General features: G+C 57.9%; 54 protein-coding genes and 1 tRNA gene (1 of these 55 running past the window's edge). 29 read left to right on the top strand and 26 right to left on the bottom strand.

What is annotated here, in order from left to right; genetic code table 11:
- On the bottom strand, positions 1-221 hold the 5' portion of the coding sequence (radC, locus tag ABLV54_RS02275; RefSeq protein ID WP_017900054.1) for a DNA repair protein RadC. 445 nt of this gene lie to the left of the window's left edge; the window shows 221 of its 666 coding nt (coding positions 1-221); its start codon is at positions 219-221; its stop codon lies off the left edge, out of view.
- 172 nt (positions 222-393) lie between these two features.
- On the opposite strand from radC, the gene coaBC reads away from it, so the two are divergent.
- From coaBC to slmA, 3 genes are all read left to right on the top strand, one after another.
- On the top strand, positions 394-1608 hold the full coding sequence (gene coaBC / locus ABLV54_RS02270) for a bifunctional phosphopantothenoylcysteine decarboxylase/phosphopantothenate--cysteine ligase CoaBC (protein ID WP_050533623.1): 1215 nt from the start codon (positions 394-396) through the stop codon (positions 1606-1608).
- Positions 1586-2044, top strand: coding sequence for a dUTP diphosphatase (gene dut, locus ABLV54_RS02265; protein WP_004145270.1), 459 nt, complete (start codon positions 1586-1588; stop codon positions 2042-2044). The genes coaBC and dut overlap by 23 nt, the downstream gene beginning before the upstream one ends.
- 124 nt (positions 2045-2168) lie before the next feature.
- Positions 2169-2765, top strand: coding sequence for a nucleoid occlusion factor SlmA (gene slmA, locus ABLV54_RS02260; RefSeq protein ID WP_050533485.1), 597 nt, complete (start codon positions 2169-2171; stop codon positions 2763-2765).
- A gap of 45 nt (positions 2766-2810) precedes the next feature.
- On the opposite strand, the gene pyrE is transcribed toward slmA, so the two are convergent.
- The 6 genes from pyrE to ABLV54_RS02230 all read right to left on the bottom strand — a co-directional run bounded on the left by pyrE (position 2811) and on the right by ABLV54_RS02230 (position 9122).
- Positions 2811-3452, bottom strand: coding sequence for an orotate phosphoribosyltransferase (gene pyrE, locus ABLV54_RS02255; protein ID WP_004205073.1), 642 nt, complete (start codon positions 3450-3452; stop codon positions 2811-2813).
- A 65-nt stretch (positions 3453-3517) separates the two neighbouring features.
- On the bottom strand, positions 3518-4234 hold the full coding sequence (gene rph, locus ABLV54_RS02250) for a ribonuclease PH (protein WP_023319338.1): 717 nt from the start codon (positions 4232-4234) through the stop codon (positions 3518-3520).
- Positions 4235-4330: 96 nt separating this feature from the next.
- Entirely contained in the window at positions 4331-5470 is a 1140-nt protein-coding gene (locus ABLV54_RS02245; RefSeq protein WP_023291369.1) for an ABC transporter permease, read from the bottom strand.
- On the bottom strand, positions 5457-6374 hold the full coding sequence (locus ABLV54_RS02240) for an ABC transporter ATP-binding protein (protein WP_023291370.1): 918 nt from the start codon (positions 6372-6374) through the stop codon (positions 5457-5459). The genes ABLV54_RS02245 and ABLV54_RS02240 overlap by 14 nt, the downstream gene beginning before the upstream one ends.
- Positions 6367-7332: an HlyD family efflux transporter periplasmic adaptor subunit gene (locus ABLV54_RS02235; protein WP_050533486.1), complete on the bottom strand. Its 966-nt coding sequence runs from the start codon at positions 7330-7332 to the stop codon at positions 6367-6369. The genes ABLV54_RS02240 and ABLV54_RS02235 overlap by 8 nt, the downstream gene beginning before the upstream one ends.
- Before the next feature lie 89 nt (positions 7333-7421).
- On the bottom strand, positions 7422-9122 hold the full coding sequence (locus ABLV54_RS02230) for a lysophospholipid acyltransferase family protein (protein ID WP_044525052.1): 1701 nt from the start codon (positions 9120-9122) through the stop codon (positions 7422-7424).
- Between the two features lie 623 nt (positions 9123-9745).
- Here ABLV54_RS02230 and ABLV54_RS02225 point away from each other — a divergent pair.
- Complete coding sequence (locus ABLV54_RS02225; protein WP_002922636.1) at positions 9746-10609, top strand: YicC/YloC family endoribonuclease; 864 nt, start codon at positions 9746-9748, stop codon at positions 10607-10609.
- A gap of 44 nt (positions 10610-10653) precedes the next feature.
- Here the strand turns inward: ABLV54_RS02225 and ABLV54_RS02220 are convergent, their stop codons facing one another.
- Positions 10654-11919 (bottom strand): chloride channel protein, encoded by a 1266-nt coding sequence (locus tag ABLV54_RS02220; RefSeq protein WP_050533487.1) that lies wholly within the window; start codon positions 11917-11919, stop codon positions 10654-10656.
- Between the two features lie 275 nt (positions 11920-12194).
- Here ABLV54_RS02220 and ABLV54_RS02215 point away from each other — a divergent pair, with 275 nt between their 5' ends.
- On the top strand, positions 12195-12812 hold the full coding sequence (locus ABLV54_RS02215) for a trimeric intracellular cation channel family protein (RefSeq protein ID WP_002922654.1): 618 nt from the start codon (positions 12195-12197) through the stop codon (positions 12810-12812).
- A 5-nt stretch (positions 12813-12817) separates the two neighbouring features.
- Here the strand turns inward: ABLV54_RS02215 and ligB are convergent, their stop codons facing one another.
- Entirely contained in the window at positions 12818-14497 is a 1680-nt protein-coding gene (gene ligB / locus ABLV54_RS02210) for an NAD-dependent DNA ligase LigB (protein ID WP_348813567.1), read from the bottom strand.
- A 258-nt stretch (positions 14498-14755) separates the two neighbouring features.
- Between ligB and gmk the strand changes: the two genes are divergently transcribed.
- The 7 genes from gmk (at position 14756) to fpr (ending at position 22744) form a co-directional block, all read left to right on the top strand.
- On the top strand, positions 14756-15379 hold the full coding sequence (gene gmk / locus ABLV54_RS02205) for a guanylate kinase (RefSeq protein ID WP_050533489.1): 624 nt from the start codon (positions 14756-14758) through the stop codon (positions 15377-15379).
- Positions 15380-15433: 54 nt separating this feature from the next.
- The gene (gene rpoZ, locus ABLV54_RS02200; RefSeq protein WP_000135058.1) at positions 15434-15709 is read left to right on the top strand and encodes a DNA-directed RNA polymerase subunit omega; all 276 of its coding nucleotides are present in this window, start codon (positions 15434-15436) and stop codon (positions 15707-15709) included.
- Between the two features lie 18 nt (positions 15710-15727).
- Entirely contained in the window at positions 15728-17848 is a 2121-nt protein-coding gene (gene spoT / locus ABLV54_RS02195) for a bifunctional GTP diphosphokinase/guanosine-3',5'-bis pyrophosphate 3'-pyrophosphohydrolase (protein ID WP_004205080.1), read from the top strand.
- Positions 17849-18011: 163 nt separating this feature from the next.
- The gene (gene trmH / locus ABLV54_RS02190) at positions 18012-18701 is read left to right on the top strand and encodes a tRNA (guanosine(18)-2'-O)-methyltransferase TrmH (protein ID WP_017900060.1); all 690 of its coding nucleotides are present in this window, start codon (positions 18012-18014) and stop codon (positions 18699-18701) included.
- Positions 18702-18706: 5 nt separating this feature from the next.
- Entirely contained in the window at positions 18707-20788 is a 2082-nt protein-coding gene (gene recG / locus ABLV54_RS02185; RefSeq protein ID WP_023291375.1) for an ATP-dependent DNA helicase RecG, read from the top strand.
- 48 nt (positions 20789-20836) lie between these two features.
- Positions 20837-21847 carry a class II fructose-bisphosphatase gene (gene glpX, locus ABLV54_RS02180; RefSeq protein WP_023291376.1) on the top strand — a complete coding sequence of 337 codons (1011 nt, stop codon included), beginning with the start codon at positions 20837-20839 and terminating at the stop codon, positions 21845-21847.
- A 150-nt stretch (positions 21848-21997) separates the two neighbouring features.
- Positions 21998-22744, top strand: coding sequence for a ferredoxin--NADP(+) reductase (fpr, locus tag ABLV54_RS02175; RefSeq protein ID WP_048298571.1), 747 nt, complete (start codon positions 21998-22000; stop codon positions 22742-22744).
- Here fpr and ABLV54_RS02170 read toward each other — a convergent pair whose 3' ends face one another.
- On the bottom strand, positions 22745-23173 hold the full coding sequence (locus ABLV54_RS02170; RefSeq protein WP_004173894.1) for a DUF805 domain-containing protein: 429 nt from the start codon (positions 23171-23173) through the stop codon (positions 22745-22747). It abuts the gene before it with no gap.
- Between the two features lie 112 nt (positions 23174-23285).
- Between ABLV54_RS02170 and ABLV54_RS02165 the strand changes: the two genes are divergently transcribed.
- Together ABLV54_RS02165 and tpiA are read left to right on the top strand one after the other, a co-directional pair.
- Complete coding sequence (locus ABLV54_RS02165) at positions 23286-23885, top strand: YiiQ family protein (protein WP_023291378.1); 600 nt, start codon at positions 23286-23288, stop codon at positions 23883-23885.
- 109 nt (positions 23886-23994) lie between these two features.
- Positions 23995-24762 (top strand): triose-phosphate isomerase, encoded by a 768-nt coding sequence (gene tpiA / locus ABLV54_RS02160; protein ID WP_002922909.1) that lies wholly within the window; start codon positions 23995-23997, stop codon positions 24760-24762.
- Between the two features lie 91 nt (positions 24763-24853).
- On the opposite strand, the gene ABLV54_RS02155 is transcribed toward tpiA, so the two are convergent.
- From ABLV54_RS02155 to zapB, 4 genes are all read right to left on the bottom strand, one after another.
- Entirely contained in the window at positions 24854-26158 is a 1305-nt protein-coding gene (locus tag ABLV54_RS02155) for an SLC13 family permease (protein ID WP_050533490.1), read from the bottom strand.
- A gap of 64 nt (positions 26159-26222) precedes the next feature.
- Positions 26223-26993: a CDP-diacylglycerol diphosphatase gene (locus tag ABLV54_RS02150; RefSeq protein WP_072096576.1), complete on the bottom strand. Its 771-nt coding sequence runs from the start codon at positions 26991-26993 to the stop codon at positions 26223-26225.
- Between the two features lie 189 nt (positions 26994-27182).
- Positions 27183-28172: a sulfate ABC transporter substrate-binding protein gene (locus tag ABLV54_RS02145; protein ID WP_023291381.1), complete on the bottom strand. Its 990-nt coding sequence runs from the start codon at positions 28170-28172 to the stop codon at positions 27183-27185.
- A gap of 152 nt (positions 28173-28324) precedes the next feature.
- Complete coding sequence (gene zapB, locus ABLV54_RS02140; protein WP_086075620.1) at positions 28325-28570, bottom strand: septal ring assembly protein ZapB; 246 nt, start codon at positions 28568-28570, stop codon at positions 28325-28327.
- Between the two features lie 442 nt (positions 28571-29012).
- On the opposite strand from zapB, the gene ABLV54_RS02135 reads away from it, so the two are divergent.
- Both ABLV54_RS02135 and glpK read left to right on the top strand, forming a co-directional pair.
- Positions 29013-29864 (top strand): MIP/aquaporin family protein, encoded by an 852-nt coding sequence (locus tag ABLV54_RS02135; protein ID WP_012967047.1) that lies wholly within the window; start codon positions 29013-29015, stop codon positions 29862-29864.
- A gap of 21 nt (positions 29865-29885) precedes the next feature.
- Positions 29886-31397 (top strand): glycerol kinase GlpK, encoded by a 1512-nt coding sequence (gene glpK / locus ABLV54_RS02130; protein ID WP_004873089.1) that lies wholly within the window; start codon positions 29886-29888, stop codon positions 31395-31397.
- A gap of 220 nt (positions 31398-31617) precedes the next feature.
- Here the strand turns inward: glpK and gltS are convergent, their stop codons facing one another.
- Positions 31618-32820 carry a sodium/glutamate symporter gene (gltS, locus tag ABLV54_RS02125; protein WP_032454381.1) on the bottom strand — a complete coding sequence of 401 codons (1203 nt, stop codon included), beginning with the start codon at positions 32818-32820 and terminating at the stop codon, positions 31618-31620.
- A gap of 283 nt (positions 32821-33103) precedes the next feature.
- On the opposite strand from gltS, the gene ABLV54_RS02120 reads away from it, so the two are divergent.
- From ABLV54_RS02120 to ABLV54_RS02105, 4 genes are all read left to right on the top strand, one after another.
- Entirely contained in the window at positions 33104-34495 is a 1392-nt protein-coding gene (locus tag ABLV54_RS02120) for a uracil-xanthine permease family protein (protein ID WP_004150226.1), read from the top strand.
- A gap of 151 nt (positions 34496-34646) precedes the next feature.
- Positions 34647-36362, top strand: a complete 1716-nt coding sequence (locus ABLV54_RS02115) for an AsmA family protein (protein ID WP_044525058.1) — start codon at positions 34647-34649, stop codon at positions 36360-36362.
- Positions 36363-36609: 247 nt separating this feature from the next.
- Positions 36610-38169 carry a PTS transporter subunit EIIC gene (locus ABLV54_RS02110; RefSeq protein ID WP_050533491.1) on the top strand — a complete coding sequence of 520 codons (1560 nt, stop codon included), beginning with the start codon at positions 36610-36612 and terminating at the stop codon, positions 38167-38169.
- Between the two features lie 12 nt (positions 38170-38181).
- Positions 38182-39561 (top strand): glycoside hydrolase, encoded by a 1380-nt coding sequence (locus ABLV54_RS02105; protein WP_348813563.1) that lies wholly within the window; start codon positions 38182-38184, stop codon positions 39559-39561.
- Positions 39562-39669: 108 nt separating this feature from the next.
- Here the strand turns inward: ABLV54_RS02105 and ABLV54_RS02100 are convergent, their stop codons facing one another.
- Both ABLV54_RS02100 and ABLV54_RS02095 read right to left on the bottom strand, forming a co-directional pair.
- Entirely contained in the window at positions 39670-40392 is a 723-nt protein-coding gene (locus tag ABLV54_RS02100) for an SIS domain-containing protein (RefSeq protein WP_050533492.1), read from the bottom strand.
- A 31-nt stretch (positions 40393-40423) separates the two neighbouring features.
- Positions 40424-40618, bottom strand: a complete 195-nt coding sequence (locus tag ABLV54_RS02095) for a hypothetical protein (RefSeq protein ID WP_044525061.1) — start codon at positions 40616-40618, stop codon at positions 40424-40426.
- 288 nt (positions 40619-40906) lie between these two features.
- Here ABLV54_RS02095 and ABLV54_RS02090 point away from each other — a divergent pair.
- From ABLV54_RS02090 to ABLV54_RS02075, 4 genes are all read left to right on the top strand, one after another.
- A tRNA-Sec gene (locus tag ABLV54_RS02090) sits at positions 40907-41001 on the top strand.
- 165 nt (positions 41002-41166) lie between these two features.
- On the top strand, positions 41167-41634 hold the full coding sequence (locus ABLV54_RS02085) for a DUF3237 domain-containing protein (RefSeq protein ID WP_050533625.1): 468 nt from the start codon (positions 41167-41169) through the stop codon (positions 41632-41634).
- A 112-nt stretch (positions 41635-41746) separates the two neighbouring features.
- On the top strand, positions 41747-42754 hold the full coding sequence (locus tag ABLV54_RS02080) for a zinc-binding alcohol dehydrogenase family protein (protein WP_050533493.1): 1008 nt from the start codon (positions 41747-41749) through the stop codon (positions 42752-42754).
- 1 nt (position 42755) lies between these two features.
- Complete coding sequence (locus ABLV54_RS02075) at positions 42756-43046, top strand: putative quinol monooxygenase (protein ID WP_032454386.1); 291 nt, start codon at positions 42756-42758, stop codon at positions 43044-43046.
- A 49-nt stretch (positions 43047-43095) separates the two neighbouring features.
- On the opposite strand, the gene ABLV54_RS02070 is transcribed toward ABLV54_RS02075, so the two are convergent.
- A complete protein-coding gene (locus tag ABLV54_RS02070) occupies positions 43096-43794 on the bottom strand; it encodes a winged helix-turn-helix transcriptional regulator (protein WP_044525063.1) in 699 nt (232 codons plus the stop codon).
- 362 nt (positions 43795-44156) lie between these two features.
- Here ABLV54_RS02070 and ABLV54_RS02065 point away from each other — a divergent pair, with 362 nt between their 5' ends.
- On the top strand, positions 44157-45206 hold the full coding sequence (locus ABLV54_RS02065; RefSeq protein WP_044525064.1) for an NAD(P)-dependent alcohol dehydrogenase: 1050 nt from the start codon (positions 44157-44159) through the stop codon (positions 45204-45206).
- Here ABLV54_RS02065 and ABLV54_RS02060 read toward each other — a convergent pair.
- Complete coding sequence (locus tag ABLV54_RS02060) at positions 45203-46156, bottom strand: helix-turn-helix domain-containing protein (protein ID WP_023291396.1); 954 nt, start codon at positions 46154-46156, stop codon at positions 45203-45205. The two genes, ABLV54_RS02065 and ABLV54_RS02060, sit on opposite strands and share 4 nt — an antisense overlap.
- A 21-nt stretch (positions 46157-46177) precedes the next feature.
- Entirely contained in the window at positions 46178-46957 is a 780-nt protein-coding gene (locus tag ABLV54_RS02055; RefSeq protein WP_050533494.1) for an MBL fold metallo-hydrolase, read from the bottom strand.
- Positions 46958-47124: 167 nt separating this feature from the next.
- Between ABLV54_RS02055 and ABLV54_RS02050 the strand changes: the two genes are divergently transcribed.
- On the top strand, positions 47125-47685 hold the full coding sequence (locus ABLV54_RS02050) for an NUDIX hydrolase (protein WP_050533495.1): 561 nt from the start codon (positions 47125-47127) through the stop codon (positions 47683-47685).
- Here the strand turns inward: ABLV54_RS02050 and ABLV54_RS02045 are convergent.
- The 3 genes from ABLV54_RS02045 to ABLV54_RS02035 form a co-directional block, all read right to left on the bottom strand.
- A complete protein-coding gene (locus ABLV54_RS02045; protein ID WP_023291399.1) occupies positions 47675-48529 on the bottom strand; it encodes a DMT family transporter in 855 nt (284 codons plus the stop codon). The two genes, ABLV54_RS02050 and ABLV54_RS02045, sit on opposite strands and share 11 nt — an antisense overlap.
- A gap of 24 nt (positions 48530-48553) precedes the next feature.
- Positions 48554-49363, bottom strand: coding sequence for a lipoprotein NlpA (nlpA, locus tag ABLV54_RS02040; RefSeq protein WP_023291400.1), 810 nt, complete (start codon positions 49361-49363; stop codon positions 48554-48556).
- Between the two features lie 127 nt (positions 49364-49490).
- The gene (locus ABLV54_RS02035) at positions 49491-50396 is read right to left on the bottom strand and encodes an AraC family transcriptional regulator (protein WP_023291401.1); all 906 of its coding nucleotides are present in this window, start codon (positions 50394-50396) and stop codon (positions 49491-49493) included.
- Positions 50397-50514: 118 nt separating this feature from the next.
- On the opposite strand from ABLV54_RS02035, the gene ABLV54_RS02030 reads away from it, so the two are divergent.
- Positions 50515-51051: a peroxidase-related enzyme gene (locus tag ABLV54_RS02030; protein WP_032433699.1), complete on the top strand. Its 537-nt coding sequence runs from the start codon at positions 50515-50517 to the stop codon at positions 51049-51051.
- A gap of 20 nt (positions 51052-51071) precedes the next feature.
- On the opposite strand, the gene ABLV54_RS02025 is transcribed toward ABLV54_RS02030, so the two are convergent.
- Together ABLV54_RS02025 and ABLV54_RS02020 are read right to left on the bottom strand one after the other, a co-directional pair.
- Positions 51072-51542 (bottom strand): nuclear transport factor 2 family protein, encoded by a 471-nt coding sequence (locus tag ABLV54_RS02025; RefSeq protein WP_023291403.1) that lies wholly within the window; start codon positions 51540-51542, stop codon positions 51072-51074.
- A complete protein-coding gene (locus tag ABLV54_RS02020) occupies positions 51539-52171 on the bottom strand; it encodes a pyridoxamine 5'-phosphate oxidase family protein (protein ID WP_048298581.1) in 633 nt (210 codons plus the stop codon). Before ABLV54_RS02020 ends, ABLV54_RS02025 begins: the two co-directional genes overlap by 4 nt.
- A gap of 95 nt (positions 52172-52266) precedes the next feature.
- Between ABLV54_RS02020 and ABLV54_RS02015 the strand changes: the two genes are divergently transcribed.
- Positions 52267-53181, top strand: a complete 915-nt coding sequence (locus tag ABLV54_RS02015) for a LysR substrate-binding domain-containing protein (RefSeq protein ID WP_050533497.1) — start codon at positions 52267-52269, stop codon at positions 53179-53181.
- Here the strand turns inward: ABLV54_RS02015 and ABLV54_RS02010 are convergent.
- Positions 53178-54671: an MDR family MFS transporter gene (locus ABLV54_RS02010; protein ID WP_032454395.1), complete on the bottom strand. Its 1494-nt coding sequence runs from the start codon at positions 54669-54671 to the stop codon at positions 53178-53180. The two genes, ABLV54_RS02015 and ABLV54_RS02010, sit on opposite strands and share 4 nt — an antisense overlap.
- An 80-nt stretch (positions 54672-54751) precedes the next feature.
- Between ABLV54_RS02010 and ABLV54_RS02005 the strand changes: the two genes are divergently transcribed.
- Positions 54752-55399: a TetR/AcrR family transcriptional regulator gene (locus ABLV54_RS02005; RefSeq protein WP_050533498.1), complete on the top strand. Its 648-nt coding sequence runs from the start codon at positions 54752-54754 to the stop codon at positions 55397-55399.
- The last annotated feature ends 130 nt before the right edge of the window (positions 55400-55529 follow it).

The following is a 55529-nucleotide window of genomic DNA, read 5'->3' as shown; positions in this document are numbered from 1 at the left end:
GCCAGCCCCAGCCCGTCAACGGCAACCAGTTGCGCTTTATCAGCGGAAAGCAGAGCGTAGAGCGAACCAAAACGCTGCAATAACGCCTGGGCGTAGCTCAGCACATCCTGACGCCGTGTGCCAATGCGCAGAAACAGCGCCAGTAGCTCAACGTCCGTCAGCGCCTCGATGCCGAATTGCAGCATCTTCTCCCGTGGCATCAGATTTTCCGTTCCGTCCATGCGCCCTCCTGCGTGAATCAGCCTATCCTGGCACAACCTGACGACGCTGCCGACCCGCCGCTTTTCACCCTGCGTAGCCGCTCGCAAAGTGAATGCCCGTCAGAGGCACGACGGCGGCAGGATTGTGATAAGATGCGCGGATTCTGGTCTACGGCAACAGGAATACATCATGATGACTCTGGCGGGTAAAAAAATCGTCCTGGGCGTCAGCGGCGGTATCGCGGCGTATAAAACCCCGGAACTGGTACGGCGACTACGTGAACGCGGCGCGGAAGTGCGTGTCGCAATGACGGAGGCGGCAAAAGCGTTCATCACCCCACTCAGCCTGCAGGCGGTATCCGGCTATCCGGTTTCCGACAGCCTGCTCGATCCGGCGGCGGAAGCGGCCATGGGCCATATTGAGCTCGGAAAATGGGCCGACCTGGTGATCCTCGCCCCGGCGACCGCCGATTTGATCGCCCGCGTGGCGGCAGGCATGGCCAATGATTTGGTGTCGACGATCTGTCTCGCCACCCCTTCCCCGGTTGCCCTCTTGCCCGCCATGAACCAGCAGATGTATCGCGCGCAGGCCACCCAGCATAATCTGCAGACGCTCGCATCCCGCGGCCTGCTGCTGTGGGGACCGGACAGCGGTAGCCAGGCCTGCGGCGACGTCGGCCCGGGGCGAATGCTCGATCCGTTAACCATCGTGGAGATGGTCGCACAGCATTTCGCCTCCCCTGTCAAAGATTTGCAACATCTCAACCTCATGATTACCGCGGGCCCGACCCGTGAGCCGTTGGATCCGGTACGTTACATCTCAAACCACAGCTCCGGTAAGATGGGCTTCGCGATTGCCGCCGCCGCCGCACAGCGCGGCGCGAACGTGACCCTGGTCAGCGGACCGGTATCGCTACCGACACCGCCCTTTGTGCAGCGCATTGATGTCACTACCGCGCTGGAAATGGAAGCGGCCGTCCAGGCCAGCGCTCAGCAGCAGCACATTTTTATTGGCTGCGCCGCGGTGGCGGATTACCGCGCCGCCGCCATCGCCGAAGATAAAATAAAAAAACAAGGTGATGAATTAACAATAAAAATGGTTAAAAACCCGGATATCGTCGCCGGGGTTGCAGCGCTAAAATCGCATCGCCCCTACGTCGTTGGGTTTGCCGCCGAAACGAATAATGTGGAAGAATATGCGCGGCAAAAACGTGCCCGCAAAAACCTCGACCTGATTTGCGCCAACGATGTTTCCCAGCCTAATCAGGGATTTAACAGCGATAGCAACGCATTACACCTTTTCTGGCAGGATGGGGAAAAGCGCTTACCACTTGAGCGCAAGGAACTCCTGGGCCAATTATTACTCGACGAGATCGTGACCCGTTATGATGAAAAAAATCGACGTTAAGATTCTGGACCCGCGTGTCGGCCAGCAATTTCCGCTGCCGACCTATGCCACCTCCGGCTCCGCCGGACTTGACCTGCGAGCCTGTCTCGACGACGCCGTAGAGCTGGCACCGGGCGCAACCACGCTGTTGCCGACCGGCCTTGCGATTCATATCGCCGATCCCTCTCTGGCGGCGGTGATCCTGCCGCGCTCGGGCCTGGGTCATAAGCACGGCGTGGTGCTGGGCAACCTGGTGGGCCTTATCGACTCCGATTACCAGGGGCAACTGATGGTGTCCGTCTGGAACCGCGGTCAGCAGAGCTTTATTATCGAGCCGGGCGAACGTATCGCGCAGATGGTCTTTGTGCCGGTCGTGCAGGCGGAATTTAACCTGGTGGAATCTTTCGATGCCACCGACCGCGGCGAAGGCGGCTTCGGTCACTCAGGGCGTAAATAAGCCCAGCAACACGGAATCTGCATCCCAACGCGCATAATGCAATAACATCACCGCAAACTCTGGTTTGCGGTCGCGTTGTGGATGTCTGCCTGACAAGTGCTTATTTTCAGGGGTATTTTAAAACATGGCAGAAAAGCAAACTGCGAAACGGAATCGTCGCGAAGAAATACTTCAATCTCTGGCGCTAATGCTGGAATCCAGCGATGGTAGCCAACGTATTACCACCGCGAAACTGGCGGCTTCCGTCGGCGTTTCTGAAGCCGCGCTGTATCGCCATTTTCCCAGCAAAACCCGCATGTTTGACAGCCTGATCGAGTTCATTGAAGACAGTCTGATTACGCGCATCAATTTGATTCTGAAAGATGAGAAGGACACATCCGCGCGCCTGCGCCTGATTGTTCTGTTGATTCTTGGGTTTGGCGAGCGTAATCCTGGGCTGACGCGCATCCTCACCGGACACGCGCTGATGTTCGAACAGGATCGGCTGCAGGGCCGTATCAACCAGCTTTTTGAACGCATCGAAGTGCAGCTGCGTCAGGTGATGCGCGAGAAAAAAATGCGCGAAGGCGAAGGCTATAGTCTCGACGAAACGCTGCTGGCCAGCCAGCTGCTGGCCTTCTGCGAGGGCATGCTGTCGCGCTTTGTGCGCAGCGAGTTCAAATACCGTCCGACGGATGATTTCGACGCCCGCTGGCCGCTGGTCGCCGCACAGCTGCAGTAGTTTTTTTGCATTGCCCGGTAGCGCTCTGCTTACCGGGCTTTTTCGTTACACGCCGTAGGCTTCGCGATAAGCGCGAACTGCCGCCAGGTGTTCCGCCATCTCCGGTTTCTCTTCCAGGTAAGCGATCAGCTCTTTCAGGGTGACGATCGAGATAACCTGGCAGCCGTAATCCCGCTCCACTTCCTGAATGGCGGAGATTTCGCCGCGGCCGCGCTCCTGACGATCCAGGGAGATCAGCACACCCGCCAGCTGCGCGCCGTTGGCCTGGATGATCTCCATGGATTCGCGAATCGCCGTACCGGCGGTGATCACATCATCCACCAGCATGACCCGGCCCTGCAGTGGACTACCGACCAGATTGCCGCCTTCGCCGTGAGTCTTTGCCTCTTTACGGTTAAAGCAGTAAGGCAGGTCGCGGTCATGGTGTTCGGCTAACGCCACCGCGGTGGTGGTGGCAATCGGGATCCCTTTGTAGGCCGGGCCAAACAGCAGGTCGAACTCAATCCCGGAATCCACCAGCGCCTCGGCATAAAAACGGCCCAGCAGAGCCAGATCGCGCCCGGTGTTAAACAGGCCGGCGTTAAAGAAATAGGGGCTCTTACGCCCGGATTTCAGCGTGAACTCGCCAAACTTAAGAACCTGCTTGCTAAGCGCAAACTCAATAAACTGGCGCTGATACGGCTTCATGGATTCGCTCCTCATCTTACTTTTTTACGGTCAAAAAAAAGGCGACTTCTCAGTCGCCTTAAAAACTAATCTGCTAACGCCGCCTTCTGCGTCGTAATAATGGATTCGATCCCCCCTCGGGCTAACGCCAGGAGAGTGAGGAGCTCTTCATGGGTGAACGGCTCGCCTTCTGCCGTACCCTGCACCTCGATGATGCGACCATCTTCGGTCATCACCACGTTCATATCGGTTTCCGCGGCAGAGTCTTCGATGTACTCCAGATCGCAGATGGCTTCGCCATTAACGATCCCAACAGAGACCGCCGCCACCATCCCTTTCATCGGGTTAGTTTTCAGCTTGCCGGCCGCCACCAGCTTATTCAGCGCGTCGGCCAGCGCCACGCAGGCACCGGTAATAGACGCGGTGCGGGTGCCGCCGTCGGCCTGCAGCACATCGCAGTCGAGGGTGATGGTAAACTCGCCCAGCGCTTTCAGATCAACCGCCGCGCGCAGCGCACGGGCGATCAGGCGCTGAATTTCCATCGTCCGGCCGCCCTGTTTGCCTTTTGCCGCTTCACGCGCGTTACGCGTGTGCGTTGAACGCGGCAGCATGCCATATTCAGCGGTGATCCACCCCTGTCCCTGTCCTTTCAGGAAACGCGGTACGCCTTCGTCAATGGAGGCGGTGCACAGCACTTTGGTATCACCGAATTCAACCAGCACAGAGCCTTCAGCGTGTTTTGTGTAATTACGGGTCAGGGTAACGGGGCGCACCTGGTTGGCGCTACGACCTGCTGGACGCATGATAGAAATCTCCGGCTTGAAACGAATGTAAGGCCGCATTATACGAATTTCATGGCGAAAAGCCTATGCCAACACCTGCCGGGCGCGCACATAATGTCAGTCCAGCGTTTTCCGATAAGATTTCAACCCTACGCCGATCACTATCACCGCCAGGCCAATCAGCGGCAACAGATCGGGTAATAATGCCGTCGCAGAATACCCTTTCAGCATAATGCCCTTTACCAACCGGATGAAGTAGGTCAGCGGCAAACAGGAGCCAATGGCTTTCGCCCAGTCGGGCATACTAATAAAAGGACTGATAAAGCCAGACAGCATAATGGAAGGGATAAAATAAAATGACGACATTTGCAGCGCCTGCAGTTGGTTTTGCGCTATGCCAGAAATACCAATGCCGATTGACAGGCAGAGGAAGACATAAATTAACAACACCAAAAAAAGCAGGAAAACGCTGCCATGAAGAGGAATATCAAATAACAGAACGGCGGCAATCAGAATTAACGTCGCCTGAAACAGGCCAATGATAACAAAAGGTGTTATCTTACCAACAATGACCTCAAGCCCCGTCAAAGGAGAAACCAGTAAATTTTCTAACGCACCGTTTTCTCTCTCACGAGTAATCGACAGAGCGGTCATCAGGATCAAGGTTGTACTGAGTATCGACCCCATAATACCGGGAATCGTATTAAACTGGGTGATCCCCTCCGGGTTAAACATGCGATGGATAATAAGCTCAAAATCATCCTCTTTTTGCTCTACACGCATTTCACCCGGCAAGTCTTGCTGAAACATCGATTTCGCAACCTGCACCAGAGCACTTAACGCATTTCCCGTGGTCATCGGATCGATAGCATCCCCCTGAATGAGCAGCTGAGGTTTTTCTCCACGCAGCATCTTGCGCGTAAACCCCTCGGGGATCGTTACGATAAAAGTGACATCACCTCGAACAAATGCTTTCTGAGCTGCCTCTTCAGAATCGACTGGTATCATCGAAAAATATCCGGTATTTTGCGCTCCTGTCACAAAAACCTGACTCATGCGTTCGCTATCGTAATTCAGTAATGCGGTAGGAAGATGATGCGGGTCCATATTTATCGCATAGCCAAGAATGATCAGCTGAAAAATAGGGGTAAGGAGTACCATGCTGATACTGACTTTATCACGACGTAATTCGTGGATCTCCTTAATAACCACACCGAACCAGCGGATTAGAGAGAAGTTTAAATTAATTTTTTTCACAATTGTTTTTCATCAGATAGGTAAATGCGTCTTCCAGATTGGTATCGACCTGGCAGAACTCATAACCCTGTTGTTTAAAAGCAAATAGCGCGGATGCTAACTTCGCTTCATCTCTGGAAGTAACGTAAAGCTGATTGCCAAAAATGACCGTTTGTTCAATATCCGGCAAGCGCTGGAGCTGGCTTTCAAGCACCGTCAGCCCAGCGCCGCTGGTTCTCACGGTAATAAGATTCTGCGAAGCGATAATCGATGCAATAGTGCCATTCGCCAGTAGCCGACCATAAGAGAGGTAAGCAACTTTATGGCAGCGCTCTGCCTCGTCCATATAATGCGTACTCACCAGTATTGAGATCCCTTTGTCAGAGAGCTGATGCAGCATTTGCCAGAACTCCCGTCGCGCTTTTGGATCCACGCCAGCGGTCGGTTCATCCAGAAACAGCAAAACAGGTTCATGCAACATGCAGGCGGCGAGGGCCATTCTTTGCTTCCAGCCGCCAGAAAGTTCCTTAGCCAGCTGGTGCTGCCGGGAAGTAAGACCTAATTCTGTAAGCGCATCCTCTACCCGGGCCTTACGCTGGTCAAGGCCATATAATCGTGCAATAAAATATAAGTTTTCCCGAATAGTTAAATTTCCCCACATCGAGAAATACTGAGTCATGTAGCCTATCTTTTGTTTTATTTTTTCCCGCTGAGTGAAGATGTCCATACCCAGACAAAAACCTTCACCTGAATCGGGCGTAATCAAACCGCACATCATCCGTATCGATGTCGTTTTTCCGCTACCGTTCGGACCAAGAAAACCATAAATCTCGCCTTTTGCCACCTGTAATGAGAAATCCTTTACGACATGATGTTCGCCAAAATGTTTATTGAGATTTTTCACATCAATACAAAGATTATTCATTGCCAATAATCTCCACATCAAACGGCTGACCGATTTTCATCCGTTCAGCCTGCTCCAGGACAGGGATCGCCTCGGCCATAAAAATAAGTTTTTCACGGCGTTTCGTACTGTAAATAACCGGGGGCGTAAACTCTGCTTCAGGACTGATATAATTAATAACGCCAGGAATAGGTTCTGCACAACCGTCGCATAAAAGTCTTACCTTCGTCCCGATATTAAATTTACCGAGCATCGCCTCGGGTATAAAGAAGCGTACTTTTATATTCTCAGGTGGTAACAGACTGATTATTGGTCTGCCGGCTGAAGGACGCTCCCCAACACGATATATAATATCAAAAACTTTGGCATTTATTGGAGATACAATCGTCGTTTGCTGAACATCCCGAAGCGCTTTATCACGTTCGAGTTTTGCCGCGGCCACCATCGAGAGCTGTTGGCTAATCTCATCCTGACGGGCCGGTAGTTGCCGTGCCTTGAGTTGATTAATTAACTCTTCAACCTGTGCGCCTTTTTGCGTTAACTCATCCCTGATATCCTCCCATTCCGCCCGCGATATGGCATGGTTGGCATAAAGATGACGATATCGCCCAAGCTGCCGCTTTACCTGTGATTCTGCCGATTGGGCTTTTTTTAGCTGTGACCGTATAATATCCAGCTCTTCTGGCCGCTCTCCCGATTTCAGATTTCGTAACATTGCGCTCTCAGCTGAAAGTTTTTCTTCAGCACGCAGGAAAATATTTTGTGCATCGAAGGAGTCAATCTTCACTAACTCCTGTCCTGGAATGACATTATCGCCCTTATTAATGAAGATTCGTTCTATCTTTTCATTACCAGAATAAGAAAGGTATACAAATTCACCATGTGAATAACCGGATAGCATGTTATCCGGTTTGTTATCACATCCCGAGAGTACTAGCATCGAAATCATGACAAAGCATTTAGTTACTGACTTTTGCATTAAAACGTATCCATACGCATATCATTTCCCTTATTACTGACGGCTGGATTAAAGCATTATTACTCCAGTACCCGTTAGTCATCGTCAACTCAGTCTTTTAAATAATGTTTAACGTATACTTCATTCAATTTATCAATAGCGCTCAGATTTAACCCAGCTATCGAGTTAAAAGCCTCATCTTTAGTAAATGAAATAATCGACGATCCACCTGGTGAGAACCATTTAGCAGTCTGTTTAAAAGGCCAGGGCAGCTTATAACCTTTTTCTCTCAGAAGATGATTTAACATACTCCAGTCTTCGCTAAAATCGTTTCCGCTAAAAGGACTATCGCTTTGTGTAGTTTCTACCGTGAACAGGGCTATTGGTGTACAAAAATCAGTCGTGGTGGGAAAGTACATATTATAAAAACTCACAATCAGTTTCTGTACCTCTTCAGGAAAAGATCCTGGGATAGTCAACACACCTAATAAATATTTATAGTTGGGGTATCTTTTTATAAAATCGAATATACCTTGCCATAAATAATCAAGAACATTACCTTTTTGATAAGGTTTCTGGATAAAGCCACGACCTATTTCTACACACTGCTCTAAGCACAAATAGGCGCTATCATGATATTTAAATAAGCTATTACTATAGAGGCCAGCTATTCCATGGCGGGCGAGTTGCTCGCCAACAGGAACGAGACGGTACGCCCCCAGAATTTCTGTTTCAGCAGGATCCCACAATAAAATGTGATAATAACTTTCATCAAAAATATCATTATCTCTATCTTTACCGGACCCTGAACCAATATCGCGATAACAGCGTTCGCGTAAGCGTCCTAACTCATCAATAATTGGTGAGAAACGGCCAGTATTGCAGCGATAAATCAATAATTTTCTTCCATCATCAAACTGTCTTAATATTTCGCACTCATCTATCGCACTTATTAAATCCTCTCTATCTTCTTTTAGTCCTTGTGGCGAAATCGTATCGACAAGAGCTGCTCCATTCTTCCCTATGCTCTGGAGGTGCATCAAACATACATTAGCTGCTGCAGAAAGATCTTCATTGTATTTTTGCAATGAAGATAAGGTTATTTGCTGTCCGATATTGATTCCCATGGTCTTTCCACGATGGCGGAGAGCTTCACGAATAACCATTATATTTGACAGTTGCCGCCAGATCGTTGCAGTAAGATAATAAACGTTACTGTTTTTACCCGTAATATGAATAGGCACCAGCGCCGCATTATTTCTCATCGCCAGCTGTAAAAAACCGGGGTTCCACTTATGCTCCTGTAAACCTGAAAGAGACCAGTTAGCCAGTTTACCCGCTGGACATATAATTAATACGCCTCCCTCTCGCAGATGATTGTTCATCTCTCTAAATTTTTTATGGCTCATCTTACCGGCCATATTTTCAATACCAATGGTCAGTTCTGCCACCTGTGGAAATATAATTGGCAAAATGTGGTTGGCAATTATTTTTATATCTTTCCTCACCCGGGAGACCGTATGTATTAAAGCAAGACCATCGATGACTGTTGGATGATTTGAAATAACAACCGCTGCCCCATTTTCGGGTATGTTATTAAATTGATGCTGTTCGGTTGCACATTGCAATTCAAGGAGATCGACGACCGAATTAACCCATTCGACTCCACTTTGATTAACTAACCGATCGTTATATATTATGCGAGTAAATTTCTTATTGCCGAAAGCGGACCTGAAAAGCCATTTTTTCCAAAAGGGTATATTTGTATTTGGGAAAAATTCTCTAATGACTTTATCAAAGATAGTGTCCATATTAAAATCCTTTTTATAGAACTCATCTAAAATGACTATACTCGCGATCTTGCAGCCGGACAATACTGCATAAAGTTAAATCATTGCCATTACAAAACAAATAAATATAATTAAAGTGATTATATTCATGAAGAGAATGCACCCAACAGAGATATTAATACTTTTGTCATATTGAATTCAGAAAAAGCATATATAATAGTTAAAGGTAATACCCCATAACATTTTTGGCGGTTATACTTTGTAAAAAATACCACGATATAGCTTTAAGACGATACAAAAAAATGTGGATAATCATACTCACATTCAATAATAAAAATAGGCCTACGGTTTTTCACTCTTTTTTATTCTGCCTGAAAGCAGGGAGAGATAGCTTTACTGCGAATAGACAGAATTCAGTTGATAAAAATTAACAGCATAATGATTCTTAAGCCGCGAAAGAATCAAAGCTTATTTCCTATCCGCTATAAAAGGATACATTTCACTAAGCAAAGTAATCGCATTAAATACAGCGAAGCTATGTCCCTTAAAAAATCAGTCTTGAAGTATTTCATCACTATTCCTGTTAAGTCACCGCCGGCATAGCTATAATCCTTGCATTCATTATTACGAAAACAGGAACGTCTATGATCCGCAGTATGACCGCCTATGCCCGCCGTGAAATCAAGGGTGACTGGGGTAGCGCCGCATGGGAGCTGCGCTCGGTAAACCAGCGCTATCTGGAAACGTACTTCCGCCTGCCGGAGCAGTTCCGTAGCCTGGAGCCCGTGGTACGCGAGCGCATTCGCGCCCGCCTGACTCGCGGTAAAGTCGAATGCACCCTGCGTTTTGAACAAGACCCCAGCGCTCAGGGCGAACTGATTCTCAACGAAAAGCTGGCTAAACAGCTGGTTAACGCCGCCAACTGGGTAAAAATGCAGAGTGATGAAGGGGAAATCAATCCGGTTGATATCCTGCGCTGGCCGGGCGTGATGGCCGCCAAAGAACAGGATCTTGACGCCATCGCCGCCGATATTCTGGCAGCCCTTGACGGCGCGCTGGATGACTTCATCGTCGCTCGCGAAACGGAAGGCCAGGCGCTGAAAGCGCTTATCGAGCAGCGTCTTGAAGGCGTGAGCGGCGAAGTGGCGAAAGTTCGCGCCCATATGCCGGAAATTCTCCAGTGGCAGCGCGAGCGTCTGGTCGCCAAGCTGGAAGATGCTGAAGTGCAGCTGGAGAATAACCGTCTCGAGCAAGAGCTGGTGCTGATGGCGCAGCGTATCGACGTTGCCGAAGAGCTGGACCGCCTCGAAGCCCACGTAAAAGAGACCTACAACATTCTGAAAAAGAAAGAGGCTGTGGGTCGCCGTCTCGACTTTATGATGCAGGAGTTCAACCGTGAGTCGAACACCCTGGCGTCAAAATCGATCAATGCCGAGGTCACCAATTCTGCGATTGAGCTGAAAGTGCTGATCGAGCAAATGCGCGAGCAGATCCAGAATATCGAGTAATCTCAGATACCTTTCTGAAGGCCGGTTTACCGGCCTTTTTTCATTCATTTCAAAAGCACTATCTTTTTATCCAGTACCCGGCAGGTCAAAAACGCCCCTGCCGCGCACAGCAGCGTCGGGGCCAGATAGCTGTGATCCATGTGGGTGAACTCCATCACCAGCACCACCGCCGTCAGCGGCATCTGCATGGAGGCGGCGAGAAAAGCGGCTGCCCCCACCAGGGCGAAACTGCTTTCATCTCCGCCAGGGAACCCTGATTGCCAGAGCGCGCAGAGCAGCAGGCTGGCCAGCCCGCCCACCGCCAGCCCCGGGGTTAACAACCCGCCTTCCGCGCCGCCGCGCAACACCGCCAGGATCACCACCAGCTTCAGCCCTAACAGGATCGCGACCATGGAGTGAGGCAGCCCGTCGCTGAGCGCCAGCTGCATCGGCCCCTTGCCATTGCCCGGTAGCGCAGGGAACCAGAGGCTAAGGACGGCCAGAAGCGAAAACGCCAGCAGACAGAACACCGGCATCTGCCAGTTACTTCGCACGCGTGAACGCGCTGCGCTGGTCGCTTTGCGAAAGAGCCAGGCGCCGGCGCCAAGAATCGGGCCCGCCAGAATCGCCCACCAGAGAAAGGTGTGCGGAAGCGCGCTGGAAACAAAATGGTATTGCGATTCATCCCCTAACCCGAGGGTGGCCGTCCAGGCGGCAATCGCCGAGGTCATTATCGCCGCCAGCGTTTTTTCCCAGCTAAACGACAGCAGCATGACCTCGAGGGTGAACAACGCCCCTGCCAGCGGGACGTTATACACCGCCGCCAGGCCCGCGCCCGCCCCACAGGCAATCAGCGTACGGGTTTCATCCTCCAGCAGGCGCAGCTTACGCGCCACCATCCCCGCTCCTAGCGCGCCCATTTCCCGAGGAGCCACTTCGCGGCCAAGCGGGGACCCCAGCGCTACGGTGACGATCTGCAGCAGAGCGTGGATCGTCGTGGTGCCCGCGGGCATGGGGACGGAAGGGTTAGCCACCGCCGCGGCAATGGAAACCCGCTTCTGCCCATAGCGACCAAGCAGCCACCAGCCAAATCCGGCGACGATGCCGCCGGCCACGATTGCCGCGATGCGACGTGGCCAGGGCGACGCCGTGACGCCCTGTAAAAATGACACCGAACCAACGATATGCGCTGGACTGTAGCCAAAAGCCAGGTGCTGAATGGCATGTAAAATCAGCGCCAGCGCCATACCGGACAGACCGGCCAGAATCCCGGTTAATACCACAGCCATCAGGCGAGTCAGATAATGTTTGTTCCCGGCGGCGACACGCATTTTCTCATCTCCTCGAGAAAGAAAATAAAAGGATAAAGGTCGGGACTTAAACATTAGGTATTCATAGCGTTTTCAATATAGATAACCGATCGGGAATAAGACATTACTTTTTCTAATCTGTAAAAATTCAAAAAATAATACTTAACCACCAAATAAAGCCAATTTAAGCCATGTTGTCATTACTTTTTCCTGGCCTAACGACTTCACTTTAGAAAATATCAATCGTGATCCTGCGCACAAATCGTTAACCTGCCGGCCACTGTCTGGGGGGATCTATGCTGCTTCATGTTCTGTATTTAATCGGTATCACCGCGGAAGCCATGACCGGAGCGCTGGCTGCCGGTCGTCGGCGGATGGATACGTTTGGCGTCATTATTATCGCCACCGCGACCGCGCTGGGCGGGGGTTCTGTTCGCGATATCCTGCTGGGACACTATCCTCTCGGCTGGGTGAAACATCCGGAATACGTCATTATTGTCGCCGTCGCCGCCGTCCTTACCACAATTGCCGCCCCGGTAATGCCGCACCTTCGCCGGCTTTTCCTGGTGCTGGATGCGCTGGGGCTGATCGTGTTTTCCATCATCGGCGCGCAGATCGCCCTGGATATGGGCGAAGGCCCGGTTATCGCCTCTATTGCTGCGGTCATCACCGGCGTTTTCGGCGGCGTACTGCGCGATATGTTCTGCAAGCGCATTCCGCTGGTCTTCCAGAAAGAGCTGTATGCTGGGATCTCGTTTGCCGCAGCGGTACTCTATATAGCGCTGCAACACTACGTCAGCAGCCACGATGTGGTGGTCCTGGCCACGCTGCTGTTCGGCTTTACCGCCCGCATGCTGGCGCTGCGCTGGAAGCTCGGGCTACCGGTCTTCCACTACACCCACGACGCCCACTAACCGCCTCAAAACCCGGGGATGCGCTGCCTGCTAAGCCATTGCGCCAGCGCCGCCACGTCAGGGTCATGCAGGAAAGCCACTAACTGTCGGGCTCTGATCGCCCCCACGCCCGGCAGCGTGCGCCATTGCGCTTCACTCTTTGCCGTGAGGAGGCGCCAGTTTTCACTGCCAGGCTGCGCCAGCGCCCCCTGGGGCACCGGGATCCCCATCGCCAGCACCCAGCGTATAAAAGGCCGTTTACGAATAAGATCAAACTGATGCCAGAGGTGCTGCCCGCGGGCAGCCGAGATCCCCGGCATCGCCTGCAGCTGCTCCGGCGTGAGCGCCAGCCAGGAAAAAAGATGCTCCATCGGGTGCTGCTGCTGAATAACGCGCCATACGCTTTCCCCTACGCCATCGATATCCAGCGCCGACTTTGATGACAACCAGACCAGCCGGGAAAGAAACTGTTCGCTGCACTCGGGGGTGGCGAAATAGCAGGTTAGCGCATTGAATTTCGCCGCCGGCGGCGTCGGTTTATGGCGCTCGACCGTCCGCCAGACAACAGCGTCGATCCGTGGAATACCCTGGCCTGCCAGACTGATCTGCAGTTGATCGCCAACCCCAATATCCAGCGCCTGCCAGCGGCTCACAGAGCCAACGTTAACCCGCTGCACGCGTTTGTCATCCAGCCGCTGGGGCTCAAGCTCAGCCACTACGTTGAGTCTGCCGCTGCGGCCAGTACTGAAATGGATCGCCCGTACCTCCATCACCCGCGATGCCGGAGGATATTTCCAGGCTGCCAGCCACTCGCCCCTTCCCGGTGACCAGACGCGCCCCGACGGTTCTCGTCCTTCACGCACAATCACGCCATCGCTGACGAAGGGGAGCGGCGAGCGATACCAGCGCTGGCGCCACTCCGCCACCTGCTCAACGCGCGTTATCGAATGGGTGTATTGTCCGCTGTAGCCGAACCCCGCCTGCGCCAGCAGCTGCTGTCGACGGCGCATATCCGAGGGACCGTCTGGCCAGGCCCAGATAAAAACGTCCAGCTGGCTCAGCGGCGCCGCCGCCGCGTCAGCCCGCATCATCAACCCGGCGACTTTCGCCCGCGCGTTCATTCCGCCAGCCTGCTCCTGAATATGCCCCTCCCGACGCAGAAATAGCTCCCCCTGCAGCACGCTGTTGGCCAGTTCGCCGGTCGTCAGCTTCGCCAGCGCCGGGATCTGCCGCGCTCGGGCGGTCCACAACTCACCGCGCAGGCCATCCCCGCGGCTAATAGCCTGAACCAGATGCCCCTGGCGATAGACCAGGGTGACCGCCACGCCGTCCACTTTAGGCTGTACCCACAGGTCGGCTTTATTTTTCATCCAGCGGGCCACGCTGGGCCCATCCGCCAGCTTGCGCACGCCAGTATGGGCGACTGGATGACGCGTATCGCCAGTCGGCGGAGGCAGATCGTCATCCTCCGGCGTCGCGCCCGGAAAGCATTGCCGCCACTGCGCCAGGCGCAAGGCGAGCTGGTCGTAAACGTCATCGCTCACCTCGCTGGCGCCCTGTCGCCAGTAAGCCTCGTTCCAGGCGTCAATCTGCTGATGTAGACGTGCGATCTCCTGTCTGCCTTTGGCCGGCGGCCAGTCCGGACACGTCGCCAGCGCGCTGGCGGAGAACATCCCTATCGCCAGCCACCCTCCTCCTTTACGCATTGCTGTCCCCTCCTTCATCACCTGGCGGAGAGTCTGCGGCAGAATGCCGGAAACCGCGACGGGCGCTTTTTCACCCTGCGAAGCGCCTTCCAGGATTTACACCTCGTTGCAGCAACGGCTGGCGAATTCAGGAAAACGGCAGGCAAAATGAAAGAAACAGCGGCAAAAAGTGTGACAAGGACTGCGTCACGCCGCGGCGACGTGTATAATAGGCTCGTATGTAGGACCTCTTTCGATAACCACATACAAAAGACACTCATGGCTCAAGGCACGCTTTATATTGTTTCCGCCCCTAGCGGCGCGGGTAAATCCAGCCTGATTCAGGCTTTATTAAAAACCCAACCGTTGTATGACACCCAGGTATCGGTTTCCCATACCACGCGGGCGCCGCGTCCGGGTGAAGTGCACGGCGAACATTATTTCTTCGTGAATCACGACGAATTCCGCTCGATGATTGGCGAAAACGCGTTTCTGGAACATGCAGAGGTCTTTGGCAACTATTACGGCACGTCGCGTAAAGCGATCGAGCAGGTGCTGACGACCGGCGTTGATGTCTTCCTCGATATCGACTGGCAGGGCGCGCAGCAGATCCGTAAAAGCATGCCTGGCGCACGCAGCATTTTTATTCTGCCGCCGTCAAAAGATGAACTGGACCGTCGCCTGCGCGGCCGCGGCCAGGACAGCGAAGAGGTGATCGCGAAACGAATGGCCCAGGCCGTTGCGGAAATGAGCCATTACGCCGAATATGATTACCTGATTGTGAACGATGATTTTGACACCGCCCTGAGCGACCTGAAAAATATCATCCGCGCTGAACGTCTGCGCATGAGCCGCCAAAAGCAGCGACATGGCGCTTTAATCACCAAACTATTGGCAGACTGAACCCACATTCAGTATCATGCCCAGTCATTTCTTCACCTGTGGAGCATTTTAAGTATGGCACGCGTAACTGTTCAGGACGCTGTAGAGAAAATTGGTAACCGTTTTGACCTGGTACTGGTCGCCGCGCGTCGCGCTCGTCAGATGCAGGTAGGCGGAAAGGATCCGCTGGTACCGGAAGAAAACGATAAAACCACCGTAATCGCACTGCGCGAAATCGAAGAAGGTCTGATCAACAACCAGATCCTCGACGTACGTGAGCGCCAGGAACAGCAAGAGCAGGAAGCCGCTGAATTACAAGCCGTTACCGCGATTGCTGAAGGTCGTCGTTAATCACACAGCGGGTCGCCCTTGTATCTGTTTGAAAGCCTGAATCAGCTGATTCAAAACTACCTGCCGGAAGACCAGATCAAACGTCTGCGGCAGGCGTATCTCGTTGCACGTGACGCTCACGAGGGTCAGACACGTTCAAGCGGTGAACCTTATATCACGCACCCGGTCGCGGTAGCCTGTATTCTGGCCGAGATGAAGCTCGACTACGAAACGCTGATGGCCGCGCTGCTGCATGATGTGATTGAAGATACTCCCGCCACCTACCAGGACATGGAACAGCTTTTTGGTAAAAGCGTCGCCGAACTGGTAGAGGGGGTATCGAAACTTGATAAGCTCAAGTTCCGCGATAAGAAAGAGGCACAGGCCGAAAACTTTCGCAAAATGATCATGGCGATGGTGCAGGACATCCGCGTCATCCTCATCAAGCTTGCCGACCGCACCCACAACATGCGTACCCTGGGCTCGCTACGCCCGGATAAACGCCGCCGCATCGCCCGCGAAACGCTGGAAATCTACAGCCCGCTGGCGCACCGTTTAGGTATCCATCACATCAAAACCGAGCTCGAAGAGCTGGGCTTTGAGGCGCTGTACCCGAACCGCTACCGCGTCATTAAAGAGGTGGTCAAAGCGGCGCGCGGCAACCGTAAAGAGATGATCCAAAAGATTCTCTCGGAAATCGAAGGGCGTTTGCAGGAAGCGGGGATCCCCTGCCGCGTTAGCGGTCGCGAAAAGCATCTGTACTCGATCTACTGCAAAATGGTGCTTAAAGAGCAGCGTTTTCACTCGATCATGGATATCTACGCCTTCCGCGTTATCGTCCATGATGCCGATGTCTGCTACCGCGTGCTTGGCCAGATGCACAGCCTCTATAAACCGCGTCCAGGTCGTTTCAAAGATTACATCGCTATTCCGAAAGCGAACGGCTATCAGTCTTTGCACACCTCGATGATCGGCCCCCACGGCGTCCCGGTCGAGGTACAAATTCGTACCGAAGACATGGACCAGATGGCGGAGATGGGGGTCGCGGCGCACTGGGCTTATAAAGAGCACGGCGGCGAAAGCAGCACCACCGCGCAAATCCGCGCCCAGCGCTGGATGCAAAGCCTGCTGGAGCTGCAGCAGAGCGCCGGCAGCTCGTTTGAATTTATCGAGAGCGTTAAATCCGATCTGTTCCCCGATGAGATTTACGTTTTCACCCCGGAAGGGCGCATTGTCGAACTGCCCGCTGGCGCCACGCCGGTGGACTTCGCCTATGCGGTGCATACCGATATCGGCCATGCCTGCGTCGGCGCGCGCGTCGACCGCCAGCCCTATCCGCTGTCGCAGCCGCTCTCCAGCGGTCAGACTGTCGAAATTATTACCGCGCCGGGCGCACGTCCGAATGCCGCCTGGCTGAACTTTGTCGTCAGCTCGAAGGCGCGCGCCAAGATCCGTCAGCTGCTGAAAAACCTCAAGCGCGATGACTCGGTCAGCCTTGGCCGTCGTCTGCTCAACCACGCGCTGGGCGGTAGCCGCAAACTCGCCGAGATCCCGCCGGAGAATATCCAGCGCGAGCTCGACCGGATGAAGCTGGCCTCGCTTGACGACCTGCTGGCGGAGATCGGTCTGGGCAACGCCATGAGCGTGGTGGTGGCGAAAAACCTGCAGCAGGGCGAAGCCGCTGCGGCGCCGGTGCCGGCCAATGCCTCAAACCACGGCCATCTGCCGATCAAAGGCGCCGATGGCGTGCTGATCACTTTCGCCAAGTGCTGTCGCCCGATCCCCGGTGACCCGATTATCGCCCACGTCAGTCCTGGCAAAGGGCTGGTTATCCATCATGAATCCTGTCGTAACATCCGCGGCTACCAGAAAGAGCCGGAGAAATTTATGGCGGTTGAGTGGGATAAAGAGACCGCTCAGGAGTTCATTACGGAGATCAAGGTGGATATGTTTAACCACCAGGGCGCACTGGCTAACCTGACGGCGGCGATCAACACCGCCTCTTCCAATATCCAGAGCCTGAATACGGAAGAGAAAGATGGCCGCGTATACAGCGCCTTTATCCGCCTGACCGCCCGCGACCGCGTGCATCTGGCGAATATCATGCGCAAAATACGCGTCATGCCGGACGTGATTAAAGTCACCCGTAACCGAAATTAGCTTTTAGACAAAACATTCGAATTGCATCAAGGCGGCAAGCGAATGACAAATCTGCCGGGAGCAGATTTGAACGCTGCCTGCAGCGCCCCCGTCAGGGGCGAGGCCCAGGGATGGGCCGCGTGATCCGCAGCGGCTAAAGAGGTAATTCGAAGGATTAAGAGTAATGAATTCACAGCGTTATGCGCGTATCTGCGAGATGCTCGCCAGGCGTCAGCCTGACCTGACGGTCTGCATGGAGCAGGTCCATAAGCCCCATAACGTCTCTGCGGTCATCCGGACCGCAGACGCCGTTGGCGTACACGAGGTGCACGCGGTCTGGCCGAGCAGCCGGATGCGCACCATGGCCTCCGCCGCCGCGGGCAGCAACAGCTGGGTGCAGGTGAAAACCCACCGTACCATCGCAGATGCCGTCGGCCACCTCAAAGGCCAGGGTATGCAAATCCTCGCCACCCATCTTTCCGACAAAGCCATCGATTTCCGTGAAATCGACTATACGCGCCCAACCTGCATCCTGATGGGTCAGGAGAAAACCGGCATCACTCAGGAAGCGCTGGCCCTGGCGGATCAGGACATTATTATCCCGATGATCGGCATGGTGCAGTCGCTGAACGTCTCCGTCGCCTCGGCGCTGATCCTGTATGAAGCCCAGCGGCAGCGACAGAATGCCGGGATGTACCAACGCGCCAACAGCATGCTGCCGCCGGAAGAGCAACAGCGCCTGCTGTTTGAAGGCGGCTATCCGGTGCTGGCCCGCGTCGCGAGACAAAAAGGGCTGCCTTACCCCCACGTTAACGAGCAGGGCGAAGTGGAAGCCGATGCCGCGTGGTGGGCCACCATGCAGGCTGCGAGGTAAACCCGATGTCAGGCCGCCTGTTAGATGCCGTTCCGCTCAGTTCACTCACCGGCGTCGGGGCTGCGCAGAGCAGCAAGCTGGCGAAGATCGGCCTGCATACGGTACAGGATCTGCTGCTGCACCTGCCTTTGCGCTACGAAGATCGCACCCATCTTTACCCGATAGCCGATCTGCTTCCCGGCGTTTATGCCACCGTGGAAGGCGAAGTGCTCAACAGCAATATCACCTTCGGCGGCCGCCGAATGATGACCTGCCAGATCAGCGACGGCACCGGCATCCTCACCATGCGCTTTTTCAACTTCAACGCGGCGATGAAAAACAGCCTCGCGACCGGTCGACGCGTGCTGGCCTACGGTGAAGCCAAACGCGGGAAGTACGGCGCCGAAATGATCCACCCGGAATATCGCGTCCAGGGCGATATGAGCACCCCGGAGCTGCAGGAGACCCTAACGCCGGTCTATCCGACTACCGAGGGCATTAAGCAGGCGACCCTGCGCAAGCTCACCGATCAGGCGCTCGAGCTGCTGGAGACCTGCGCTATCGGCGAACTCCTGCCGCCGGAGCTGGCGCAGGGGATGATGAGCCTGCCGGAGGCGCTGCGCACCCTGCATCGTCCGCCGCCATCGTTATTGCTTAGCGAGCTGGAAAGCGGCAAGCACCCGGCGCAGCAGCGCCTGATTCTGGAAGAGCTGCTAGCGCACAACCTCAGCATGCTGGCGCTGCGGGCAGGCGCCCAGCGCTATCACGCCCTGCCGCTCGGCGCCAACGATACCCTGAAAAATCAGCTGCTGGCCTCCCTGCCCTTTAAGCCCACCGGCGCGCAGGCGCGGGTCACCGCCGAGATCGAGCGCGATATGGCGCTGGACGTGCCAATGATGCGCCTGGTGCAGGGCGACGTCGGCTCCGGTAAAACGCTGGTCGCCGCCCTGGCCGCGTTGCGCGCTATCGCCCACGGCAAACAGGTGGCGCTGATGGCGCCCACCGAACTGCTCGCCGAGCAGCACGCCAATAACTTCCGCAGCTGGTTTGCACCGCTGGGCATTGAAGTCGGCTGGCTGGCGGGCAAACAGAAAGGCAAAGCCCGCCAGGCGCAGCAGGACGCGATCGCCAGCGGCGAGGTGCAGATGATTGTCGGCACCCACGCCATCTTCCAGGAACAGGTGCAGTTTAATGGCCTGGCGCTGGTGATTATCGACGAACAGCACCGCTTCGGCGTACACCAGCGGCTGGCGCTGTGGGAGAAAGGTCAGCAGCAGGGTTTCCATCCGCATCAGCTGATCATGACCGCCACGCCGATCCCGCGCACCCTGGCGATGACCGCCTACGCCGACCTCGATACCTCGGTTATCGACGAGCTGCCGCCGGGCCGAACCCCGGTGACCACCGTCGCTATCCCGGACACCCGGCGCAGCGATATTATCGACCGCGTGCGCAACGCCTGCACCCACGAAGGCCGCCAGGCCTATTGGGTCTGTACCCTCATCGAAGAGTCCGATCTGCTGGAGGCCCAGGCGGCGGAAGCCACCTGGGAGGAGCTCAAGCTGGCGCTGCCGGAGTTGAATATCGGTCTGGTGCACGGGCGGATGAAACCGGCGGAAAAGCAGGCGGTGATGCAGGCTTTCAAGCAGGGCGAAATGCACTTGCTGGTAGCCACGACGGTCATTGAAGTCGGTGTCGACGTGCCGAACTCGAGCCTGATGATTATCGAAAACCCGGAACGTCTGGGTCTGGCGCAGCTGCACCAGCTCAGAGGGCGCGTCGGGCGCGGCGCGGTCGCTTCCCACTGCGTGCTACTCTATAAATCGCCGCTCTCTAAAACGGCGCAGAAGCGTCTGCAGGTGCTGCGCGACAGCAACGACGGTTTCGTCATCGCCCAGAAAGACCTTGAAATTCGCGGTCCCGGCGAGCTGCTCGGCACCCGCCAGACCGGCAACGCCGAGTTTAAAGTGGCGGATTTACTGCGCGATCAGGCGATGATCCCCGACGTTCAGCGCATTGCGCGCCACATTCATGAACGCTATCCGCTGCAGGCCCAGGCGCTGATCGAGCGCTGGATGCCGGAAACCGAACGCTATTCCAACGCGTAGCGCGCTTTTGCCGCGCTGCGGGCAATTTTTCTACACAATGAGTGGATTATGAAACGAGAACTGGCCATCGAATTTTCGCGTGTCACCGAAGCCGCCGCGCTGGCGGGCTATAAATGGCTGGGCCGCGGCGATAAAAACTCCGCCGACGGCGCCGCGGTGAACGCCATGCGCATTATGCTTAACCTCGTCAATATCGACGGCACCATCGTCATCGGCGAGGGCGAAATCGATGAAGCGCCGATGCTCTATATCGGCGAAAAAGTGGGCACCGGCAAGGGCGATGCGGTGGATATCGCCGTCGATCCCATCGAAGGCACCCGGATGACGGCGATGGGCCAGGCTAACGCCCTGGCGGTGATGGCGGTCGGCGATAAAGGCTGCTTCCTCAACGCGCCGGATATGTATATGGAAAAGCTGATTGTCGGCCCGGGCGCTAAAGGCGCTATCGACCTCAGTCTGCCGCTGGAAGAGAACCTGCGCAATATCGCCCGCGCACTGAACAAGCCGCTGGGCGAGCTGACCGTCACCGTGCTGGCGAAACCGCGCCACGACGCGGTGATTGCTCAGCTGCAGCAGCTGGGCGTGCGCGTGTTCGCCATTCCCGATGGCGACGTCGCGGCCTCCATTCTCACCTGCATGCCGGATAGCGAAGTCGACGTGCTGTACGGCATCGGCGGCGCGCCGGAAGGGGTGGTTTCCGCCGCGGTGATCCGCGCGCTCGACGGCGATATGCAGGGCCGCCTGCTGGCTCGTCACCACGTGAAGGGCGACAGCGAAGAGAATCGTCGCATCGGTGAAAACGAGCTGGCGCGCTGCAAAACCATGGGCATCGAAGCGGGTAAAGTGCTGCGCCTTGATGAAATGGCGCGCAGCGATAACGTCGTCTTCTCCGCCACCGGCATCACCAAAGGCGATCTGCTGGACGGCATCACCCGTAAGGGCAATATGGCCACCACCGAGACGCTGCTGATCCGCGGCAAGTCGCGCACCATCCGTCGGATCCAGTCGATTCATTACCTCGACCGTAAAGATCCGGACGTCCAGCAGCACATCCTGTAATACCGCTTTCTCTCCTCCAGGCAACCGTCCGCGGGCGGTTGTCCTGTTCTTCGTTTATATTTGATCAATAGAGCTTTCTTGCGCCTGCGGGGTGGAAATCTTGCCCGTCTGGGCCGAAGATAAAGCATCGCTTGGCAACAGGAGAAGACGATGGCGGACTGGGTTAGCGGCAAAGTGACAAAAGTGGAGTACTGGACGGACGCCTTGTTCAGTTTATACGTGCGGGCGCCAGTTCAGCCGTTTACCGCCGGGCAATTTACCAAGCTCGGACTGGAAATCGACGGCGAACGCGTGCAGCGCGCCTACTCCTACGTCAACGCTCCCGGCAATCCCGATCTCGAGTTCTATCTGGTCACCGTCCCGGAAGGCAAACTGAGCCCGCGTCTGGCGGCGCTGAAGCCGGGCGATGAGGTCCAGGTGGTGAGCGAAGCGGCTGGCTTCTTCGTCCTCGAGGAAGTACCGGATTGCGATACCCTGTGGATGCTGGCGACCGGCACCGCGCTTGGGCCTTACCTGTCGATTCTCCAGGAAGGCAAAGATCTTGAGCGCTTTAACCATCTGGTGCTGGTCCATGCCGTGCGCTACGCCGCGGACCTGAGCTATCTGCCGCTGATGCGCGAGCTTGAGCAGCGCTACGCCGGCAAATTACGCATCCAGACGGTGGTCAGTCGCGAAACCGTGGCAGGCTCGCTGACCGGCCGGGTGCCGTTCCTGATTGAAACCGGGGCGCTGGAGGAGGCGGTCGGCCTGCCGATGACCAACGACACCAGCCATGTGATGCTGTGCGGCAACCCGCAGATGGTGCGCGATACCCAACAGCTGTTAAAAGAGACCCGGCAGATGACCAAACATCTGCGTCGCCGGCCGGGCCACATGACGGCGGAGCATTACTGGTAATCAGGCGTCCGCTTTCCAGCGCACGTCCTGGGTCTCCTTGCCGAACTTATTCTCGCCCTGGGTGCCGACAAACGCCCCCAGGTCGATCAGCATCATGACGATAATCAGCGTCGGCACAAAGCGCCCGACGCCCCACTGCCAGACCTGCGGCAGCATCGCCCAGTTCCCCGCCAGCAGCATCCACGCCAAAATCATCAGCAGCGCCCACAGTCCGGATTTGCCGCGATCGTGCAGTCGCTTCACTACCACCGCCGCCGTCGGCCACAGCAGGCAGACGATAATAAACGCTGCCGTCTGCAGATTAAGCAGATTGCTGCCTGCCAGGGTGAACAGAGCGCTCATGGTCACCAGCCAGATGGCAATCCAGATCCAGAAATCGCGGCGGCCAATGCGCCCTTTAATTGAGAATAACCACTGCTGTAGGGTCATGCGTTTTTCCTTATCATCATCGTCTGCGTAGTTTACCCTGGCGTCGTGACTTTTTGACAAGCGCCGCGCTTCCCGATTTAATCGTCAGCAGGCAAAAAAAGGAACGACGGGCATGAAGAAGTGGACAATCTTGTGTTTCAGTGGGCTGATGGGCCTTGCCGTCGGCCCGCACGCGTTGTCCGCAGAAAGCGAATCGACGACCGCTGCTCCCTACCTGCTCGCCGGCGCGCCGAGCTTTGACTTGTCGATCAGCCAGTTCCGGGAAAAATTTAACGCCGATAACCCGAAGCTGCCTCTGAATGAATTCCGTTCCATATCAACCAGCCGCGATCGGGCTAACCTGACCCGCGCCGCCAGCAAGATAAACGAAAATCTCTATGCCTCCACCGCGCTGGAGCGCGGCACGCTGAAGATCAAATCCATGCAGATCACCTGGCTACCGATCCAGGGGCCGGAGCAAAAAGCGGCGAAGGCCAAAGCGCTGGAGTATATGAGCGCCATGATCCGCGCCTTCGTGCCCACCCTTAGCCCGGCGCAGAGCCAGCAAAAACTGCAGAAACTGCTGACCGCCGGCAAAGGCAAACGCTACTTCGCCGACACCGAGGGCGCCGTGCGCTATGTGGTGGCAGATCATGGCGAAAAGGGTCTGACCTTCGCTATTGAACCGATTAAGCTGGCGCTATCTGAAACGCTGGAAGGTAACAATAAATGACAAAAAGCAAAGCCTTTCCAGTGACGAGTCTCTATACTGTTTCACAGACCATGCTGCCCTCTGGGGCGGCTATATTCCTTAATTCGCTTAAGTAGCGTGGAGAATTAAAATGCGACATCCTTTAGTGATGGGTAACTGGAAACTGAACGGCAGCCGCCACATGGTAAACGAACTGGTTGCGAACCTGCGTACCGAGCTGGCTGGCGTAAGCGGCTGTGCAGTTGCCATCGCCCCGCCGGAAATGTATCTGGACCTGGCTAAGCGTGCGGCAGAAGGCAGCCACATCCACCTGGGCGCGCAGAACGTTGACGTGAACCTGTCCGGCGCTTTCACCGGTGAAACCTCCGCCGAAATGCTGAAAGATATCGGCGCGCAGTACATCATCATCGGCCACTCCGAGCGTCGTACCTACCACAAAGAATCCGACGAGCTGATCGCGAAGAAATTCGCCGTGCTGAAAGAGCAGGGTCTGACTCCGGTACTGTGCATCGGTGAAACCGAAGCGGAAAACGAAGCGGGCAAAACGGAAGAAGTTTGCGCGCGTCAGATCGACGCGGTACTGAAAACGCAGGGCGCTGCCGCTTTCGAAGGCGTGGTTATCGCTTACGAACCCGTATGGGCTATCGGTACCGGCAAATCCGCGACCCCGGCTCAGGCTCAGGCGGTGCACAAATTCATCCGTGACCACATTGCTAAAGCTGACGCCAAAATCGCTGAGCAAGTGATCATCCAGTACGGCGGTTCCGTTAACGCTGGCAACGCAGCAGAGCTGTTCACCCAGCCGGACATCGACGGCGCGCTGGTTGGCGGCGCTTCCCTGAAAGCAGACGCTTTCGCGGTGATCGTGAAAGCTGCAGAAGCGGCGAAAAAAGCCTAATCCGCTTTTCCCGGCGGCGACACGCGACCGGGATGACTGATAACTCTCTGAAGCCCGGCTTCGCACAGCGCAAGCCGGGCTTTTTTTGCCGCTACAGTTTCCCCAACAGCTGATACCAGACGTAGTCCAGCGGCAGCAAAATCAAATAGCTCACCGCCGCCAGCGCCAGACACAGCAGCATCCCCGCCCTCGCCGGGACCTTGCCTAACCCCATCGCGACCACGATCGGCGACGCTTGATACGGCAGCAGCGGCGTGGAATAGCCCAGCACCTGAATCATAATTATGCTCAGCAACGGGAAGCCGGTGGCGTCGGCAAAGCTCTGGGCAAAGGTGGTGTAGAGCGCCGGCACGCCGTTGGCGGTCATAATAAAGTTCAGCGCGCTGGTTATCCCGGTCAGAGCGAGAAAGCTGGTGAAAGGATTGTCTTTATCCAGGGGCATCACTTCCAGCAGCGCATTGCCCACCACGCCGCCAATCCCGGTTTGGGTGACGGTGATCGCCAGCCCCAGAATCCCGGCGACGTAGATGCAGGTGCGCATATTCACGCCGCTGGCAAACTCCTCGCCGCTGATAAAGCCCACCCGCGGCAGCAGCGTTACCACCGCCGCCGCCAGGCCGGTCCACGCCGGGCCGACGCCGTGCCAGCTCTCGGTCACCCACAGCGTGAGGACCACCGCCAGCAGCCACGCCAGACGCTTCTCGTCGCGGCTCATCGCCGGCAGCGGCGCCAGGTCGCGCGGCGGATGCGGCTTACCAGGAAACAGCCAGCAGATTAGCGCCACCAGCACCGCCCCTTTCAGCCAGCCAAGCACCGGCGTATGCAGCAGTAAATAGGGGACATAATTCAGGTGGATACCGTACGAGCCTTCCGCCGCGCCGCTCATCACCAGATTCGGCACGTTGGCGGGCAGAATGGTCGCCGACAGCTGAAAGGTGCCGAATCCCACCGCCAGCGCCAGGCCGAACCAGCCGCGGCTACCGTCGGCAATGGCCGCCCGGCGGGCCATCGCCGCCACGATCGGCATCAGCAGCGCGATGCGCCCCATGTTGGAAGGCATCACGAACGCCAGGGCGTAGCTCAGGAGTACCACGCTGGCGACCATCCGCGGCCAGGAGTCGGTTAGCCGCGCAGACAACGCCTGCGCCGCCCGGTCCGCCAGCCCGGTTTTACGGATCGCGATGCCGAGCACAAAGCCGCTGAACACCAGCCAGAAGGCCGAGGAGGCAAAGCCGCCAAAGATCACCTCCGGCGGGGCGATTTTCGCCATCATCGCCGCAGCGAAAAACAGCAGCGCGGTGATAAACTCCGGCAGCAGCGACGTCGCCCAGAGCACAATGGTGACGCCGACAATCAGTGAAGGGAGGAACAGCGGGTGGGTAAGCCAGAGCGACATGCCTGTCTCCTGTCGTTTTTTTCAGCAAGAATACGACGACAGGTAAGACAGGTAAACGCCAGAACTAGTGGTTTGCGTTAAGGATGGCGCAGCGATGATCCTGAATCTCTTCCGCCGAGGCCCGGTTCAGGGAGAGCAGGTTACGCTCCGTCGCCAGCAGCACCAGCGAGCCGTCGCCCTGCTGGGCCATCGCCAGCGCGAAGCGTCCCATATGCTGACGCGCCTCCGGCACCTCTTCCGCCAGCATCAGGAATGGGCTGCGCTGGGCCAGCTCCGCCTCCGTCACCCGGCGCGCCAGGTATTCATGGCCCTCAAGCCCACCCGGTAGCGGCAGCCAGCGGCTGCTGATCGCCGCCGCATCCTTATCTAACTGCGCGCGCACATCGGGGCGCAGGCAAGAGATATGAATATGGAAATGGTTTTGCGTGCGTCCGCTGCGCGAGTTGATTGCCAGCGATACCGCGTTATCCGGAACCGGCGCGCCGTGGCGCTGGCTCATGATTTCACGCCCCTGCCAGGCCTGCCAGAAGAAGTTGGGCGTCAGCGGATCCAACAGCAGCGGGCTTTCGGTGCCGTTAATGCGGTAGGTCGGCATCAGCAAATACTGCAGCGGGCCGTTACGGTCTTTAAACAGCACATAGCCGCCCTTGAGGTTCACTTCGGCGCACGGCGACGGGTTTTGCTGCTGTTGCTGATGGGGAACGCACTGCTGCAGAACAATCTTGCGCAACGCGTCCGGGTTGCCAGAGTGCAGCCAGTAGTAGCCGCCGGCCAGCGCCGCGAGGATCGCCACCAGCAGCGCCAGCAAAAAGTATCTTACTCTTCTCATTTTCATTCCCTGTTAAGCCTGAAGCGGAAGAGTAACGTAATTTGATGACTAAATGAAAACAGATGACGGGCGGGGCGCTTTTCCGGATGGCGTCTGGCGCGTTGCCCGGGCTACGCTGGCGGCCTGAAGGCCCGCGCAAGCACAGCCGCCGCAGGGCGATGGCAGCAAGCCCCGCCGGAGCGGGGCTGGAGAGGTTTAACGCTGGCTAATCTGGTCGAAGGTGCCGCCGTTGGAGAAGTGCGCTTTCTGCGCTTTCGTCCAGCCGCCGAACTCCTGATCGATGGTGAACAGCTTCAGTTTCGGGAATTCATTAGCATATTTTTTCGCCACGTTCGGATCGCGCGGACGGTAGAAGTTCTTCGCCGCAATCTCCTGGCCTTCCGGCGAGTAGAGATACTTCAGGTACGCTTCCGCCACCTGGCGGGTGCCTTTCTTATCCACGACTTTATCGACCACCGAAACGGTCGGCTCAGCCAGAATCGACTCACTCGGAGTCACGATTTCAAACTTGTCTTTGCCCAGTTCGTTGGTCGCCAGCAGCGCTTCGTTTTCCCAGGCGATCAGCACATCGCCGATCCCGCGTTCTACGAAGGTATTGGTCGAACCGCGCGCGCCGGAGTCCAGCACTTCCACGTTTTTATACAGCGCCTTGACGAACTCCTGGGCTTTCGCCTGGTCGCCATGGTTCTGATGCAGGGCATAGCCCCAGGCCGCCAGGTAGTTCCAGCGAGCGCCGCCGGAGCTTTTCGGGTTCGGGGTAATGACCGACACGCCCGGTTTGATCAGGTCGTTCCAGTCATGGATCTGTTTCGGGTTGCCCTTACGGACGAGGAACACGATGGTGGAAGTATAGGGCGCGGAGTTATCCGGCAGGCGCTTCAGCCAGTTTTTATCGATACGGCCGCGCTCGGCGATCGCGTCGACGTCGTAGGCCAGCGCCAGCGTAACCACATCCGCTTCAATACCGTTAATCACCGAGGTCGCCTGCTTGCCGGAGCCGCCGTGCGACTGGCGGATCACCACGTTGTCGCCGGTCTCCTGCTTCCAGTGCGCGCTGAACGCTTTGTTGTACTGTTCGTACAGCTCGCGCGTTGGATCATAAGATACGTTTAATAGCTGAATGTCTTTTGCCAGAACGCTGGCGGATGCCAGCAACAGAGTTAACCCTACGCCCCACTTATTCATCGCACCGCTCTCTTTATGTCGTGTTGTGATGGGCTAAGCGTGCCAGAAAGCGATTCAATGATTAAAGAATAAAAAAAGATTGGCTATAACTTGCGAGAATAAAGGGAGGGATAAGGATCACCCCCTCCCTGGCGGGAGAGGGCGCGAAGCGATTAGACTTCTTCCATGCGGCCCAGCAGCGCCTGCAGACGCTCCTGCCAGCCCTGCTGCTGCTCTTTCAGCTGGCTGTTTTCGCGCTCCAGCTCTTCACGACCATGCTGCGCGCTCTGAACTTCCTGCGCCAGGGTGTTGTTCTTTTCTTTCAGCTCTTCGATTTCCATCTGCAACAGAGTGATGGTATCAATCGCCTGCTGAACCTTAGATTCTAATTTCTCAAACACTTCTAATGACATCGTCATACCTCTCCTGAACTTGCAAGGCGTTGATAGAAACTGGTGTTTCGTATACGCGGTCCCGCCTTAACGAAAATTAGCGCACATAGCGGTGTTATCGTCGATTGTATGAATCCCCGCCTCCCCTGTCCAGCGGCAAGCCGCGCAGATTGCGGTTTGCAACACTTTTCAGTCTTTACCTGGTACTTTCAGCGCAGTTCGCTCGTACTTCATGAGCCATTGTTAATTTTATGGTTAACAAAATGCGAGGTGAAACGCTCCGGCAGCGCGCTCAATGCGCGCGAATGGCGCGAAAACGCTCATTTTCTTGACGTGGTACACACATTTGAAGTTCGATATTTCTCGTTTTTGCTCGTTAACGATAAATTAACACTATGCCTACATGGCAATATGGTCGTCTGTGACCACCCTACATACAATAATCATCACCACGCTTCAGGATTCGATTATGAGCCAAACATCAACCTTAAAAGGCCAGTGCATCGCAGAGTTCCTCGGTACCGGGTTGTTGATCTTTTTCGGCGTTGGGTGCGTGGCTGCGCTCAAGGTCGCGGGAGCCAGCTTCGGACAATGGGAAATCAGCATCATCTGGGGTCTGGGCGTCGCCATGGCGATCTACCTGACCGCCGGGGTATCCGGTGCGCACCTTAACCCTGCGGTGACCATCGCGCTCTGGCTGTTCGCCTGCTTCGATGGCCGCAAAGTGGTTCCTTTTATTATTTCGCAATTCGCTGGCGCCTTTTGCGCTGCGGCATTAGTTTACGGGCTTTATTACAATCTTTTCCTCGATTATGAAACCACCCACCATATGGTACGCGGCAGCGTGGAAAGCCTTGATCTGGCTGGCATCTTCTCCACTTACCCGAACCCGCATATCAATTTTGTGCAGGCCTTCGCGGTAGAGATGGTGATTACCGCTATCCTGATGGGCGTCATCCTGGCGCTGACCGACGATGGCAACGGCGTGCCGCGCGGCCCGCTGGCGCCGCTGCTGATCGGCCTGCTGATCGCGGTGATTGGCGCCTCCATGGGCCCGCTGACCGGCTTCGCCATGAACCCGGCGCGTGATATCGGCCCGAAAGCCTTCGCCTGGCTGGCCGGCTGGGGTGATGTCGCCTTCACCGGCGGCAAAGATATACCTTATTTCCTGGTGCCGCTGTGCGCACCGGTGGTCGGCGCGGCGCTGGGCGCGTTCAGCTATCGTAAGCTGATTGGCCGCCACCTGCCTTGCGACACCTGCGTGGACGAAGAGCAACAGAGCCCCTCCTCTTCCACCACTCAACATAAAGCTTCGCTGTAATCTGACTACGGGACACCGACTATGACCGACAAAAAATATATCGTTGCGCTTGACCAGGGCACTACCAGCTCCCGGGCCGTTGTGATGGATCATGATGCCAATATCGTCAGCGTCTCCCAGCGAGAATTCGAACAAATTTATCCTAAGCCAGGCTGGGTCGAACACGACCCGATGGAAATCTGGGCGTCCCAAAGCTCGACGCTGGTCGAAGCGCTGGCCAAAGCGGATATCAACTCCGATCAGATCGCGGCCATCGGTATCACCAACCAGCGTGAGACCGTGGTGGTGTGGGAGCGTGAGACCGGCAAACCGATCTATAACGCCATCGTCTGGCAGTGCCGCCGCACCGCAGAGATCTGCGAGCAGCTCAAGCGTGACGGGATGGAGGAGTATATCCGCAAGGCCACTGGCCTGGTGGTGGACCCCTACTTCTCCGGCACCAAGGTGAAATGGATCCTCGACCATGTCGAAGGTTCCCGTGAGCGTGCGAAGCGCGGTGAGCTGCTGTTTGGCACCGTGGACACCTGGCTTATCTGGAAGATGACCCAGGGTCGCGTGCACGTCACCGACTACACCAACGCCTCGCGCACCATGCTGTTCAACATCCACGACCTGGACTGGGACGATAAGATGCTCGACGCGCTGGATATTCCGCGCGCCATGCTGCCGGAAGTGCGCAAGTCGTCCGAAGTGTACGGCCAGACCAACATCGGTGGTAAAGGCGGGACCCGTATTCCTATCGCCGGGATCGCCGGTGACCAGCAGGCGGCCCTGTTCGGCCAGCTGTGCGTCAAGGAAGGGATGGCGAAAAATACCTATGGCACCGGCTGCTTTATGCTGATGAACACCGGCGAAAAAGCGGTGACCTCCACTCACGGTTTGCTGACCACCATCGCCTGCGGTCCGCGCGGCGAGGTGAACTACGCTCTGGAAGGGGCGGTGTTTATGGCTGGCGCCTCCATCCAGTGGCTGCGCGACGAGATGAAGCTCATCAGCGATGCGTTCGACTCCGAGTACTTCGCCACCAAAGTGAAGGACACCAACGGCGTGTATGTCGTGCCCGCGTTCACCGGTCTTGGCGCGCCCTACTGGGACCCGTATGCCCGCGGCGCGATTTTCGGCCTCACCCGCGGCGTGAACTCGAACCACATTATCCGTGCGACGCTGGAGTCCATCGCCTATCAGACCCGCGACGTGCTGGAAGCAATGCAGGCTGACTCCGGTATCCGTCTGCACGCCCTGCGCGTGGACGGCGGCGCAGTGGCCAACAACTTCCTGATGCAATTCCAGTCCGATATCCTCGGCACCCGTGTGGAGCGTCCGGAAGTGCGCGAAGTCACAGCCCTGGGCGCCGCCTATCTGGCCGGGCTGGCGGTCGGCTTCTGGCAGAACCTTGATGAGCTGCAGGAGAAAGCGGTGATTGAGCGCGAATTCCGCCCGGGCATTGAAACCACCGAGCGCAACTATCGCTACAGCGGCTGGAAGAAAGCGGTGAAACGCGCCCTGGCGTGGGAAGAGCACGACGAAGCGTAAGGTTGTTGAGGTATTCCCGGCTGGCGGCGTAAACGCCTTGGCCGGGATACAACCAGCAGGCCGCACACCCCGTAGCCCGGCTAAGCGCAGCGCGAGCCGGGGAGAAGCCGCGCCAACGCATAAATCCCGGGGTATCCCCGGGTTGCGGCGTAAACGCCTTACCCGGGCTACACAGCCCGCAGACCGCATAATCAGGTAGCGCACCGCCTCCGGGTTTTTATCAGCCAAACACCGGCAGCAGCAGAAACAGCTTAATTACCAGCGCGTTGACGATATCGATAAAGAACGCCCCCACCATCGGCACCACCAGGAAGGCCATGTGCGACGGGCCAAAACGGTCGGTAATCGCCTGCATATTGGCAATCGCCGTCGGCGTTGCCCCCAGACCAAACCCACAGTGGCCCGCCGCCAGCACCGCGGCATCGTAGTTTTTGCCCATCATCCGGTAGGTGACGAACACCGCATACAGCGCCATCGCCAACGCCTGGACCGCCAGGATAATAATCATCGGCAGCGCCAGAGAGGCCAACTCCCACAGTTTGAGGCTCATCAGCGCCATGGCGAGGAACAGCGACAGGCTGACGTTGCCCAGCACCGACACCGCGCGATCGAAGACCCGATACAACCCCGCCAGCGCCAGGCTGTTGCTAAGGATCACGCCGATAAACAGCACGCAGACGAAGGTCGGCAGCTCAAAGACGCTGCCCGCCAGCAGTTGCGCAACCACCTTGCCCAGCGTCAGACAGATGGCGATCAGGGCGATACTCTCGATCAGCACCAGCGACGTGATCACCCGCCCCACGTCCGGCTTTTCAAAGGCGGTCGGCGCCACCTGATCGTCCGGCGTCCCGTCAGGAGAGGAAGAGTGTTTCACCAGGTAACGCGCCACCGGGCCGCCGATCAGACCGCCGAGCACCAGGCCGAAGGTCGCGCAGGCCATCGCCACCTCCGTGGCATTGGCAAAACCATAGCGCTCAATGAACAGCTTGCTCCACGCCGCGCCGGTGCCGTGGCCGCCGGAAAGGGTGATAGTGCCGGCCAGCAGACCCATCAGCGGATCCAGCCCCAGCAGCTTCGCCATGCCGATACCGAGAGCGTTCTGCAGCAGCAGCAGACCAACCACCACAATCAGAAAGGTACCCAGCACCTTGCCGCCCGCCCGCAGGCTGGCGAGGTTGGCGTTAAGCCCGATGGTAGCGAAGAACGCCAGCATCAGCGGATCTTTGAGGCTCATATCGAAATCAATTTCGATATCCATACTTTTTTTCAGCACCAGCAGCGCCAGCGCCACCAGCAGACCGCCGGCAACAGGTTCAGGAATGGTGTATTGCTTGAGGAGGGGTACGGTTTGGACGAGTTTTCTGCCGAGTAACAGCACAAGCGTTGCGGCAACGAGCGTCGATAAGGTATCGAGATGAAACATAAAAAGCTCCTTATGGCGCATGATCCATTCACACGCGACGATATTCCTGGTGTCTTTAGCTTCTCATCATGAGGAGTCAGAGGGGGATTTTACGCAGAACGGCGGAAAAAATGACAGAAAAACATATTTTGTATCCTGAATGATGCGATTTAGCATACAAAATGTTAATTATCTCGTTGCGCATATTCACGGCATAAATTTTTATGGGCAAAAGCTGGCAAACGTTTGCTTTTGGTCTACAGTCCGATAAAATTCCCGCTTTGCCACCTTGGGATTGCTTGTGATGTCCGTTAACACCGCAGAGTCAGAAAATGCGCAACCGGTTGCGCATAAACCAGCCAGCGAATTAATCTACCGCCTCGAAGATCGCCCACCGCTACCGCAAACCCTGTTCGCCGCCTTCCAGCACCTGCTGGCGATGTTTGTCGCGGTGATCACCCCGGCGCTGTTAATCTGCCAGGCTCTCGGTCTCCCGGCGCAAGATACCCAACATATCATCAGCATGTCGCTGTTCGCCTCGGGCGTGGCCTCCATTATTCAGATCAAAGCCTGGGGCCCGGTCGGTTCCGGACTGCTCTCCATCCAGGGCACCAGCTTCAACTTTGTCGCCCCGCTCATCATGGGCGGCACCGCGCTGAAAACCGGCGGCGCCGACGTCCCGACAATGATGGCCGCCCTGTTCGGCACCCTGATGCTGGCCAGCTGCACGGAAATGGTCCTCTCCCGCGTCCTGCATCTGGCGCGCCGCATCATTACCCCGCTGGTCTCCGGCGTGGTGGTGATGATTATCGGCCTGTCGCTGATTCAGGTCGGATTGACCTCCATCGGCGGCGGCTACGCGGCGATGGCCGACCACACCTTCGGCGCGCCGAAGAACCTGCTGCTGGCGGGCATCGTGCTGGCGCTGATCATCATTCTCAACCGCCAGCGTAATCCCTATTTGCGCATCGCTTCGCTGGTGATTGCCATGGCGGCGGGCTATCTGGCGGCGTGGTTCCTCGATATGCTGCCGGCCAACACCGCTCCGACCAACAGCAGCCTCATCACCGTTCCGACGCCGCTGTACTATGGCCTCGGCATCGACTGGAGCCTGCTGCTGCCGCTGATGCTGGTGTTTATGATCACCTCCCTGGAAACCATCGGCGATATCACCGCCACCTCCGATGTCTCCGAGCAGCCGGTCTCCGGTCCGCTGTATATGAAACGCCTGAAAGGCGGCGTGCTGGCTAACGGCCTCAACTCCTTTGTTTCCGCGGTCTTCAACACCTTCCCGAACTCCTGCTTCGGCCAGAACAACGGCGTGATCCAGCTGACCGGCGTCGCCAGCCGCTACGTCGGCTTTGTGGTAGCGCTGATGCTGATCGTCCTCGGGCTGTTCCCGGCGGTGAGCGGTTTCGTACAGCATATCCCTGAGCCGGTGCTTGGCGGCGCCACGCTGGTGATGTTCGGCACCATCGCCGCGTCCGGCGTGCGCATCGTCTCCCGCGAGCCGCTGAATCGCCGGGCGATCCTGATTATCGCCCTGTCGCTGGCGGTGGGCCTCGGCGTGTCGCAACAGCCGTTGATCCTGCAGTTCGCGCCGGACTGGCTGAAGAATCTGCTCTCCTCCGGCATCGCCGCCGGCGGTATCACGGCGATTGTTCTGAATTTAATTTTCCCGCCGGAAAAAGCCTGATTTAACGCGCCCCCGGTCGTGCCATCGGCCGGGACGCCCCCCTGTTGTCCTCCACCGCCTGCTCCGTCACGGAAATAAACCACGCCTGCCTTGAGAAGTGCGCCTAAATCGGGCATAACACGGTTATGTGCATCTCACAGAATGGAAGACCATGAAATTTCTTGGAAAGCTGATTCTCTGGCTGCTAGTCGCTCTGCTGCTCGTCATGGTTGGCGCGTGGTTCCTGCTGCAAACCCACTGGGGCGCCCGCCAGGCCAGCGCCTGGCTCAGCAATGGCACCGGCTGGCAGGTCTCCTTCGATGCGATGGATCATGATTTCTCCTCCCCTCTTCATGTGCAGTTGCAAAACGTCACCTTTGGCCGGGAAGGCAAGCCGGCAACCCTGGTGGCGAAAACGGTCGATATTGGCTTCAGCACCCGCCAGTTTAGCGACCCGCTGCATGCGGATGAGATTGTCCTTAACGACGGCACCCTGAATCTGTCCCCCCACTCTGCCGACCTGCCGTTCGCTGCCGACCGGCTGATGTTGCGCAATATGGCTTTCAATAGTCCGGAAACCGGCTGGGCGCTCAGCGCGCAGCGCGTCACCGGCGGCGTCAGCCCATGGGCGCCGGAGGCAGGCAATGTGCTGGGGAAAACGGCGCAGATCCAGATGAGCGCAGGTTCAATGACGCTCAACGGCGTCGAAGCCAGCAACGTCCTGATTCAGGGCAAGATTGATCAGGGCGAGGTCACCCTCTCCACCCTCGGCGCCGATGTCGCCCGCGGCACCTTAACCGGCAATGCGAAACGCAGCGCCGACGGCAGCTGGCTGGTGGATAACCTTCAGCTAAATGAGATCCGACTGCAGAGCGCCGCCTCGCTGGCCGACTTTTTCGCGCCGTTAACCACGGTCCCCTCTCTGCAGATTGGCCGCCTGGATATCACCGACGCCCGCCTGCAGGGGCCGGACTGGGCGGTAACCGACCTCGACCTGAACCTGCGCAACCTGACGCTCAGTCACGGCGGCTGGCAGAGCCAGGACGGCACGCTGTCGATGAATGCCAGCGAATTTATCTACGGCTCGCTGCACTTTTTCGACCCGATCGTGAATGCCGAATTTTCACCCCAGGGTATTGCCCTGCGCCAGTTCTCCTCGCGCTGGGAGGGCGGCATGGTGCGAACCTCCGGCAACTGGCTGCGCGCCGGTAACGCGCTGGTGCTCGACGACACCGCCTTCGCCGGGCTGGAGTACACGCTGCCGGCGAACTGGAAGCCGCTGTGGATGACGCCGCTGCCGGCCTGGCTGCAAAGCCTGACGCTGAAAAAATTCAGCGCCAGCCGCAACCTGATCATCGATGTGGACCCTGCCTTCCCATGGCAAATTACCGCTCTCGATGGCTATGGCGGCGAGCTTCAGCTGGTGAAAAACGGCAGCTGGGGGGTGTGGAACGGTAGCGCGACGCTGAACGCCGCGGCGGCGACTTTTAACCGAATTGACGTGCGCCGCCCTTCACTCAAGCTGAGCGCCACGGCGTCGACGCTCAATATCACTGAGCTCAGCGCGTTCACCGAGCGCGGTATCCTGCAGGCCACCGCCGCGGTATCCCAGCTGCCGCAGCGCCAGGTCAATCTGAGCTTGAACGGCCGCGGCGTGCCGCTGAATATTCTGCAGGCCTGGGGCTGGCCTTCGCTCCCCATCAGCGGGGATGGCAATCTCCAGCTGACCGCCAGCGGCAGCGTGCAGGCCGATGCCCCGCTCAAGCCGACGGTCAACGCACAGCTTAGCGCCGTGAACATGGAGAAACAGCAGGTGGCGCAAACGATGCGCAACGGCGAGGTCAATACCGCCCCCGCCGCGCCAGCGCCCGCTCCCGTCACGCCATAGCGATATCCCATCATCCTCTCCCCCACGGGAGAGGGAAGGCTTCTCTGCAAAAACGCCGCTCTGGCTACGCCCTCTCCCTGTCAGGGAGAGGGTCTGCAGGCATTCTGAAACCTGTGTGCAATAAGCGCCTATCTGTGCCTATTTACCGCTACTGGTTCCCTTCAAATATCAGAGTTGCTATAACCAAAATACTGGAAGTCGATAAAAAACCGCTCCCTGTCCCTACAAAAATATAAAAGGATCAATCATGCCTGAAATACGTCAGCGTATTCTGGAGAATATGCAAAAATTCTCCCGGGCCATGATCGGCGCCGTATTGTTCTTGCCGGTCATTGGCTTAATTCTGGCCCTCAGTTCAGTATTAACTAATCCGACATTAATTGCTGAAACCAGTTTCCTGCACCAGCTTGGGCAGATGCTCGGCGACACCTTTTGGCCTTTATTTGGCAACCTCGGCTTATTATTTTGCGTCGGCATTAGCTATGGTCTGGCAAAAGATAAAAAAACCGAAGTCGCGCTGGTTGCGGTGATGTGCTTCATTATGTTTCTTGGCGCCAACCACTCCTGGCTGGAACACACCCACGGACTCGCCGAAAAAATTAACGGTGAATATTATGGCACCGGGCAAACCCAGCTGCTGGGCTTTGTGGTGGTGGATATGGGCGTTTTCCTTGGCATTATTCTCGGCTGCACCATCGCGTGGGTGCACAATATAGTCTCTACCATTGACCTGCCCGGCGCGCTGTCGATGTACGGCGGCGCCAAGCTGACGCTGGTGGCGATGACGCCGGTGGTTATCTTCTACGCCATCGCCTTTACCTGGATTTGGCCGTTTATGACCCACGGCATCTCCGCCCTCACCGGCTTTATGAAAAATGCCGGGGTCGCCGGGGTCTTCGTCTATGGTTTCTTTGAAAAATTTCTTATCCCGACCGGCCTGCACCATTTTGTCTGGTCCCCCTTCCAGCTCACCCAGATTGGCGGCACCCTGAACGTGGACGGCCAGGTGGTCTCCGGTACCCAGGCCATTTTCCTCGCCTATATGCGCCACCCGGATCTGACCCCGGTGATGAATGAGGCCCTACGCTTCTCACAGCAAGGGATGACCACTATCTTCGGCCTCGCCGGCGCCTCGCTGGCGTTCTACCACACCGCGAAGCCGGAGAAAAAAGTAATGGCTAAGGCGATTCTGCTGCCGGCGATTATCACCTCCATGCTGACCGGCATCACCGAGCCGATTGAGTTCACCTTTTTGTTTGTCTCGCCGCTGCTGTGGGTGATCCATGCGACGTTAACCGCCGCCTCGCAGGCCATTTGCGACCTCTTCACCGTACGCCCCTGGGGCGCATCGGGCCTGATCGAATTTCTGATCTATAACCTGCCGCTGCCGGTCTCCTTAACGCGCTGGCCGGGATATGTCCTTATCGGGATCGGCCAGTTCGCCGTCTACTACGTGATTTTCCGCACCCTGGTGGTGAAGCTGAATCTGAAAACGCCGGGCCGGGAAGATGACGAGAACGTGAAGCTCTACAGCAAAGCGGAGTACCGCCAGAAAGTCGCGCAGCCGCAGTCGATTACCGATGACATTATCCGCGGCCTCGGGGGCAAGGAGAATATTCTCTCCGTCGATAATTGTTTTACACGTCTGCGCGTAGCCGTGCGCGATATGGCGCAAGTTGATGACGCGCAATTAAAAAATACCGGCGCCAACGGCGTGGTGCGCAATCGTAATGAAGTTCAGGTTATTTATGGCGTAAAAGTGGGACAGGTACGTTCCCGGGTTGATAACTGGTTAGCAGAAAATTAATGAGGAGTTGGTATGAAATTAACCGTATTAGGCGGGGGCGGCGTTCGCTCTGCATTTTTAGCGAAATCTCTGGCCTATAATGCTCACCGCATTGGTTTAACGGAGGTGGTTTTTCTCGATAACTCTGCGGATAATCTGGCGATATTCGGCGAAATTGCCCGCTATGTATTTACGACCATTCGCCCGGATATTCATTTCACGACCACCACCGACCCGGTCGCGGCGCTGCAAAACGCCAATTATATTATTACCACCCTGCGGGTCGGCGGCGATGAAAGCCGCATTCGCGACGAGCGCATTGCGCTGCAACATAACACCCTCGGCCAGGAGACCACCGGTGCCGGCGGCTTCGCGATGGCCATGCGCTCGATCCCGGCGATCCTCGACTATTGCCGGCTGATCGAAGCCCATGCCGCCGAAGACGCCATTCTGTTTAACTTTACCAACCCGTCAGGCCTGGTGACGGAAGCGATCGTCAAGTCCGGCTTTAAGCGTCGGGTCTATGGGATCTGCGATGCGCCTTCCGAGCTGATTCGTGAACTGCCGGCGATCCTCGGCTGTGAGGAGCACGACCTGAGCGTGGAATGCTATGGGCTGAACCATTTCTCCTGGTTTACCCACTTCACCGTGCGCGGGGAAGCGGTGACCGAGCGGCTGATCGCCAGCCCGGCGCTGTACCAGAAGACCGCGATGCAGTACTTCTCACCCGAGCTGGTGCGGCTGTGCGATAACCAGTTACTCAACGAATATCTCTATTATTACTACTATCGCGACGAGGCGCTGAAGGCGATTCAGGGGGCAGGCGAAACGCGCGGGGAGCAGATCGCCCGTATCAATCAGGAGATGCGCCAGGCGCTGCGCACCGTGGATGCCAGAACGCAGCCGGAAGCCGCCTTCAATATCTGGATGCAGCACTACCTGCGCCGGGAAAACAGCTATATGCAGAACGAATCCCGGCAGGAGAAATTTCATACCCGCGAGCCGCTGACGCTGCGGCAGTTTATCGAAGAGCCGGACACCGGCGGCTATGCCGGGGTGGCGCTGGATATTCTGGAAGCGGTGAACAGCACCACCACCAAGCGGATCGTGGTGTCGATCCAGAATAATGGCACGCTCGACTTTTTGCGCCCTGACGACGTGATTGAGATCAGCTGCGACCTGAGCCGGGAGGGCCTCAAGCCGGTCACGCCGACGAAGGTGCCGACGGCGCAGAAGAATATGATTTCCTGCGTGAAAGAGTATGAGCGGCTGGCGGTAGCGGCGATCCTGCAGCAGGATAAGTCGCTGGCGGTGCGGGCGCTGATGGCGCACCCGCTGATCGGTTCCTGGTCGCTGGCGAAAACCCTGGTCGAAGCTTATCTCGACGATAAGCAGTTCGCCGCCTGGCGGTAAATCACTGACCGGACCTGGAGGCGTAGGCCGGGTAAGGCGCAGCCGCCACCCGGCAACATGGCGGCGCGGCGCCTGATATATTGCCCGGCGGCACTGCGCTTAGCGGGGCTAGCTATTGCCAGGTGCGCGGGTAAACCACATCTTCAGTAGCCGCTCAAAGCCTAGGATGCAGTAGCCGAAAAACGGGTTGCTCCAGTAAATATCATCGTCGAACTTCTGCGGATCGTGAATGATAAACGCCGTATCCGCAGCCTGCGCCAGCGGGCTCTGATAATCACCGGTAAAGCAGACCAGGTTGATCTCTTTCCCCTCCAGGGCCTTCACCCAGTTGAGCGCCGAGCTGCTGCGCCCGGATTTAGAAATGATCCAGATGGAGTCGAAGCGAGCGGCGTTTTTCTGCTCAAGGATTTCGTAATCCGGCCACAGCGCCAGGCTGGCATTCACCCCAGTGACGAGAAACTTGTTATAAATATACTGGGCAATCAGCTGCGAAAAGCCGCTGCCGTGGATCAGGACGCGCTGCTGCGCGAGGCTTGCCAGCAGCGGCGTCAGCGCCTCCGCCGGCTGAATGCTCATATAGTCGATATCGTTGGTGACATCGAGCTTCGGCATGGTGATATTGAACTTGATGAAATAGACCAGCTCCAGCCAGCCGCTGAACTTAAGCTTTTTCGCCAACCGCACCAGCGAGGAGGGGTTACTGTAGCACTGCTCCGCCACGGCGCGGATCCCCTGGCGGATACACAGCTCCGGGTCGTTCTGGATAAAGCGCAGCACGGTCATTTCCGTTTTGCTTAGCTTCACGTCACGAAAGATATTTTCTAAGTCCATGGCGGGCTCCTCTCAGCGGCAGCATACGCTATCACCGTTCAGGAATAGCGTCTGCGGCCTGAGTCACCAGACTGAAATGAATGTTACTTTTTGTACAAAAATGGAATAAAAAAACCCTCTCCGCCGAAATGAGGGTGAACAAGGCGAGAATAATGGGGAGGGTGGCGCCGTCGCCCATGATGCCGTAGCCATTTTTCTCTTTGACGGACAAAACAGGATCTTTCATATGGGCACAATTCCCTTGGCGGCACCACAGATGGGTACCGGTTACATTTTTTATCAGCCTTTGCCGCAGGAAGATGAATTAGGTCATTATCAGAATATGTTTCATGTATTTTGCGATCGCGTTAGCCTGAAAAGAGTATGAAAAAGTGTAACTCATGGATTTTGAACGGATTTGTCTCAGACTGTTCTGCAAAGTCCAGTTTTAACAGTAAAAAAGTGCGTTCAGGTATGTGGTAAACGGCTGAAAGTAGCTATAATGCGCCCCGCCTCCATGTAGCAATCGAGGCGCGGAAGATCGTCATCTCCGGTGAGGTGGCTGGACTTCAAATCCAGTTGGGGCCGCCAGCGGTCCCGGGCAGGTTCAACTCCTGTGATCTTCCGCCAGTTTGCCTCTGCTCGCCCACAGCCACGCCCAACCAAACTGAGTCGCAAAACCCATCATCTCAGCCAATCATTTTCATCCAAACCCTGCGTTATTTTGTCTCCTGCAAACCCGTTACACTGACGCAAAGGCCGCGTGTCGTTGCCAACCGAAACAGGAGAGCCATGATGACCCCCGAACTGAGACACTGTTTTTCCATTACCATCCAGGTTGATAAACCGGTGATAGTCTCCCGCAGTCCGCAGACCGGCAAGCGCCAGCTGATCCCGATTCTCGGCGGCAGCGTCTCGGGTCAACTGCGCGGCCACGTGCTGCCCGGCGGCGTCGATAGCCAGATTATCGGGCCCGACGGCACATGCAGGCTATCCGCCCGCTATGCCCTGCAGGTGGAGGAAGGGACGATGTACGTGGAAAACAACGGTATCCGCCGGGTGCCGGCCCACTATCATGACCAACTGTTCGCCGACGATATGCGCTTTTTTAGCACTATTCCGCCGGAAGATATCTATTTTCGCACCGTCCCCACCTTCGAGGTGGATACCCCCGCGCTCAGCTGGCTAACCACCTCGCTGTTTATCTGTGCTGGCGGGCGTACTCAGGATGGGGTGATGCTCGATTTCTATCAGGTGGGCTGATTTTCACTTTCTGCATATAACTGTTATTGCCGTTAACCCGTTTTTCCCCTCCCGGCACCGGTCTACTATCGCGTCATCGCTTTATTCACCCGATTCACAGACCGGAGCAGTTATGAAAGCTATCGCCATTACTCAAGCCGCCGCTGACGGCGACAATATCCCTTTTTTAACCGAGATCGACCTGCCGGTCCCCTCCGCCCACGGGCGTGACCTGCTGGTTGCCGTGAAGGCGGTCTCGGTCAATCCGGTAGACACCAAAGTGCGCGCCGGCTTCCAGGGCGACACGCCGCGGGTGCTGGGCTGGGACGCCGTTGGCGTGGTGCAGTCCGTCGGCGAGGAAGTGACGCTGTTCGCGCCAGGCGATGAGGTCTGGTACGCCGGCGCCCTGGGCCGGGCCGGCAGCAACAGTGAATATCAGCTGGTAGATGAGCGCCTGGTGGCGCACAAACCGCGCACCCTCGATAACGCCTCCGCCGCCGCGCTGCCGCTGACGGCGATCACCGCCTGGGAGCTGCTGTTTCACCGTCTCGGCGTCACGGAAGGCGGCAACGCGGGCGACACGCTGCTGATCGTCGGCGCGGCGGGCGGCGTGGGCTCGATCCTGACCCAGCTGGCCAGTAAACTGACCGCCATGACGGTGATCGGCACCGCCTCGCGTCCGGAGAGTCAACGGTGGGTCCGCGAGGCGGGCGCGCACCATGTTATCGATCACAGCAAGCCGCTCGCCGACGAGCTGGCGCGTATCGGCATCAACGCGGTGACCCATGTCGCCAGCCTGACCAACACCGACCAGCACTTCAACTCGCTGATTGACGCCCTCGCCCCGCAGGGCAAGCTGGCGCTGATTGATGATCCGGAGACCCTGGACGTGGTGCCGCTGAAAGCCAAAAGCCTCTCCCTGCACTGGGAATTTATGTTCACCCGCTCAATGTTTGAGACGGATGACATGATCGCCCAGCATCAGCTGCTGACCCGCGTGGCGGCCCTGATCGACAACCACACGATCAAAACCACCCTCGGCGAACACTACGGCGCCATCACTGCCGACAATCTGCAGAAAGCGCATCGCCAGCTGGAAACCGGACGCGCGGTGGGCAAGATTGTGCTGGAGGGATTTTAAGATGATAACCCTGCTCGCCGTGCTCAAGGCGAAACCAGGCCAAACGGACGCGCTGCGCCAGGCCCTGCAGAAGCTGCTCCTGCCGACGAGACAGGAGCCGGGCAATCTCGACTACGCGCTTTTCCAGCTGCGCGACGCGCCGGACACTTTCTACATGCGCGAAGCGTGGCGTGGGCAAGACGCCCTTGATGCGCATGTAGAGATGCCCTATTTTCAGGCGTTTGTTATGCAGATGGAGCGTCTGCTGGCTGAGCCGCTGCGGCTGGACTACCTGACGGCGATTGAGCCCTAAGCGGACCAGCAGGTGGGGGGCGACAAATCACGCCCTTCGCCTGCCAGGCTCAAAAATTGGCGGGAAGCGGTTGGGCGATAGTCATCAACACCCCGCGGTGGATAATAATATAACCGCCTTTGCGCAGCTCCGACAGAATCGACATAATGCGGCTACGCGACAGGTTGGTACGCCGCTGGATAAACCTTAATACATTGATCTGTCTACGGTACGTCTCCGAATAGACCGCCAGCTCCATTAACAGGATGCGCACCATCTGGTAAGAGTCCACCCCCAGCAGCTCCCGCTCGCGCATGCTCAACACCATCAACCGCTGCGTCAGGATATGGGCCATCTCCTGCCACAGGTTTTTCTCATTCAGGATATTGACCGCAGCCTGATGCGCTATCCAGCGCCCGCTTAAATCCGTCTCAGCAAACAGAGAACTGTGGCGTATATCCGGGAGTCCGTTAAACACGCCATAATTATCAATTAATCCCAATATAGCCGGGGCGAGGACCGTCGATATCACCAGTTGATTTTCCGCAAAGCAAACTGAAGCCACGCCTTCTTCGAGGAGAATGAAGCCGGATTCGCTTTGGGCCAAGGGAAAATGGTAATAGTTTGACTGCGCCAGTTCAAAAGGGGTGCTGACAGGCCGGAACGCGGATAATAAGGATTCCACCGCAGGTAACGGTTTTGTTCGTCGTCCATAAAAAAAAGAGGGTAATGACCGGGAATTCTGGCCGTTGGCGTCAGGTTTCGACATCGTGTTGTGTCATTAAGTCAGGTTGAAGGGCATGATTTTCAGCGGTAATAGTATCAACACGCGCAATCATGAATAAAAACCAAGTCGTTTCCATAATAAAAAGAGTGTAAGCATTATTATCGGCATAAGCGGTTTACCTCGATTTTCCATCACTAAAAAACAATAATTTTCGTAAATATTTATACGGCTTAGCCGCTTAAATGATAAACCAGCCTTATAAATTGCGGCTCCGGCGACTCGCTCGCTTACGCCGTGCCTGATGCCGCTTTCCCCCTCGCATCTCTCCCAGTCCAGGCTACCCTTATCGATGCCACTGACCACCCGCATCCATCTCCCGCTCTATTCGATCAAGAGGTTTCGCTATGCTGATCAACGCTATAGGTACCTACTCCGCCAGCCAGCCGCTGGAATCAATGGCCATCACCCGCCGCGAACCGGGGCCGCAGGATGTGCAGATCGCCATCGCCTACTGCGGCGTCTGCCACTCCGATCTCCACCAGGCGCGATCGGAATGGGCGGGAACGCTCTATCCCTGCGTGCCGGGGCATGAAATTGTGGGCCGGGTCACCGCGGTCGGCGACGCTGTCTCGCGCTACGCCGTCGGCGATCTGGTGGGCGTCGGCTGCATGGTCGATAGCTGCCAACAGTGCGAGGAGTGCGCTGAGGGGCTGGAGAACTACTGCGACCATATGGTGCTGACCTACAACGGACCGACTCAGGACGCGCCGGGCCACACCCTGGGCGGCTATTCACAGCAGATCGTGGTTAAAGAACACTACGTGCTGCGGATAACCCATCCCGAAGCGCAGCTGGCCGCCGTCGCGCCGCTGCTGTGCGCCGGGATCACGACCTACTCGCCGCTGCGCCACTGGCACGCCGGGCCGGGTAAAAAAGTCGGCGTGGTCGGCATCGGCGGCCTTGGGCATATGGGAATCAAGTTGGCCCACGCCATGGGGGCTCACGTGGTGGCTTTTACCACCTCCGAATCCAAGCGTAATGCGGCCAGAGCGCTGGGCGCCGATGAGGTGGTGGTGTCGCGTAACGAAGACGAAATGGCGGCCCACGTCAAAAGCTTCGATTTCATCCTCAACACCGTGGCGGCGCCGCACAATCTCGATGCCTTCACCACGCTGCTGAAACGCGATGGCACCATGACGCTGGTGGGCGCTCCGGCCACGCCGCATCCGTCGCCGGAAGTGTTCAATCTGATCATCCGCCGCCGGTCGATTGCCGGGTCGATGATTGGCGGGATCGCGGAAACTCAGGAGATGCTCGACTTCTGCGCTGAACACGGCATCGTCGCCGATATCGAACTGATCCGCGGGGATGAGATCAACGAAGCCTGGGAAAGAATGGTCAAGGGCGACGTGAAATACCGCTTCGTGATCGACAGCGCGACCCTCGCCGGCTAAGCGCCGCGGCGAAAGGTGCGCCGCCATTCGGTCGGACTGACGCCAAAGCGCGCCTTAAACTGCTGACGCCAGGTGACGGCAGAGAGATAACCCACCGCCTCCGCCACCTGCTCAACCGGCAGATCGCCCGCCTCAAGCAGGCTCTGGCTGCGGCGCAGGCGTTCGGCGGTCAGCCAGTCGGTAATGCTCATCCCGGTCGCCCGGGCGAAGTGGCGGGTCAGGCTGCGGCGGCTCATCGCCACCACCCGCGCCAGCGAATCGAGATTATGCGGCTCGGCAATATGCTGCTGCAGATAATCCAGCAGGCAGTTGATTCGCGCATCGCGGGTGTTTTTCGGCACCGGCTGGGCGATGAACTGCGCCTGGCCGCCCTCGCGGTGCGGTGAAACAATCAGCCGCCGGGCGATCTGGTTGGCCGCGAGGCTGCCGAAACGCTGGCGGATGATGTAGAGGCAACAGTCCAGCGCCGCCGCGGTGCCCGCCGAAGTAATGATCCGCTGGTCGTCGACGTACAGGGCGTTGATATCCAGCCGCACCTGCGGAAACCGGCGCTGAAAATCCTGCTCAAACTCCCAGTGGGTCGCCGCGCGTTTCCCGTCCAGCAGCCCGGCGTAGCCCAGAACGAACGCGCCGAGGCACAGACCGACGATTTCCGCGCCGTTATTCCGGGCCCGCACCAGGCTATCAAGCAGCGCCTGCGGCGGGCGGCGGTCGACCTCGCCCCAGTAAGGCACCACCACGATATCCGCCTGTTCCAGCACGGCGTAATCGCCGCTGGCGTACAGCGCAAAGCCGTCGCGGGCGCGCAGCAGCCCCGGCCGCTCGGCGCAAATGTGCAGGTTAAAGCGTTTGCTTTCAGAGACCGAATCGCCAAACAGCATGCAGGGAACGGCATAATGAAACGGGCTAAAGCCCTCTACGGCAACAATCGCCACGTCGGTGAGTTTCATCGTTCCTTCCCCTTGCGCACGTTAATAAACCACGGTTTCCCCATCCTGCGGGATACACACTACCTCGGCTATCTGATTATCCAGCGCATACTGGCGCATCTCTTCCCGGCTCACCAGGCAGTGGTTGACCGCTTCCATGTGAATCGCCATGATTTTCGCTTCCGGCAGGGTGAAGTGTACGTTCAGGAGATCCTCTTTGCCCATGATAATCGGGCCAAAGCCGATGACGTGGGCGTAGCCGGCGTTGAGGATCACCACGTCCGGGCGCAGCTTCAGCAGGTCGGCTGCAATTTCATCACGCCAGATGGTATCCCCCACCAGCCACAGCGTCTTCTCCTGCGGATGGCGAAACAGCACGCCGCAGGCCTCGCCCAGGCGTTCGGCCATCGCCGGCACCGCGTAGGTGCGATCGCTGCCGTGCTGGCCGGAGGTGGTTTTCAGCAGGCGCACGCCGGCAAATTCGCTGTCTGCCGTCAGCAGGCGGATATCCTGGAAACCCTGGCTGCGCAGCAGCGCGCCGTCGGCTTCGTGCTGGACGAACACCGGCAGGGTTTTCGGGATCGCGGCGATCGCCGCCTCGTCCCAGTGATCGTCATGGGTATGGGTGACGATCACCGCGTCAACGTCGATGATTTTATCGCGGGAAAAAGGCAGCGCCACCAGCGGGTTGCGCAGCTCGCTGCGCGCGGTGCCAGGAAAACCCGGCCAGGCGCCCTTGTCCGCCAGCATCGGATCGATCAGAAACTTTTTCCCGGCGTATTCAATAATCTGGGTCGCGTTACGGATATGGGTGATGTTCATGTTGGCGTTCCTCAGGGGGGTGATTTGACGAACATCGTACTGAGTACCAGCTTGGCGCAATAGGGGCATTTGGGCAAGGTTCGATGAAATCGGGCCAACCTGCGGCGATTGCTATCCGCCTCCGGCTATGTTGTTCTGAAGGCTCCATTTTTGACAGGAGTGGCAGGATGAAGAAAAAACTGACCGCCGCCGATATGCACGACCCGCAGGTCATCGCCGAGACGCCGTGGTTCAGCATGCGCAAGGTGGGTATTGATATCGCCCCCGGCGAGCGCCGCGACTTTTACGCCATTCACTATCCGCGCCCGGCGGTGGGGATTGTGGCCATTCAGGATGAGAAAGTGCTGCTGATTCGCCACTACCGCTACCTGATCGACAAGGTGGTGTGGGCCATTCCGTCAGGCGGCGTTGACGAAGGGGAAGATCCGGCGGCGGCCGCGCTGCGCGAGCTGCGGGAAGAGACCGGCTGGCAGGCGCAACGCGTCGAGGAGATCATGCGCTTCAACCCCTCCTACGGCAGCAGCGACCAGCTGTTTATCACCTGGCTGGCCACCGGTTTACACTGGGTGGGGATGGATGCGGATCAGGATGAAGTGATGGAAACCGGCTGGTTTACCTTTGAGGAGATAAACCAGCTGATCGCCCGCGGCGAAATGCCGGACGGGCTGTCGCTGGTGCCGCTGCTGCAATTGATGGCGCAGCCGCGCACCGGGCAGGCTACGGCTTAAGCATCCGCCAGCGGAACCACAGCTGGGCAACCAGGATCAGCACGCCGCCGATAATCTTCTGCAGCGGCAGCTGTTCGCCATACCACAGCGCGGCGGCAATGACCGTCAGCAGCGGTTCGAGCACCATGATGATCGCCGCGCTGGCCACCGCCGCGTACTTCTGCCCCTTCATCTGCAGACCGAAGCGCAGGCTGGTGGCGATGACAATGCTGGCCACCAGCCAGCCGAAGGTCGGCAGGGTCATCGGCTGGTCCCAGCGTTCAACGGCAGCGGAGAGGGTCAACCCGACAATACCAGTGATCGCCAGCTGCACGGTGGTCAGGGGGATCAGCGGTACTTCACGCGCGCAGCGGCTGGTGTAACAGAACCAGATGGACTGCACCAGCGCCGTCAGCAAAAACCAGCCCTGGCTGGGATGGAAGACTATCGGCATGTGCAGGCTGAGCAGGCCCAGGCCCACCACCGCGATCGGCAGGCACTCCCACCAGGCCCGCGGCGGACGCACCTTCATCATCACCCACGCGGTCAGCGGGACGAACATCATCGACAGGCTCATGATAAACGCCCCTTCGCCGAGCGACGCCGTCGTGGAGACCGAGTAGATCCACAGGCAGAGGTTGAGCGCAAACCATAGCCCGCTGATGATGAGCTTTGGCCAGTGCTGCTTTTGCGGGCGAAACCCGCGGCAAAACGGCAGCAGCAGCAGCGCGGCGAAGAAAAAGCGCAGCCCAAGGAACGCGAATACCGGCATGCCGGCGATCGCCTCGCGGGAAAAAATCCAGCCGCAGGCGGCAATCACCGTCGCGGCAATCAGCAGCAGATCAGCCTGCCGTTGGCGTACCATACGCGCCTCTCCCTGTAAGTTGGCTTACCAGCCCGGCACCGCGCCGCCGTTGAAGATAGTCTCTGCCGCCTTCGCCACCTCCGGCGACTGGTACGACTGCATAAACTCCTTCACGTTTTCCGCGTCTTTATTGTCTTCCCGGGTCACGATGATGTTCACGTAGGGCGAGTTTTTATCTTCGATAAAGATGCCATCGCGAACCGGCGACAGCCCGGTTTGCTGCAGGTAGGTGGTGCTGATGATGGCCACGTCGACTTTAGGATCGTCGAGTACGCGCGGCAGTTGCGCCCCTTCCAGCTCCATAATTTTCAGGTGATGCGGGTTGTCGGTGATATCCACCGCGGTCGGCAGCAGGCCGGTACCGGCTTTGAGGGTTATCAGCTTCTCTTTTTGCAGCAGCAGCAGCGCCCGCCCGAGATTTGTCGGATCGTTGGGGATGGCGATCGTCGCGCCGTCTTTCAGTTCGGCGACTGACTTTATCTTGCGCGAATAGCCGGCCATCGGGAAGACGAAGGTATTGCCTACCGCCACCAGATGGTAGTTATGCGCTTTGTTGTCCTGCTCAAGGAAAGGCCGATGCTGGAAGACGTTGGCGTCCAGATCCCCGGCGTTGGTCGATTCGTTAGGCAACAGCGAGCCGCTGAACCCCACCAGCTCAACCTCCAGACCATACTTCTCTTTGGCCACTTTCTTCGCCACTTCCGCCACATCCTGTTCAGCGCCGTTAATCACGCCGACCTTAATGTGCTTCGCTTCATTACCCTTTTGGTCGCAGCCGACCAGCGCCAGACCCGCCAGCATTACCGCGGCGGCGGCACGTAAACGTAATCTCATCCTCTTCACCCTGTCCGTCCTGACTGTCATTGTTTTTTTCGTGCAAAACTATAGCGACTTTCGGGTGGGGTAATAAACAGCAAACCACGCAACCGGAAATAAAATCATCTTCGCCAGGCGCGAAGCGCTAGCCCCGTCGCCACTCGCCCGGCGTCACGCCATAGCGCATTTTGAAGCGCTTCGAGAAGGACGCCAGCGACTGAAAGCCGCAGCGTTCGGCAATGACCTCGAGGTTGGTCTGACGCTCCAGGCGCAGCAGCCGGGCGGCCAGCGCCATTCGCAGCTGCGACAGCCACGCCTGCGGCGTCAGGTGATAAACGCGGGCAAAATGGCGGGCAAAGGTGGCCCGCGACAGAAAGGCGCGGGCGGCCATGGTTTCCAGCGTCCACGGCTGCTCCGGGGTCGCCATCACCGCCAGCACCGCCGGCATCAGGCGCTCATCGCTCATCAGACGCAGCAGCCCGCCTGGCGGCTGCTGCTCGCCAAGCAGCATGCGCAGCAGCAGCACCAGCAGCGTATCGCCGAGGCTGCGCACGATAGCGCTGCCGCCGGGACGCTGCGCCAGACTTTCGCGGACCAGTATGTTAAGCAACGGCTGCAGCTCCGGGCAGTCTTCGCGCGCATCGGTATGGAGATGGATCAGCGTCGACGCCTCAGTGAACAGCCAGCTGACGTGCGGACCAAAATAGAATTCGCCGCACAGCATCTCCAGCGCCCCCTCCGCCGGGCCGGCGCGCATTTCCGTCACCGTGCCGTTAAAGCGATGCGCCACCGGCAGCACCTGGCCCCACTCCACCAGGCTCTCCATCAGGTGCGGCGAACCGTGCGGCAGGAGGACCACATCTCCCGCGCGCAGGTGATGGGTCTGGCCGCCGACGTTGAGCCGCCCCTCGCCGCGCAGCACCACGTGCCATGGCACCACGCCGCTGCGCATTTGCTGGTGCCCGGCCTGCCAGCGGCCGCCGAAGCGACAGTGCAGGTTCACTTCGCAGCGCGGCGCCAGCAGCGCCAGCAGATGACTGAGACTGTCCATGCTTCTCCTGAGACGATAAGACAAAAAGGTGAGACGAAGACCGCCAGTCTAGCATGCGGCAACCGCCTAAGATGACCCCGATGCCAACACACACCCTCGAAAACAACAGGAGTTAACCATGAGCCGTTTAGCTGATATCCGTGAACAAGACGCCACCGGCAAAGCCGCCGATATTTTCGCCGGGATCAAAAAAGCGATGGGCAAAGTGCCGAATGCCTACCTGGCCATCGGCGGCCACTCGCCGGCCGCGCTGCAGCAGGCGCTGGCGCACAATGCGATGCTACATAAAGGCAGCCTCAGCGCCCAACAGCTGGAAGCCATTAACCTGTCGGTCAGCGAAGCCACCGGCTGTGACTACTGCCTGGCCGCACATACGCTGATGGCGAAAAAAGCCGGCTTCAGCAGCGAACAGATCCACGCCCTGCGCCGCGGGGAGTATGCGGAAGAGGCACAGCTTGATGCGCTGGTGAAATTTGCGCAGACGCTGGTGACCACCACCGGCACGCTGCCGGAAGCCGACGTCGCCGCGCTGCGCAACGCCGGTTTTAGCGACCAGCAGGTGATTGAGATTATCAGCGCCATCAGCGCGATCCTGTTCACCAATATGGTGAACCGGGTTAACGACACGGTGGTCGACTTCCCGAAAGCCGATTAATCCGTCGCGCAGCGCCGGTTTTACAGCCCCAGGTCGCTGAGCCCCGGATGATCGTCCGGGCGACGCCCCTGGGGCCAGTGGAACAGGCGCTCGCTTTCGGCGATCGGCAGGTCGTTGATGCAGGCGTAGCGCGTCTGCATCAGCCCGTGCTGATCAAACTCCCAGTTTTCATTGCCGTACGAGCGAAACCAGTTGCCGCTGTCGTCGCACCACTCATAGGCGAAGCGCACGGCGATGCGATTTTCCTGCCATGCCCACAGCTCCTTAATCAGCCGATATTGCTGCTCCTTACGCCATTTTCGCTGCAGGAATTCGACAATTTGCCCCCTGCCGTGGACAAACTCGCTGCGGTTGCGCCATTCGCTGTCCATGGTGTAGGCCAGAGCGACCTTTTCGGCATCGCGGCTGTTCCAGCCATCTTCCGCAGCGCGGACCTTCTGGATAGCGCTGTCGCGGGTAAACGGCGGTAACGGGGGACGTTGTTCGGTCATGCTGACTCTCCTCTGCGGGCTAATTGCTGCTGCAGGCGCTGATTCTCCTGCTCCAGGTCATGAATACGTTGCTGCAGGTTCTGGCTGTACTCCGCCACCTGCTGCGCGCTGTAGCGCGGCGTAATGTGCTGCGGGCAGTTCCAGTCAAACGCCTGCAGATGAAAAAGAAACAGGCGCTCGATGCGGGCGCGATAGTTGGCCGGCGCCACCTGCGCCAGCAGCGGCGGGTGGTTCTCTGCCGCCACGACCTCGACGGTGGCGTAGATTTTCAGCCTGGCACGGCGCGGATAATCCATCAAAAACAGGCAGGCCCGGTCGCTGCCGCGCAGGTTGCCGGTGGTAATGTACTGACGGTTGCCGCCGAAATCCGCCATCGCCAGGGTGGTATCATCCAGCAGATGCAGAAACCCCGGCGGGCCGCCGCGATGCTGAATGTAGGGCCAGCCGCTCTGCGACACCGTCGCCAGATAAAAGCTGTCGCGGGTGGCGATCATCCCCGCTTCGCTGTCGCCGAAGCGGTCGGCCTGGCGGCGGCTGTGCGGCGTTTGCCACAGCTGGTCGCTGCCCATTTCATGCTGCACATCCATCACGTCCGGGGTGATGGCGATATCGAGAAAGGTTGCTGCCATAGCGCCTCCTGTTGTCTGGCGCCATCATGGACTGTACTGCGAAAAATGATAATACTGGTTTCGTGGCAATCATCTTTCCAAAAATCGGGAGAATAATGGATCGATTAAGCGCGATGGCGCTGCTGGTGAAAGTGACCGAGCTGGGGAGTATGTCGGCGGCGGCGCGGGCGCTGAATATGCCGCTGACCACCGTCAGCCGCCATATCGGCGAGCTGGAGAACGCGCTGGGGGTGCGCCTGCTGGCGCGGACCACCCGCAAACTGACGCTCACCGACGCCGGGGTCGATTATGTCGCTGCCGCGCGGCGGATCCTTGAGGAGGTGGAAAACGCCGAACGCCTGGCGACGGGCGAGTATCAGGAACCGAAAGGCGAGCTGGTGATCTCTGCGCCGACAATGTTTGGACGCCAGCACGTTCTCCCGGTGATCGCTGAATTTATCGCCCGTTACCCGCAGATTCACGTCCGTTTGCTGCTCAGCGATCGTAACGCCGACCTGGTGGGCGACCATATCGATCTGGCGGTGCGGATAGGCGACCTGGCGGACAGCAGCATGGTGGCCACCCGCCTCGGCAGGATGCGCATCGTGGCCTGCGCCCATCCGGCGCTGCTGGCGAAATACGGCGAGCCGCAGCGGCCGCGCGATCTGGCGGCGCTGCCGATCATCCGCATTGAATCGCCGATGCCCTATCGCGGCTGGCGCTTTCGCGCCGCTGAGCGCGAGGACCAGTTGATTAACCTGCCGCCGGCGTTATCGGTCACCACGCCGGAGAGCGCTGCCGATGCCGCGCGGCTGGGGGTGGGCGTAGCTCGCTTACTGCACTATCAGGCGCTGGACGGCCTGCGACAGGGTGAGCTCCGTCTGCTGCTGGAGCGCGTCGAGCCGGAGCCGGCGCCGGTCCATTTGCTGTATACCGCCCGGGACCTGGCGCCGCTTAAGCTGCGAAAATTTATCGATTTTGCCGCGCCGGCGCTGCGTCAGGCGCTGCTGCGCATCGCCGGGGCCGCTTAGTGCGTCGCGGTCTTCAGCGGCGCCTCCTTTAACAGCCAGGAGAGGACAAACGCCACCGCCATAATGCAGGCCGCCATGAGGAACGCCGCGTGGATCGCCGCGCCGAAGGCGTCGAGATAGTCGAGGCGGATATCCGCGGGCAGGTGCTGCACCGCCACCGGATTCATTCCCGGCGGCAGTACCGCGCCTTCCGGCAACAGCTTTTGCAGGTTGCTCTGCAGCACGTGCGTGAACACCGCGCCAAACAGCGCCACGCCGATGGAGCCGCCGATCGAGCGGAACAGGGTCACGCCGGAGGTGGCGACGCCGTAAAGCTTCGCCGGCATCGCGTTCTGTACCGCCAGGACCAGCACCTGCATCACCAGCCCCAGACCGGCCCCCAGCACGCCGGTAAACAGGTACAGCTGCCACAGCGGTGAGTGAATGGTGATCCGGGTCAGCAGCACCATGCCGGTCACGCCAAGCAGGGTACCGAGGATCGGAAACAGGCGATATTTACCGGTACGGCTGATAATCCGCCCGCTGATAATCGAGGTCAGCAGCAGGCCGCCCATCAGGGGGATCAGCTGCAGCCCGGCCTCGGTGGGGGTCGCCTCCTTCACCACCTGCAGATAGAGCGGCAGGAAGGTGACTGATCCAAACAGCGACATGCCGATGACGAAGCCGATCAGACTGCACAGCAGGAAGCTGCGGTTGCGGAACAGCGACAGCGGAATAATCGGCTCGGCGGCCATTCGCTCTTCGTAGATAAAACCGATGACCCCCACGATGCCGAAGGCCAGAATGCACCACAGCTGCGGGTCATTCCACGCATGAACGCTGCCCCCTTCCGAGGTAAACAGGATGATGCACAGCAGCGCCATGCTGAGGTAAATCGCCCCCAGCCAGTCAATCTCATGCTGGCTGCGTTTATTGCTGCTGTGGAATACCGCGCCGATCACCAGCAGCGCGAAGAGGCCCAGCGGCAGGTTGATGTAGAAGATCCAGCGCCAGGAGGCGTGCTGCACCAAAAAGCCGCCGATCAGCGGGCCGATCACCGTCGCCAGGCCAAAAACGCCGCCGAACAGCCCCTGATAGCGGCCACGGCTGGCGGGCGGGATGACGTCGGCCACCGCCGCCATGCTGATGACCATCAGGCCGCCGCCGCCGAGCCCCTGCAGGCCGCGCATCAGCACCAGCTGGGTCATGTTCTGCGCCAGCCCGCAGAGGGCGGAGCCGACAAGAAACAGCCCAATCGCCACCTGCAGCACGATTTTGCGGCCGAACAGATCGCCGAATTTACCGTACAGCGGCACCGCGATGGTGGAGCTGAGGATATAGGCGGTAACCACCCAGGAAAGCTTGTCCAGCCCGCCCAGTTCGCCGACAATCGTCGGCAGCGCGGTGGAGACAATGGTCTGATCCAGCGCGGAGAGGAGCATCACCAGCAGCAAGGCGCTAAACAGCAGGCGTATCGACTGCACCGGTGGGTTCGCGACTTGAGAAGTCATCACAACACTCGCTTGAAATTAATTAAATGCATAATTAATATTTAGTGAAAGAATGAGTCGGGTCAAGAGATCGCCATATCATGACAGCACAAAAGGATCAGGATACCCCCCGCCGCCCGGGGCGGCCGCGCGGTAAAAAACCGGGTACCGCCAACCGCGAACAGCTGATGGACATCGCCCTGACGCTGTTTGCCCGCGACGGCGCGGCCCGCGTGTCGTTGAATGCCATCGCCAAAGAGGCCGGGGTGACGCCGGCGATGCTGCATTACTATTTCAGTTCGCGGGATGCGCTGGTGACGCAGCTGATCGAAGAGCGCTTTATGCCGCTGCGCAACCACATCAGCCGCATCTTTGTCGACCATCCGCAGGACCCGGTGCTGGCGCTGACGATGATGGTCGAGACGCTGGCGCACATGGCGGAGAAAAACGCCTGGTTCGCGCCGCTGTGGATGCATGAGATCATCGGCGAGATGCCGATCCTGCGTCAGCATATGGACGCCCGCTTCGGCGAGGAGCGTTTTCAGGTGATGCTGGAGGCGGTGCGCCGCTGGCAGCAGGAGGGCAAGATTAACCCGGCGCTGTCGCCGGAGCTGCTGTTTACCACGGTGATTAGCCTGGTGCTGGTGCCGTTTTCGCGCATCCACAGCGATCCGCGTTTACAGGCGGTCGACCGCCAGACCATCGTCAGCCACGCGCTGGCGTTAATGGGCCATGGCGTCGGGGGTTAAGGGGTGGTTTTGACGCTTTTGTAGCCCGGATAAGGCGCCACGCGCCGCCATCCGGGATTTTCCCTGCTCGCGCTACGCTTAGCAGGGCTACAGAAATAACGGCACAACCGTAAATTTCCCTGCTCGCACT

The sequence above is a fragment of the Klebsiella sp. JB_Kp042 genome (assembly GCF_040065275.1).
GTDB classification, from domain to species: Bacteria; Pseudomonadota; Gammaproteobacteria; order Enterobacterales; family Enterobacteriaceae; genus Klebsiella; species Klebsiella quasipneumoniae.
This window is presented reverse-complemented; position numbering and strand designations above follow the sequence as displayed.

What these genes read in the sequence shown, in the direction of transcription:
- coaBC (WP_050533623.1), top strand. Translation starts at nt 394, where the DNA reads ATGACTCTGGCGGGTAAAAAAATCGTCCTGGGCGTCAGCGGCGGTATC.
- dut (WP_004145270.1), top strand. Translation starts at nt 1,586, where the DNA reads ATGATGAAAAAAATCGACGTTAAGATTCTGGACCCGCGTGTCGGCCAG.
- slmA (WP_050533485.1), top strand. Translation starts at nt 2,169, where the DNA reads ATGGCAGAAAAGCAAACTGCGAAACGGAATCGTCGCGAAGAAATACTT.
- pyrE (WP_004205073.1), bottom strand. Translation starts at nt 3,452, where the DNA reads ATGAAGCCGTATCAGCGCCAGTTTATTGAGTTTGCGCTTAGCAAGCAG.
- rph (WP_023319338.1), bottom strand. Translation starts at nt 4,234, where the DNA reads ATGCGTCCAGCAGGTCGTAGCGCCAACCAGGTGCGCCCCGTTACCCTG.
- ABLV54_RS02240 (WP_023291370.1), bottom strand. Translation starts at nt 6,374, where the DNA reads ATGAATAATCTTTGTATTGATGTGAAAAATCTCAATAAACATTTTGGC.
- ABLV54_RS02235 (WP_050533486.1), bottom strand. Translation starts at nt 7,332, where the DNA reads ATGCAAAAGTCAGTAACTAAATGCTTTGTCATGATTTCGATGCTAGTA.
- ABLV54_RS02230 (WP_044525052.1), bottom strand. Translation starts at nt 9,122, where the DNA reads ATGGACACTATCTTTGATAAAGTCATTAGAGAATTTTTCCCAAATACA.
- ABLV54_RS02225 (WP_002922636.1), top strand. Translation starts at nt 9,746, where the DNA reads ATGATCCGCAGTATGACCGCCTATGCCCGCCGTGAAATCAAGGGTGAC.
- ABLV54_RS02220 (WP_050533487.1), bottom strand. Translation starts at nt 11,919, where the DNA reads ATGCGTGTCGCCGCCGGGAACAAACATTATCTGACTCGCCTGATGGCT.
- ABLV54_RS02215 (WP_002922654.1), top strand. Translation starts at nt 12,195, where the DNA reads ATGCTGCTTCATGTTCTGTATTTAATCGGTATCACCGCGGAAGCCATG.
- ligB (WP_348813567.1), bottom strand. Translation starts at nt 14,497, where the DNA reads ATGCGTAAAGGAGGAGGGTGGCTGGCGATAGGGATGTTCTCCGCCAGC.
- gmk (WP_050533489.1), top strand. Translation starts at nt 14,756, where the DNA reads ATGGCTCAAGGCACGCTTTATATTGTTTCCGCCCCTAGCGGCGCGGGT.
- rpoZ (WP_000135058.1), top strand. Translation starts at nt 15,434, where the DNA reads ATGGCACGCGTAACTGTTCAGGACGCTGTAGAGAAAATTGGTAACCGT.
- trmH (WP_017900060.1), top strand. Translation starts at nt 18,012, where the DNA reads ATGAATTCACAGCGTTATGCGCGTATCTGCGAGATGCTCGCCAGGCGT.
- recG (WP_023291375.1), top strand. Translation starts at nt 18,707, where the DNA reads ATGTCAGGCCGCCTGTTAGATGCCGTTCCGCTCAGTTCACTCACCGGC.
- glpX (WP_023291376.1), top strand. Translation starts at nt 20,837, where the DNA reads ATGAAACGAGAACTGGCCATCGAATTTTCGCGTGTCACCGAAGCCGCC.
- fpr (WP_048298571.1), top strand. Translation starts at nt 21,998, where the DNA reads ATGGCGGACTGGGTTAGCGGCAAAGTGACAAAAGTGGAGTACTGGACG.
- ABLV54_RS02170 (WP_004173894.1), bottom strand. Translation starts at nt 23,173, where the DNA reads ATGACCCTACAGCAGTGGTTATTCTCAATTAAAGGGCGCATTGGCCGC.
- ABLV54_RS02165 (WP_023291378.1), top strand. Translation starts at nt 23,286, where the DNA reads ATGAAGAAGTGGACAATCTTGTGTTTCAGTGGGCTGATGGGCCTTGCC.
- tpiA (WP_002922909.1), top strand. Translation starts at nt 23,995, where the DNA reads ATGCGACATCCTTTAGTGATGGGTAACTGGAAACTGAACGGCAGCCGC.
- ABLV54_RS02155 (WP_050533490.1), bottom strand. Translation starts at nt 26,158, where the DNA reads ATGTCGCTCTGGCTTACCCACCCGCTGTTCCTCCCTTCACTGATTGTC.
- ABLV54_RS02150 (WP_072096576.1), bottom strand. Translation starts at nt 26,993, where the DNA reads ATGAAAATGAGAAGAGTAAGATACTTTTTGCTGGCGCTGCTGGTGGCG.
- ABLV54_RS02145 (WP_023291381.1), bottom strand. Translation starts at nt 28,172, where the DNA reads ATGAATAAGTGGGGCGTAGGGTTAACTCTGTTGCTGGCATCCGCCAGC.
- zapB (WP_086075620.1), bottom strand. Translation starts at nt 28,570, where the DNA reads ATGACGATGTCATTAGAAGTGTTTGAGAAATTAGAATCTAAGGTTCAG.
- ABLV54_RS02135 (WP_012967047.1), top strand. Translation starts at nt 29,013, where the DNA reads ATGAGCCAAACATCAACCTTAAAAGGCCAGTGCATCGCAGAGTTCCTC.
- glpK (WP_004873089.1), top strand. Translation starts at nt 29,886, where the DNA reads ATGACCGACAAAAAATATATCGTTGCGCTTGACCAGGGCACTACCAGC.
- gltS (WP_032454381.1), bottom strand. Translation starts at nt 32,820, where the DNA reads ATGTTTCATCTCGATACCTTATCGACGCTCGTTGCCGCAACGCTTGTG.
- ABLV54_RS02120 (WP_004150226.1), top strand. Translation starts at nt 33,104, where the DNA reads ATGTCCGTTAACACCGCAGAGTCAGAAAATGCGCAACCGGTTGCGCAT.
- ABLV54_RS02115 (WP_044525058.1), top strand. Translation starts at nt 34,647, where the DNA reads ATGAAATTTCTTGGAAAGCTGATTCTCTGGCTGCTAGTCGCTCTGCTG.
- ABLV54_RS02110 (WP_050533491.1), top strand. Translation starts at nt 36,610, where the DNA reads ATGCCTGAAATACGTCAGCGTATTCTGGAGAATATGCAAAAATTCTCC.
- ABLV54_RS02105 (WP_348813563.1), top strand. Translation starts at nt 38,182, where the DNA reads ATGAAATTAACCGTATTAGGCGGGGGCGGCGTTCGCTCTGCATTTTTA.
- ABLV54_RS02100 (WP_050533492.1), bottom strand. Translation starts at nt 40,392, where the DNA reads ATGGACTTAGAAAATATCTTTCGTGACGTGAAGCTAAGCAAAACGGAA.
- ABLV54_RS02095 (WP_044525061.1), bottom strand. Translation starts at nt 40,618, where the DNA reads ATGAAAGATCCTGTTTTGTCCGTCAAAGAGAAAAATGGCTACGGCATC.
- ABLV54_RS02085 (WP_050533625.1), top strand. Translation starts at nt 41,167, where the DNA reads ATGACCCCCGAACTGAGACACTGTTTTTCCATTACCATCCAGGTTGAT.
- ABLV54_RS02080 (WP_050533493.1), top strand. Translation starts at nt 41,747, where the DNA reads ATGAAAGCTATCGCCATTACTCAAGCCGCCGCTGACGGCGACAATATC.
- ABLV54_RS02075 (WP_032454386.1), top strand. Translation starts at nt 42,756, where the DNA reads ATGATAACCCTGCTCGCCGTGCTCAAGGCGAAACCAGGCCAAACGGAC.
- ABLV54_RS02070 (WP_044525063.1), bottom strand. Translation starts at nt 43,794, where the DNA reads ATGTCGAAACCTGACGCCAACGGCCAGAATTCCCGGTCATTACCCTCT.
- ABLV54_RS02065 (WP_044525064.1), top strand. Translation starts at nt 44,157, where the DNA reads ATGCTGATCAACGCTATAGGTACCTACTCCGCCAGCCAGCCGCTGGAA.
- ABLV54_RS02060 (WP_023291396.1), bottom strand. Translation starts at nt 46,156, where the DNA reads ATGAAACTCACCGACGTGGCGATTGTTGCCGTAGAGGGCTTTAGCCCG.
- ABLV54_RS02055 (WP_050533494.1), bottom strand. Translation starts at nt 46,957, where the DNA reads ATGAACATCACCCATATCCGTAACGCGACCCAGATTATTGAATACGCC.
- ABLV54_RS02050 (WP_050533495.1), top strand. Translation starts at nt 47,125, where the DNA reads ATGAAGAAAAAACTGACCGCCGCCGATATGCACGACCCGCAGGTCATC.
- ABLV54_RS02045 (WP_023291399.1), bottom strand. Translation starts at nt 48,529, where the DNA reads ATGGTACGCCAACGGCAGGCTGATCTGCTGCTGATTGCCGCGACGGTG.
- nlpA (WP_023291400.1), bottom strand. Translation starts at nt 49,363, where the DNA reads ATGAGATTACGTTTACGTGCCGCCGCCGCGGTAATGCTGGCGGGTCTG.
- ABLV54_RS02035 (WP_023291401.1), bottom strand. Translation starts at nt 50,396, where the DNA reads ATGGACAGTCTCAGTCATCTGCTGGCGCTGCTGGCGCCGCGCTGCGAA.
- ABLV54_RS02030 (WP_032433699.1), top strand. Translation starts at nt 50,515, where the DNA reads ATGAGCCGTTTAGCTGATATCCGTGAACAAGACGCCACCGGCAAAGCC.
- ABLV54_RS02025 (WP_023291403.1), bottom strand. Translation starts at nt 51,542, where the DNA reads ATGACCGAACAACGTCCCCCGTTACCGCCGTTTACCCGCGACAGCGCT.
- ABLV54_RS02020 (WP_048298581.1), bottom strand. Translation starts at nt 52,171, where the DNA reads ATGGCAGCAACCTTTCTCGATATCGCCATCACCCCGGACGTGATGGAT.
- ABLV54_RS02015 (WP_050533497.1), top strand. Translation starts at nt 52,267, where the DNA reads ATGGATCGATTAAGCGCGATGGCGCTGCTGGTGAAAGTGACCGAGCTG.
- ABLV54_RS02010 (WP_032454395.1), bottom strand. Translation starts at nt 54,671, where the DNA reads ATGACTTCTCAAGTCGCGAACCCACCGGTGCAGTCGATACGCCTGCTG.
- ABLV54_RS02005 (WP_050533498.1), top strand. Translation starts at nt 54,752, where the DNA reads ATGACAGCACAAAAGGATCAGGATACCCCCCGCCGCCCGGGGCGGCCG.